Source organism: Bradyrhizobium sp. 45 (assembly GCF_023073155.1).
In the GTDB taxonomy this organism is placed as follows: Bacteria; Pseudomonadota; Alphaproteobacteria; order Rhizobiales; family Xanthobacteraceae; genus Bradyrhizobium; species Bradyrhizobium canariense_D.
The window spans coordinates 55,744-111,711 of record NZ_JADPIX010000154.1; the positions used below are offsets into that span (position 1 = coordinate 55,744).

The window sequence follows — 55,968 nt, forward strand, 5'->3', positions numbered from 1 at the left end:
AGCAGTTTCAAGACGTCTGACGCCAATGTCATCGTGCCACCCGGCCAAGGTATTTACCCGCGGGCGATAATCCTTCTGGCAGGAGCGGGTTCCGCGTCGACCTCACTGGAAATTGCAAGATCGAACGGAACAATTTTCGCGCTCTCGGACGCACGTGCGACCAGCGCGTGATTCGCGGGCACTTCCGTCCAGTCTGTTTCCTTGTCGAACGGCTCGGAGACGACGATGACTTGGCCGCCAGCCTCGCGGAAATAGAGCGTGTTGGCGGCATCGTTGACCGCAACCCGGAAGGCATAGAGATCCCGGCCGTTGGCGATGGCGCTGGTGAAGCGTAGCCGCTCACGAAGCTCGCCTTCGTTGACGAGGCCGACGAGGGCTCGCAGCACGCGATGCGTTGCGCCGAGCGGATCGGCGTCGAGACCCGCGCCCATCATGGCGAGAAACACGGCTTCCGAATCGGTCGTGCCTGTCCGCGAGGGGTAGTAGGCATCGGGGATCAGCGCCTCGACCTTGCGCCGTAGGCGATTCCAGCTGCCGACGAAACCATTGTGCATGAACATCCACTGGCCGCAGGCAAAGGGATGGCAGTTCTGCCGCGTCACTGCCGTGCCGGTGGCGGCGCGCACATGGGCGAAGAACAGATGCGAGCGCAAATGGCGGCAGAGGTAGCGGAGATTTTCGTCCGACCAAGCGGGGCGTGTTTCACGATAAAGACCAGGCTCCGGATGCTCACCGTACCAGCCGAGACCAAAGCCGTCGCCATTCGAGCCCGCCGTCGACTGGAGCGAGCGGATGCTTTGCGCGATGAGCGAATGCTCGGGCTCGGTGACATAGGGCTCGAAGGACGTGGTCTCGCCCCGGTATGCGATCCAGCGGCACATAGGAATTCCGTCAGGAGATGCTTGCTGAAATGTATCAACGAACCTGACAGGACGATGGTTCCCGACAGCGAGTGTCGGGAACCAAGTGGCTACTAAACCGGAACCGGAATCAATGGCGCAACCTCGCGATCACCAGCGTTCTCGCTCGCTGCGAGACCTTGCGCGACGCCGACACGGTCAGCCTCGGGACGGTTCTGGCTCATCTTGCGCTTGCCTTCGAACCGCACGACGGGAATCCGCACGCCGACGATTCCGCGCAGCTGAGTTGCGATGAAATCTTCGGGGGCATCGGTAACGGCCCACGGCTTTGCACGCGATCCTTCATGCCTATTCGTGAGCCGCGTCACGGCGTCGAGCAGGCGCTCGGGCTCCTGGAAGAATTCGACCGGGCCGTAGGCATGCACCGCGACGTAGTTCCAGGTCGGCACGACCTTTTCGGTTTCCTGCTTGGTCGCGTACCAGGACGGCGTCACATAGGCGTCGGGACCGCTGAAGATCGCCAGCGCATCTCCGATCGGCGGCAGTTTCCATTGCGGGTTGGCTTTCGCCACATGTCCGTACAGCACGCCATGTTCGCCTTCGCTCTCGTCGAGAAGCAGCGGCAGCGGCGTGGCGACGGGGCCTTCGCTGGTAGCCGTGACCAGGCTGGCGAGGCGGGCGCCGCGAATGGTCGCTCGGATGCTCTCGATGTCGTCCTTGAAGGCGGGAGGGATGTACATGTCTATCTCCGGTGTTGCTCTGGAGATAGCCGGAATCTGGCCTGTAAGAAACTGCCAGTTATCGTCTATTTGATCAGTCCAGTTCGGCGACGGCTTGTGCGAGAAGCCTGCAGCCGCGCTCGATCTGTGCCACCTCCAATGCCGAATAGCCCATGACGAGGCCGACCGTCTTCCGCGGTCGGCGAGGTCCGACGAACAGCGCAGAGACGGAATAGATGCCGACGCCCTTTGCATGGGCCGCCTTGATCAACGCGTCCTCTCGCTTCTGCGGCAGGTCGTCGAACCACGCCACGATGTGCAGGCCGGCGGCCGTGCCCTCGATCCGGACGCGGTCCCCGAACCTGCGGCGAAGCGCGTCGAGCAGCGCCCGCTGGCGTTCGGCGTTGCGCCGGCGCACGCGCCTGATGTGGCCGTCATAGGCGCCGCTTTCCAGCATCGACGCGAGAGCGCCCTGTTCGATCAGCGGCGTGTGCCGGTCCATGATCTGCTTGGCGGCGGCGATCAGGGATCGCAGGGCGGAGGGCACCACCAGAAAGCCGATCCGCAAGGTCGGCGAGAGCGTCTTGGAGACGGTGCCGAGATAGATCACATTGCCGCCGCCTTCCAGCGCGTGCAGCGGCGGGATCGGCTTGGTATCGTAGCGATACTCGCTGTCGTAATCGTCCTCGATCACATAGGCGTCGTTTGCCCTGGCCCAGGCGAGCAATTGGTGCCGGCGGCCGATCGGCATGACGCCGCCGAGCGGATATTGGTGCGACGGCGTGACATAGGCGAGGCGGGCTTCGACGCCATCGAGCCGCGCTGTCTCCAGTCCATCCACGTCGACGGGAATCGGGATCGTCTCGGCGCCCGTCGCTGCGAAAGTATGCCGCGCCATCTGGTAGCCGGGATCCTCCATCACGAAGCGGTCGCCGGCATCGAGCAGCAGGCGCGCGCAGATGTCGAGGCCCTGCTGCGAGCCGTTGACGACGACGATCTGATCGACCTCGCAGCGGACGCTACGCGACCGCCAGAGATAGCCTTGAAGCGCGGTCCGCAGCCGCAGCGCCCCGCAGGGATCGTCATAGGCCAGCCGCTCGGGCTTGCGCGCCATCGCAGCGGTCACGGCCTTTTTCCATGCCAGTACCGGGAAATCCGACGGCGCGAGCTCGCCATAGCGGAAGTTCGCGACCAGCCCGCGCGGCGGCTCAGACCAGCGCGGCGGGTCTTGAAGCAACCGGTTCCCGAAGGCCGACAGCCGCACCTTCCGCGCCGACGGCCGCGACACTACGCGCGTGCGTCCTCGCTCGACGACGGCGCGAGCCACGCGCGGTCGCGCGCCATGGCGTGTTTCGATGAAGCCTTCGGCGGCGAGCTGTTCGTAGGCGATCGTGACGGTCGAGCGCGCCACGCCCATCTCACCGGCCAGCGCGCGGGAGGACGGCAGCACCCCGTCGATCCCGTACACCCGTGCCATGATCTGATCCCGCAGGACTTCGTAGATCTGGCGCGCGCCCATGCGGTCGGCACGGGGCGCGGGATTGGTCTTCATCTGGATCATCCACATTCCGAACCGGCATTCGCCCGAGCGGACGATGTCGGAATGTGGTTCTAGTCCCGTTCGCCGAGAGTTTCGACGTAAGCCTTGCCGTAGGGATGAAAATGCTCCCTGCGGCCCTGGTCCCACAGTGCCCTGAGGCCGGGCGCCGCGATGTCCCAATCCGGCCGGCACTTCATGCCGACTGCCCTGAGGTCCTGGCGGAGCTCTTCGACGGTTGGACGGCCGAAGAACCAGTAGCCGTTGTAGATCTTGTGAATGACGAGGCCGGGCTCGAGCACGATCACGTGCGGAATCATCGGATTGTGGACGGGGTCGGTGTATTCGGCGATGTCGAGATCCTTCTGAACGAGGCGCCGCGAATCCGAGAGAAAGGGCCAGTGCGCTCCGACGCCGCTGCGATATTCGCTGGTCTGGGTGATGTTGTCGGTCGTGATCGTGACCATCCGGCAATAGCCCACCTCCATCTCGCCATGGAGTTGCAGCAAGCCTTCGGCCTGGCGACGATCCTTGGGACAAAATCCGCCGCGGCCGAGCACGAGCACCATTGGATCGCCCGCCTGCAGTTCGGAGAGCTTCCGGTGCTTGCCGGTGTGGTCGCTGAGTTCGTAATCCGGGAAGGTTACTCCCGGCATCATGTCAGGTCGCATTGCGCTCTCCCACTTTTACAGATCAACCACGACGTCGTTTCGGGGTCGTGAGCAGCAGATCAGGACATTGCCGTCCGCCGGCGGATCGAGCGGATCCGGCGCATAGTCAACCGTCCCCGCGATCAACCCGCTCTCGCAATTGTGGCAGACGCCGGTCCGGCACGACCAGCGCACGGGGACGTCGCACGCCTCGGCCAATTCCAGCAGGCTGGCATAGGATGGTCCCCAGCGGACATTGAGGCCACTCCGGGCGAACGAAACCATCGGGCCGGGGCCGGGGGCACCGATCGGCGGGTGCGCCCGCTTCTGCGGGGAGGACGCTATGCCGGGCGTCAAGGACGGTCCGGCGCCGAACAATTCGGTGTGGATGCGATCCGGTGCGACGCCCAACGTGGTGAGGCCAGCTTTCAGATCGTTCATGAAACCTGCCGGTCCGCACAGATAGAAATCGCCGTCACGCGGCACGCTCAGGGTCTGGAGCAGGCGTGCGTCGAGATGTCCGGCTGTGTCGAACGCCACATTGAGACGATCGTCCGGGTCAGGCGCGCTGTAGCAGACGTGGCTATGGTGACGAGAGAGCCCACCTAGCAATTCGCGCGCCTCGGCGGCGAACGCATGTTCGCGGCCATTGCGAGCGCCGTGCAGCCACCACACGTCCCGCGTCGTCGCTTCGGCGGCGAGCGCGTGAAGCATTGCGAGCAAAGGGGTGACGCCGATGCCGGCGCTCAACAGGATGACGGGGCGTGCATCTTGCCGGAGCGTGAAACTGCCGCGTGGCGCACCTAGTTGCACGGCAGCGCCGGCCAGCAGCTCGTCGGCAATGTAACGGCTGGCGGCGCCGTGAACTTCGCGCTTGATGCTGACGCGATAGGACGCGGCATCGGCGCCGCCCGACAGCGAATAGCTGCGTGTCATCGCCTGCGCACCGGAGGGCTCGAGCTTGATGACGACGAATTGACCGGGCAGGGCGGCCGCCACGGGATGTCCGTCGGCGGGTTCGAGGATCAGCGACGTCACGTTGCCGCTTTCGGCGATCTTTCGCGCCACGCGAAAGGAGCGGAATCCGCGCCAGGCCGGAGCTGGGCTCGCCGCCGGCCCAAGCCCGGCGTTTCCCGCGGTCTTGTTGTCCTTCTGCTGCTCGAGCAGCGCCTCGAAAGAACGGCGCCAGCCGCGGCTCAGCGCGGGAATCCGCAGCGCGCGCTCCAGGCGTTCGCGCGGATGAGGCGGCAGGTAAAGCAGCGCATTGATCTCGAACACGCTCATGCGCTCGGGCCCGGTGGCGACCTGATTGATCTCGTCTCCCGCCTCCACGTCGCCTTCCTCGATCATGCGAAAATAGAACCCGGGCCGGCCGTGCCTGACCAGCAGCGCAGCCATGTCCGGCTCGTCCATGCGAATGCCGAGCCGGTAGCAGGTGACGCGCGGCTGCGTCACTTCGAACACCGCGGAGCCGATCCTGTAGCGGTCTCCGATGCACACGTTGGTGTCGGCGAGGCCCTCGACCGTAAAGTTCTCGCCGAACTGGCCATGAACGAGGTTCGATCGACCCAGATGCTCCTGCCAGTACCGGTAGGATTCATCCTGATAGACGAATACGGCACGATGTTCGCCGCCATGACCGGCCGTATCGCCCTGGCCGTCGCCATCGATGTTGAGCCGGCGCACCCTGCGCGGGCCTGTGACCTGTGCCTTCCAGATGCCGGTGTGGACGGTCCGACCCTGCCAAGCGACGTCGCGCGGCAGGCCGACATTGACCGAAAGCAGACGTGCCATTGCGTGTTCCCGATCTGGCTGCGCGGTTCTGCCGTCATCATTGCATCGGATGGGGTTTTTGGCTCGTTAGTCGTTGTTAGACGTTGCGAGCAAGCCTTGCCACCGGCGGCCCTGAGGCCAATTTGAAATGCGTAACGTAAACGCAGTCGGTACAACGGGAGATCACGATGGATGATCAGGGCAAGCTGGCCGCGCTCCAGCGCCATTGGGATGCTTCGGATGCGAACGATTTCGAGGCCGAGCACGACATCTATCGCGAGGACGCGGTGCTCGACTATCCGCAGTCCGGCGAGCGCATCCGCGGTCGCAGGAAGATTCAAGAGAGCCGGTTCGTGCAGCCGAACAAGAAGCGCTTCACGGTTCGGCGGATCGTCGGCAGTAACGATCTCTGGGTGAGCGAATTCGTGCTGACCTATGACGGGGTGCCGTCTTACGTCGTGAGTATCATGGAATTCCGCGACGACCTTGTGGCGCACGAGACGCAATATTTCGGCGACAGGTTCGAGCCGTCGCCCTCGCGGGCGCATCTTGTCGAGCAGGTGGGGTAGGCTGAGTGCTCCGCACTCCGCTGTCATTCCCCGCGCAGGCGGGGAATCCAGTACGCTGCGGCTTCTCGACAAACTACGGGCGTCTCGGAGTACTGGATCGCCCGCCTGCGCGGGCGATGACAGTAAAAGACATGATCGCAGGTGCGGAGCGCGCAGAACTGCTTAGCCAATGTGGCAACACGGAACCCGATGCGGCGGCTGGTCGCAGTCGCGTCGTCTTGATTCCGACAGCCCCATCTTTATGTGTGAAACGAACAAGAATCCGGGCCCCTCTGGCGAGGAAGTCGACGCTGTCGGCAAAACCTCGTGATGTCGGATGACCTGTCCCGCGCGAATGCGATGGATCGGCCGATCGTCGGGCCTTCTTGAGAGTCTCTCCGACCGAATCGTCCCCATCGCAGCTCCGTGCAGTCTTTCGCAAGATAAGGGAGCAACGATGTCCGACGCCAAGCATTCAAATCCGATCGAAATCGAGATCACCGAGCCATCCAGCCTGAACGAGCAGGCTGCGGTGGCACTGGTGATCGTCGGCGCGCTGGTTGCCGTCGCCGACCGGCAAGTTTCGCCGGCCGAACGCGACGAGGTCGTCCGGTTCATCCGGGATCGCAAGCTGGCGCCGCATATCTCGGACGACCGGCTCTACGCGATGTTCGACGAGCTTGCTGAACGACTCGAGGAGCCGGATTTCGCCAATGTGGTGATCGAGAATTTGCGTCCGGTTTCAGACCTGCCGCTGTCGGCTCATTTGATGGAACTGTCGGAGCGCGTCGCGGCCGCGGACGAGGACGTGCATCCCCACGAAGTGCAGGCGATCAAGCTGTTGCGCCTGCTGACGCTGGTGCTGCCGCGCGCAAAGCAGGTGACGCCGGGTGCAGTGCGCGCCGAACACCGCATCGCCGCCGAGGAGTAAGCATGAGCGTAGTTTCGGACGAGGATAAGACAGGGACTGCGGGCGCTAGCGGCCAGATGGCTGGCGGCGACCCGCGCCTCGACAAGCTTGTCCGTCGCCTGCCGCCGCGCATGGGCGACACCGTCACCTATCTGCTCAAGCCATCCAGCCGCTGGGTGAGAATCCCTTCGGGTGCGCTGCTGATTGTCGGCGGCGTGCTCTCCTTCCTGCCGGTGCTCGGCGTCTGGATGCTACCGCTCGGCCTCGCTTTGCTCGCGGAAGACGTGCCCGCGCTGCGCTCCGGGCGCGCCAAGGTTCTGGATTGGGTCGAGCGGAAGAAGCCGCACTGGCTCGATCCGTCCGCACCGAAAAATGACCAATCATGACTGAATTCATCACCACCGAAGCGCTGACCGCGCTGCTTCAGGTCGTCCTGATCGACCTCGTGCTCGCCGGCGACAACGCCGTCGTCATCGGCCTTGCCGCAGCCGGCCTCCCGGCCGATCAGCGCCGGCGCGCCATCGTCGTCGGCATCATCGCCGCCACCGCCCTGCGCATCGTCTTTGCCGGCGTCGCGACCCAGCTTCTGCAAGTGATCGGGCTATTGCTCGCCGGCGGCGTGCTGCTGCTCTGGGTGTGCTGGAAGATGTGGCGGGAGCTGCGCGAGCAGTCCGCGCATGCGAACGAGCTCGCGTTCAGCCATGGCGGCAGCAGCGCTGCGCCTGCGTCCCGAAAGACCTTCAGGCAGGCGGCGGTGCAGATCGTCGCCGCCGACGTCTCGATGTCGCTCGACAACGTGCTCGCGGTCGCGGGCGCTGCGCGCGAGCATCCCTACATCCTCGCTTTCGGCCTGCTATTGTCGGTCGCGTTGATGGGCGTCGCCGCCGATTTGCTCGGCCGCGTGCTCCAGAAGCAGCGCTGGATCGGCTATGTCGGCCTCGCCATCATCGTTTACGTCGCCTTCGAGATGATCTATCGCGGATCGCTCGAGCTCGCGCCTGTGATCGCGAGTCTCTGAGGCAACGCGCCTGTCCATCATCCGGAGTGATCAATGACGTCCGAACCCAAAGCACCTTCGGCGGATTCCGTGCCGGCGCCGCAAATCGGCCCGTTTGCCCAACTCATCTTTGGCTCGCGCTGGCTGCAGGTCCCGCTTTATGTCGGCCTCATCGTCGCGCAGGCCGTCTATGTGCTGCTGTTCCTGAAGGAGCTCTGGCACCTGGTCGTGCACTCGTTCGACGCCAGCGAGCAGCAGATCATGCTGGTCGTGCTCGGGCTGATCGACGTCGTGATGATCTCGAACCTGCTGGTGATGGTGATCGTCGGCGGTTACGAGACCTTCGTCTCGCGCCTGAACCTCAGCGGTCATCCGGACGAGCCGGAATGGCTCAGCCACGTCAATGCCAGCGTGCTCAAGATCAAGCTTGCGATGGCGATCATCGGCATCTCCTCGATCTCGCTGCTCAGGACCTTCATCGAGGCGGGCAATCTCGGCACGACGCGGAGCAATTTCACCGAGAGCGGCGTGATGTGGCAGGTGCTGATCCACCTGACCTTCATCATCTCCGCGATCGGCATCGCCTGGGTCGACCGCCTCGGCGATAGCGGCCAGCGCAAGGGGGCCGGCCACGGCTGAACGTCAGACCGTCGGCGTTTGATCAGGCGATCTGCGGATGCGCCGCGTTTTCCCGCCGCTCGCGCTCGCCCAGTTCGCGCACCAGCTCCTGGAGGAAGGATTCCGTGTAAGCGGGGAGGGTGCGCTCGGCGCGAACGTAGATGCCGAGATCTGACCACACCGGGCTGCCGGCATTGTCGAGCGGCAGGAAGACGAGCCGGCTGTCGCGCGACAGCCTGCTGATGCCGAGCTGGGTCTGGAAGGCGACGCCGACGCCGCGCGCCGCGAGCTCGCGCATCAGGTCGATCGAGTTGGCCTGGATGGCCGGCTCCGGGGTCTCGGAGAGCTGCGCGATCAGCGGCTGGAGCAGATGATAGATCGACAGCTCCGGCAGCGCGTGGATGACGGGAAAGGCGAGACATTGGGGCAGCGTGACCGTCTTGCCGCGCGCCAGTGGATGCTCGCGCGCGACGACCGCGCCCAGGCGAAACCGTTTCAAGGCGACCTGGCGCAGGTCCGGCGGATGCCGCAGCGCCATGGCGATGCCGATGTCGGCCTCGCCGCGGCTCAGGGCCTCCAGCACGTCCGACGATCCCTTCACCTCGGTGGTGAAGCTGACGCGCCGGGCGCGGCCGCGATGGGAGGCTATCAGGTCGGGCAGCACCGACTCCGTGAGCGACTCGATGCAGGCAATGCTGACGGTGCCGTGCCAAGTCCCCGCCAGGGATGCGACGTCCGAGCGGAAGCGGTCGAGGTCCTGGAGCACGTTCATGACGTGCCGGGCCAACATCTCGCCGACCGTCGTCAGCGTCAGGCCGCGCGCATTGCGCTCGAACAAGGGTGACCCAACCTCCTGTTCAAGCTTGAGAATCTGGCGGCTTACGGCCGACGAGGCAACGTTCAGCATGCGCGCAGCGGCCCGGATCGAGCCGGTGCGGCGGACGGCGTGGAAGTGGATGGCTGGTGAGTGAAATCGCATGGGACCCCCGGCCGGACTATAGCCGTTGCCGAAACGGCATCAACGTGTACGAAATTCTGTGCTTTTCGAGCGCGCTCCTCCCACCTAGGTTCGCCGCCGGCTTGGCCGGTCCTGTCGGGCCGCCATGCCATGCGCAACGAGGCGCCAGGGGATCCCGGGTGGACGAGAACATTGTTTGCGAGGTCGCGCCGGACACGCGTCTGGTCGATCGCCGTCGCGCGGCGGCCTATGTCGGCGTGACCGCCGGACGCTTCGAGCAGCTGGTGCGCGACAGCGTCGTGCCACCGCCGGTCATGGTGGACAACAAGCGGCGCTGGCCGCTCGCGTTGCTCGACGTTGCGAAGGACGCGGTTGTCGCCAGCAGCATGCCGTGCCTGCCGCAGGTGATGGTCGAGATTGCGCAGGACGCGCGTCCCTGCGAACGGGCCCCCGCACCAGCCTCGCACGAACTGCCGGATAAAAACTGGTTCGAGCAGCGCGCGCGGTTCGTTCAGCGCGTGCGCCGGTCGCTGCTGTCGGGCAACGAGATACGGCTCTTGCGCGAGTTCAAGCTGCTCAGGCAGAACCAGATCAGCATGTTCGGCTATTACGGCAGTTTCGAAGCCCTGATGGTGCGCGGCTACATCGTCGAGCTCGCGCGAAAGCCGCCGTCGAGCCGTCCGCTGGTGACGTACCGGCTGACCGCGCAGGGCGAGCGGGTCATGTCGGCGCTCAAGGGCGAGCCGGCGATCTGACCGGCGCGGACAAGGCGATGGCATCCTCCGGCATCATCGCACGGCGTGCATCTCCAGAAATGCCTTCACGCCGGTGACGGTGCCCGTATCCGACGGCACATAACCGGGCAGGGTGGCGATGGCTGCGCGAAAATCGGCGCTGCGGATGATCTCCAGGATGCGCTGCATCGGCCCGGTGTCCAGGAACGCGCGCTTGCAGACGAAGAAATAATCCTCGGTCAGGAGCCGGATGAAATCGAGGCCGAAATGCCGGGCGGCGGCTTCGACGCCGAAGCTCGCATCAGCCATGCCGCTCGCGACATAGGCTGCGACCGCGGCGTGGGTGAATTCGATCTGCTGCGCGCCCTTGATCCTGCTCTCGTCGATGCCGTTTGCCGCAAGCAGTTGGTCGAACAGAAGCCGCGTGCCGGAATCGTGGTCGCGGTTGACGAAGCGGACTTTTGGTCCGGTGAGATCATCGAGCGAAGCGATGCGCAGCGGATTGCCGCGCGCGACCATCAATCCCATTTCGCGTGTGACGAAGCTGATGATGCGATCCTCGCGCGGATCGAGCCATTCGCGCGCAGCCTTGATGCCCTGAGCCCGTAGCGCGCCGTGCGGCAGATGCAGGCCGGAGAGATCGCAGGCGCCCTGCGCCAGCGAGACCAGCGAATGCTGGTTGCTGACATAGCGCAGATCGACGCCGATGCCGGGCTCGCGGTCGAGGAATTCGCGCAGTTTTGCGACCGCAAAACCGTGGCTGGCATGCACGCGGATCACCGACGGGCGCTGCTCGAGGAATGGCTTGATCTCGCTCGCCAGCTCCTGCGCGAGGTTTTCAAGCTGAGGTCCGAGCCGGGCCTGCATACGCTCGCCCGCCCATACCAGCCGCTCGCCGAACGGCGTGAGCTTCGAGCCTTTGCCGCGCTGGGTCTGCACCAGCGGCGTGCCGAAAAACTCCGACCATTGCTCGATCAGATTCCAGACATGGCGGTAGGAGAGGTGCGCGTCCTTGGCCGCGCTGGTGATCTTCCCGGTTCTCCGGATTTCGTTGAGGACGCCGAGCATGATGATGGCGGTACGTGGATTGCCCTCGCGGCGAAACCGCCAGACGGCCTCGATCTCGATCTGAAGCATTGGTCCTCCCTATGAACTACATTTCATATGACCGCGGTCCATTTGCAATCCATATCATATTTACTCCCGTCCACAGGCGCCTAGTCTGGTATACCAGAACTGGAGGAATATGATGTCTGTTGCATATGACTTTGCACACTCGCCGGCCACCGAGTTCATGTCCCGGCCGCAGCATCTGCTGATCGACGGTCGCCGCGTCCCGGCGAGCTCCGGTCGCACATTCAACTCGCTCAATCCGGCCACCGGGCAGGTCATCGCCATCGTCGCCGAAGGCAACGAGGCCGATGTCGATCATGCAGTAGCGGCCGCGCGCCGGGCCTTCGAAGGCCCCTGGCGCACGATGCGGGCGTCCGAGCGCGGCCAGATCCTGCTACGCTGGGCAGACCTGCTCAAGGCTCACGCCGAGGAGATCATCGAACTCGAGTCGATCGATGCGGGCAAGCCGATCGCCGCGACATCGCGGCAGGATTTTCCGGCCGCCGTCGACACGCTGATCTACTACGCCGGTTGGGCCGACAAGATCAGCGGCGACGTCGTGCCCGTGCGCGATGATGCCCTGACCTACACCGTGCGCGAGCCGGTCGGCGTGGTCGCGGCGATCGTGCCCTGGAATTTCCCGCTGATGATCGGGATGTGGAAGCTCGCGCCGGCGCTGGCCTGCGGGTGCACCATCGTGATGAAGCCGGCCGAGCTGACCTCGCTGTCGGCGCTACGCATCGCCGAGCTCGCGCTCGAAGCCGGCCTGCCGGCGGGCGTCTTCAACGTCGTCACTGGCCCCGGCCGCGTCGTCGGCGACGCGCTGGTCAATCACCCTGACGTCGACAAGGTCACCTTCACCGGCTCTCCCGGTGTCGGGCGGGGAATCATGAAGGGCGCCGCAAGCAACTTCAAGCGCATCTCGCTCGAGCTGGGAGGCAAGTCGGCCAACGTCATTTTCGACGATGCCGATCTCGAAGCCGCATCGAAAGCTGCGGCTTCCGGCATCTTCTTCAATGCGGGCCAGGTCTGCTCGGCCGGCTCCCGCGTGCTGGTGCAGGAGAAGGCCTATGACGAGGTCGTCGAGCGGCTGGCGGCGCGCGCAAAGTCGCTCAGGATCGGCGACCCGCTCGACCGCAAGACGGTGCTCGGTCCCATCATCTCCGAGAAGCAGATGAAGTCGGTCCTCGATTATGTCGACATCGGCCGGAAGGAGGGCGCGACCCTCGTCACCGGTGGCGAGAAGGTCGGCGATCGCGGCTACTTCATCAGCCCCACGGTGTTCGCGAATGTCGCGCACGAGATGCGGATCTCGCAGGAAGAGATCTTTGGCCCGGTCGTCAGTGTCATCAAGTTCAAGGACGAGGCCGACGCTTTGCGGATTGCCAACGGCACGGCTTACAGTCTCGCCGCCGGCGTCTGGAGCCGCGACATCGGCAAGCTGCAGCGCTTCGCCAAGCGAGCGCGCGCGGGCACAGTCTGGATGAACACCTATGGCTATACCGACGTGCGGCTGCCCTGGGGCGGCGAGCGCGACTCCGGCCTCGGCCGCGAGCACGGCACCGCCGCGCTAGACAATTTCACCGAGCTCAAGGCGGTCTGGATGAATCTGGCCGTTTGATACCTCCCGAGCGGCCAAGCCTGGAGCCCGCCTGACCACCCGTGGAGGCGGGCTCTTTTTCGAGATCGATAAAATTGTCTGCATTCCGCTCAGCTGCGGCAAACCGTGCGGACAAGAACCGCGCGGCCTTAAACCCCGGCTTTGGAACCGGCGTGCATCCTGCCTGCAAAAGGGTGGGGCATCAGCATGTCAGTTCTCAGGGAGGTCGTCGTCGCAATCGCGGGAGTCTACGCACTTCTGTTTGCGTGCGACGCAATGTTCGGGATCGGCGAGGCGCGCTTCGACGACGTTTATTACAGCGCCAGCTTCTATGCGCCGCGGCCGAAGGAGTTTCGTTTCGCCGGCGATACGCCGCCGGCGGTCCGCGTCAGCGAGGCGTTTGCGCAATTCGCGCCGGGCGAAGCCAAGCCGAACAAGCGCTACTCGTCGCTGACCACGATCCTCCGGTAAGCACTGTCTATTCTCCCTGGATCCATTCCGCGACGCCACGCCACAATGTGTCGCGATGTTCGGGGCGGAAGAAGCCGAAATGGCCAATCGCCTTGGCGCCGACGTCGGACGGCTTCACGTTGATTACCTCCGGCTTGATTGCGGTGAATCCGCTCGCAAGCAGCTCGACCGCGGGCCGCGTCGCCCAGGGATCGTCGGAGAAGCAGAGTGTGCGCAACTCGCCCTTGAACCTGGCGAAATTCTCCAGCGCCGGCAGCTTTGAATCGAAGAGATAACGGGGGCTCGAGACCCACTCGGCCCATTGCAGGAAGACGCCCTTGGGCAGATCCTCGCCGATGCCGGCCCAGCCCGGCGCGTAACCGAGCGCGTGGACGAGCGGCACGCCGACAAAATTCATGAAGGCGAAGACGCGGTATTTTTCCGGCGACGTCATCAGCCGCCAGGTCGCCGCCTGCGAGGCCACGAACGCGGCGCGCGAGATGTCCGCGTTGTTCGCGATCAGCCCGAGCGCCTGGCCGCCAAAGGAGTGCCCGACATAGGCCAAGGGCAGAGTGTGGTAGCGCTCGCGCATCCAGTGCACTGCGGCGGTGACGTCGAGCGCGGCCCAGTCCGACATCGAGGCCTTGAAGCCGACCAGCGATTTCGGTTGGTTGTAGCCAACCATCGCCGGCAGCCGGGAGTCGCCGATGCCGCGATAGTCGTAGGTCAGGACTGCGCAGCCGCGATGGGCGAGATAGGAGGCAAAGCCGCGATAGATTTTTCGCGGGACGGCAGTCGCCGAATTGACCAACACGGCATGACGTTTGGTGCCGCGGGGCAGGAATAGCGTGCCAGCCAGCGCATACCCGTCGGTCGCCGGGAAGCTGATCTCGTCGATGAAAACGTCGTCCAGTGCCGCGTCCATGGACCGAAGGTATCTGCCAGTTTCCAAGCCGTTTCCCAGCAAATGCGAATTTGGCTTTCCCCGCAAGGCTTTGCAGTGCCAGACGGATTTCAACTGGCGGCCGGTGGCCAGCCTGTGTATAAGGCGACCCTCGCAACCCACAGATCAGGTTGTGCTTTTTGCTTCACGGAGAGATTGCGATGTCCGAGCGGTGGACGCCCGAGTCCTGGCGCAGCAAGCCGGTGCTACAGGTGCCCGATTATCCCGACGCCAAGGCCCTGGCCGACGTCGAGGCGCAGCTTGCGACCTTTCCCCCGCTGGTGTTCGCGGGCGAGGCGCGCAATCTGAAGAAGGCGCTGGCGCGGGTCGCGGCCGGAGAGGCCTTCCTGCTGCAGGGCGGCGACTGCGCCGAGAGCTTTGCCGAGCACGGCGCCAACAACATCCGCGACTTCTTTCGCGTGCTGCTCCAGATGGCGGTGGTACTGACCTATGCCGGCGCCGTCCCGGTGGTGAAGGTCGGGCGCGTCGCCGGCCAGTTCGCAAAGCCGCGCTCCTCGCCGATGGAGAAGATCGACGGGGTCGAGCTGCCGAGCTATCGCGGCGACATCGTCAACGACATCGCCTTCACCAAGCAAGCGCGCGTCCCTGATCCGCAGCGCCAGCTGATGGCCTATCGCCAGTCGGCCGCGACGCTGAACCTGCTGCGTGCGTTCGCGACCGGCGGTTACGCCAATCTCGGCAGCGTGCATCAGTGGATGCTCGGCTTCCTCAAGGACAGTCCGCAGTCCCGTCGCTACAAGGAATTGGCCGACCGCATCTCCGATGCGCTCAACTTCATGCGCGCCTGCGGCCTCGATCTCGAGGCCCATCCCGAGCTGCGCGCCACTGATTTCTACACCAGCCACGAGGCCCTGCTGCTCGGCTACGAGCAGGCCATGACCCGGGTCGATTCCACCACCGGCGACTGGTACGCGACCTCGGGCCACATGATCTGGATCGGCGACCGCACCCGCCAGCTCGACCACGGCCATATCGAATATTTCCGCGGCATCAAGAATCCGATCGGGCTCAAATGCGGCCCGTCGCTCAAGCCCGACGAACTGCTGAAGCTGATCGACGTGCTCAATCCCGACAACGAACCGGGCCGGCTGACGCTGATCGGCCGCTTCGGTTCCGACAAGATCGGCGAGCATCTGCCGAACATGATCCGCGCCGTAAAGCGCGAGGGCAAAGTGGTGGTCTGGTCGTGCGATCCCATGCACGGCAACACCATCACCTCGACGTCGGGTTACAAGACGCGCCCCTTCGACCGCATCCTGTCCGAGGTGAAGTCGTTCTTCGCGATCCACGCCGCGGAAGGCACCCATGCCGGCGGCGTGCATCTGGAGATGACCGGCCAGGACGTCACCGAGTGCCTCGGCGGCGCCCGCGCGATCACTGACGAGGATCTCAACGACCGCTATCACACGGTCTGTGATCCCCGGCTCAATGCCGAGCAATCCATCGATATGGCTTTCCTGGTCGCAGAACTGCTCAAGCAGGAACGCGCCGGCAAGGTCAGGCCGATGCCGGTCGCAGCGGGGCTCTGAGACCTTGCTGCGAATCTGGAAGGCCACGATCAATTCCCGTAACGGTCTGGCCTTTGCGTTCCGCTCGGAGCAGGCCGTCCGCGAGGAAATCGTTGCGCTCCTCTTGTCGCTGCCGCTCGCGTGGTTCGTCGGCGCGACCGCGATGCGGGCGGTCGAGCTGATCTGCGCGGTCGCGTTCGTGCTGGTGGTCGAGCTGCTCAATACGGCGATCGAGAAGCTTGCCGACCGGCTGACCATGGATCACGACAAGCAGATCGGACGGGTCAAGGACATGGGCTCGGCCGCGGTCGGTGTCGCGCTGCTGATGGCCGGCGCGTTCTGGATCATCGCCATCATCGAGCGATTGGGATTTCTTTAAAGCGCGTATCGCGCTTTAAACTGTTTTTTCAGCATGATCTTTTCGGAAAACCGCTTCACTCTTTTCCGGATCATGCTCTGATCGGAGCGCCATGACCGAACGTCTCAACGCATTCGCGGTCACGCTCGCCCAGCTCAATCCGACCATGGGCGACATCGAGGGCAATGCCGCGAAAGCGCGCGCGGCGCGCGTGCAGGCAGCCGCCGACGGTGCCGATCTCGTGCTGTTTCCGGAATTGTTCATCGCCGGCTACCCGCCGGAAGATCTCGTGCAGAAGCCTTCCTTTCAGGCCGCCTGCCGCGCTGCGATCGAAGCGCTGGCGCGCGAGACCGCCGATGGCGGGCCGGCGATGCTGATCGGCACGCCCTGGGTCGAGGAGGGCAGGCTCTATAATGCCTGCGCGCTGCTCGATGGCGGCCGTATCGCTGGCCTGCGCTTCAAATGCAATCTACCGAATTACGGCGTGTTCGACGAGAAGCGGCTGTTTTCGCGCGGGCCTGCCGCCGGCCCCGTCACCGTGCGCGGCGTGCGCGTCGGTGTGCCGATCTGCGAGGACATCTGGCTTGAGGAGTCCGAGGACTACGAGAACGTGGTCGAGACGCTGGCCGAGACCGGCGCCGAGATCATCCTCGTGCCGAACGGCTCGCCTTACGCCCGCGACAAGGCCGACGTGCGCTTGTCGGTCGCGGTCGCGCGCGTCACCGAGAGCGGTCTGCCGCTGGTCTATCTCAACCAGGTTTGCGGCCAGGACGAGTTGGTGTTCGACGGCGCCTCCTTTGCGCTCAACGGCGACCTTTCGCTCGCAGCGCAATTGCCGGCGTTCGCGGAGAGCATCACCACACTGCACTTCACGAGAAGCGGCGACGATTGGCGTTGCACCGGGCCGATCGCCGCGCAGCCCGAGGCAGACTACGCCGACTACGCGGCCTGCGTGCTGGGCTTGCGCGACTACGTCGTCAAGAATGGCTTTCCCGGCGTGCTGCTCGGCATTTCCGGCGGCATCGACTCCGCGCTGTGCGCGGCGATCGCGGTCGATGCACTCGGTTCCGATCAGGTGCACGGCGTGATGCTGCCTTATCGCTACACTGCGGCCAGCTCGATTGCGGACGCTGGCGAGCTCGCCGGCCATCTCGGCATCCGCTACGAGGTGCTGCCGATCGCCGAAGCGGTGACCGGGTTCGAGACCATCCTGTCCGGCGTCTTCAAGAATCTGCCGCCCGATGTCACCGAGGAGAATCTCCAGGCCCGCACCCGCGGCACGCTGCTGATGGCGATCTCGAACAAGACCGGCCTGATGGTGGTGACCACAGGCAACAAGTCGGAGATGTCGGTCGGCTACGCCACGCTCTATGGCGACATGAACGGCGGCTTCAATCCGATCAAGGACATCTACAAGACGCAGGTGTTTCGGCTGGCGAGCTTGCGCAACACGTGGAAGCCTGAGGGGGCGCTGGGGCCGGCCGGCGAGGTGATCCCGCCCGACATCATCACGCGTCCACCGACCGCGGAGCTGCGCGAGAACCAGACCGACCAGGATTCGTTGCCGGCTTACGACGTGCTCGATGCCATCCTGGAGCGTCTCATCGAGCGCGAAGAGCCGCTCGATATAATCATCGCCGCGGGCTTTGACCGCGAGACGGTCACCCGCATCGACCATCTCCTCAACGTCGCCGAATACAAGCGCCGCCAGGCCGCGCCCGGCGTCAAGGTCACAGCCAGGAATTTCGGCCGCGACCGCCGCTATCCCATCACCAACCGCTTTCGCGACAAAGGCGAGCAGCTCGCCGCTCCGGATGAGACGCTGGTCTCGCGTGGGAGCAAAGCCTCGATCGACGCGTTTGAGGGGTAGGGGCTGCCAGTTCGGGTAGCTTGGAGATTGCATTCCGCTGTCGTCATCCAATGAGGTGATCCATATCTTCTGGCATCCTGCTTGGGCGATCGAATTCGACCATAGAGCATTCATAGGTGTGCTCCGGAGCTGGTGGTGGGCGAAAGCATGGCAGACGAAATCTCCCTTGACATGGATGATCTCCGAGAGGTTGCAGCCTATGCGGCGGCAAATGCCGCGGACGTGCTGGAAATATTCGAGCGGGCGCATCCAGTGGATTTCCGGCCCCGTGACGCAGTCGAAGCAGCGCGGACCTTCGCGAAGGGAGGCAAGCGGGTAAAGACCCTGCGCGATGCAGCCTGGGCAGCGCTGAAGGCAGCAAACGAATCCAAAGGTGCGGCAGCCAGCCAAGCCGCACGCGCGGCGATGAGTGCCTCATCCGCGGCGTATCTTCATCCCCTGGCTCGATCGACCCAGGTCAGGCACATTCTTGGCGCGGCGGCCCACGCCGCACGGGCCCTCGAACTCGAAACGGCTGCGAATCCCGGTGTCGGTGTAGACTATATTGAGCACGCCGCCCGGCGCGCGACGCCTAGATTTGTTCGTGTCTTGGGGCGCTACCCGACAGCGCCGCTTGGCGGCGGCCGGGTCGGGGAACTCTTGCGCGCAATTGATTGGATGATTCGTGAGGCAAACGGTCTCGCCACCCATTTCGCTGTTATCAGCCGCGAAAGCAGATGATCCAGTACGCTGCGCCGGTCGTCGTGAAAACCAGCTGATGCCAGCGTACAGGATGGCCCCCGCTTTCGCGGGGGCATGACAGCGGAGGACGTGACCTACTTCTGCTGCTGCGGCAAGAAGCTTGGTCCGACCGAACGGATCGGCTTGTTCTCGGACGAGGTCGTAGCGGTGCCGGTATCGGCAGGCGGAGTCGCGACAGGTGCAGCCGCCGTGGTCGGCGTCGCACCCTTCTTGCCATTGGCGGCAGGCGTGCCCTTGTTGAGCTGCCGCTGCTGCATTTTCTTGGCGCTCTCCTCGGTGACGATGATGTCACCTTGCTGTTCGGCCGACGCCTTGTCGTCGGCGGATTTGAGCGCGTCGGCCCAGGTCTGGCCCGCCGCCTTGCAGGAGCAGGACGGGTTGAACTCGCTGCGGAATTTGAACGCGGTCGGCAGCGCCGTGTAAGGCTGGCCGCTGGTGGAGACAGCGGAGTTCATGTCTTCACCGGGATTGCGATGGGTGTAGAGCACGGCCTCGGCGGCCGGGCACAGCGCCTTGCAGGTCTTCTCGTCGTCGGGGAAGCGCGCCGGCACGGTCGCAAACGAGACCGGGAAGTAGGCGCCGTCGCAGGTGCGCACGCACACGGTGCGATAGGTGCCTGATTGCGGGCCGAGATCGGACGGCGGCACGCCTTGCGGATTATTGGGGTTGTTGCCGCCGAACAGATTGCTCAGGAAATTGCCGCCGCCTTGCGACTGCGCCGCATTGGCATATTGCGGGCCGCAATTGTTCTGCGCCAGCGCTGCCAGCACCGAGCGGCGCTGGTTGTCACGCTCGGGGCTGAAGCCGCCGGGGCCGCCGCGCAGGCGTTCGAGATTGCCGGTGATCTGGTCCAGATTGGCGCGCATCTGCTGGATCTGGGTGTTGACCGGACCGCATTGCGCCGACTGGCCGCTGAACAGCGAGAAGAAGCCGGAGGAATCGCAACCCATGCGCTTGGCCTGCATGGTGACACGATCGAGCTCGGCCTGCTGCTTGGTCTGAGATTCCTGATAGCGGCGGATCTGGTCTTCGCGCGCGGGATCACCGCCGCCGCCACGATCGAGACCGGCGAGCTGACCTTCCAGGCGCGCGCACATCGGGTTGGGTCCGAGCCCGTTCTGGCCGGGCTGAGGCGGCGGTCCCGGCGGGCCGGCCTGTGCGAACGCGTTATTGGCGAGCGCAACCGTGCTGAAGAGCACGGCACAGGCAAGGATCGAGCGAGCACGGGAGAGAGACAAAAATTCAGGCATATCCGCCATTCTAGCGAGGTCACGGCCACGCGTGATGTGGGGAGGCCGGAGCGCGCCCTCCCATAGCCGCTTCCTGCGGCATCGTCACGTCGTTTCAGAGGCCAGCGATTGGGCCTAAGGTACGCCAGTTCCGAGCGAATTCAGCGCTGGCAGGTGATTGCGACATATTCGTCGCAATGGCGATGGGAGCAGTTTGCGCCGGATTTGGGGACAGAGCCGGTAATTTCGTCGGGATCGACCCGGCGATAGGCCGAAGCCTGGGCAAAATCGCGTGACTGGCAGTAGGTGCGGGCGACCTGCGCGCCGCATTTGTCGCTCTTGGCCAGGCACTGATCGACGCCGTAGCCGTCCGCCTGGTTTGGGATGATGAAGACGCGGGTCTCCGCGAGAGCGCTGGACGCCGCAAGGATGGAGGCGCAGGACATGAGCGCGAGCAATGATCGCATGAAAACACCGGGGCAAAAAATGTGAACTGCCAGTTCCAGAATGGGCTCAAATGGTTAAGGAGATGAACCATCCGCGCGCGGCGGCTGCGCATTGCGGAGATAAGACGGCGTTTTCGCGGCTCTCTTGACGCGGGGCCGCCTCATAGCCCATATGTTCCGTCATGAACGGTCTCCTCGTCATTTGCGCCATTTGCCGCGAGATTACGAGCTAGCGATTCGCTGGCTGGAGCCGTCTTTTCTCAAAACCATTGAGAGCACTGGACGCCCGGCCAACAGCCGACGGGTATCCTTATGGAATTGCGCCTTTACGATACGCTGAGCCGGGAAAAGCGCACCTTCGTGCCGCTCGATGCCAAGAACGTCCGCATGTATGTCTGCGGACCGACGGTCTATGACTTCGCCCATATCGGCAATGCCCGGCCGGTGATCGTGTTCGACGTGCTGTTTCGGCTGCTGCGCCATCTCTACGGTGAGGCGCACGTCAAATATGTCCGCAACATCACCGACGTGGACGACAAGATCAACGACCGCGCCGCGCGGGATTTCCCCGGCCTGCCGCTGAACGAGGCGATCCGGAAAGTCACCGAGCAAACCGGCAAACAGTTTCACGCTGACGTCGACGCGCTCGGCGCGCTGCGGCCGAGCGTCGAGCCGCGCGCCACCGAGCATATCGGCGAGATGCGCGAGATCATCGAACGGCTGGTTGCCGGCGGCTTTGCCTATGTTGCCGAGGATCACGTGCTGTTCTCGCCGCAGGCGATGAACGCGGCCGATGCCGGGCTGCCGCGCTATGGCGCGCTGTCCAATCGTTCGCTGGACGAGATGGTTGCCGGCGCCCGCGTCGATGTCGCGCCCTACAAGAAAGGCAACACCGACTTCGTGCTGTGGAAGCCGTCCAAGCCCGGCGAGCCGTCATGGCCGTCACCCGCCGGCGTCGCCGCGCAGGGGCGTCCGGGCTGGCATGTCGAGTGCTCGGCCATGGCCTGGAAGCATCTCGGCGAGCACTTCGACATCCATGGCGGCGGCATCGATCTCGTGTTTCCGCATCACGAGAACGAGGTCGCGCAGACCTGCTGCGCCTTCCACCGGGACCGCATGGCGAACTACTGGATGCATAACGGCTTCCTGCAGGTCGAAAGCGAGAAGATGTCGAAGAGCCTCGGCAACTTCGTCACTATTCACGAACTGCTCGCGGACTGGCCGGGCGAAGTGCTGCGCCTGAATATGCTCAAGACGCATTACCGCTCGCCGATCGACTGGACGATGAAGTCGCTGGAGGAGAGCGCCAGGACGCTCGACGATTGGTATCGGGTTGCGGCTGACGTCGCATCCGGCAAGCCCGCCCCCTCAGTGGTCGAGCCGCTGCTCGACGACCTCAACACGCCGCTGGCGATCGCGGCGCTGCATGGGCTGCGCGGCAGCGATGTTGGTGCCCTCGCGGGTTCGTTGCGTCTGCTCGGCTTTCTCTCCGAGAGTGCCGCGCAGTGGGAAGGACGCAAGCAGCAGGCGAGCGGCGTCGATGCCAAGGAAGTCGAGCGCCTGATCTCGGAGCGGACGGCGGCGCGTGCGCGCAAGGACTTTGCGGAGTCCGATCGTATCCGCGATCTGCTTGCCGCGATGGGCGTTGCGATCAAGGATTCCAAGGAAGGGACGACGTGGGAGGTCGCACGATGAAGCGACCCGATACGCCTTTTCCGCGGCACTGGTTCTATTACATCGCGCTGAAAATCCTGCTGCTCGGCGCTGCCGTGGCGCTGGCGCTGAAACTCTATGGGATGTGGTGAAGACGATGGCACAAGCACTCCCAAAGCCTGGCTTGCGGCCCTTCCTGCCGGAGGACGTGCCGGTTCTCGCCGCGATCTTCACCGCCAGCATCGAAGAGCTGACCGGCGAGGACTATAGCGAGGCCCAACAACAGGCCTGGATGGCGTCGGCGGAAGGCGAAGAGTTCGGCAAGGGGCTCGCCTCCGACCTGACGCTGATCGCAACGCTGGAGGGGTCACCGGTGGGTTTTGCCTCGCTGCAGGGCAAGGATCATATCCGCATGCTCTATGTGCATCCGGCCGTGGCCGGGCAGGGCCTCGCGACCATGCTCGTCGATGCGCTGGAAAAGCTTGCGGGCGGCCGCGGCGCCGACAAGCTGACGGTCGATGCCAGCGACAACGCGCAGGGCTTTTTCGCCAAGCGCGGCTATGTCGCCATGCAGCGCAACAGCATCACTGTCAACGACGAATGGCTGGCCAACACCACCATGCAGAAGACGCTCGGCAGTGGACCCGCGTCGGGAGCGCTGCAATGAGCAAGGAGCGCCTCTATCTGTTCGACACCACGCTGCGCGACGGCGCGCAGACCAACGGCGTCGATTTCACGCTGACCGACAAGCAAATCATCGCCCAGATGCTCGATGAACTCGGCATCGACTATGTCGAGGGCGGCTATCCCGGCGCCAATCCGACCGACACCGAGTTCTTCGGCACCAAGCCGAAGTTTTCGCATGCGCGCTTCACCGCCTTCGGCATGACGCGGCGAGCGGGGCGCTCGGTTTCCAACGATCCCGGTGTGGCCGGGCTGCTGGAGGCCAAGGCCGACGTGATCTGCTTCGTGGCGAAGTCGTCGGCCTATCAGGTGCGCGTTGCCCTGGAGACGACGAAGGAGGAGAACCTCGCCTCGATCCGCGACAGCGTCGCAGCAGCCAATGCCGCCGGCCGCGAGGTGATGCTCGACTGCGAGCATTTCTTCGACGGTTACAAGGAGGATTCCGGTTTCGCGCTCGCCTGCGCGAAAGCTGCTTATGAAGCCGGCGCGCGCTGGGTGGTGCTGTGCGACACCAACGGCGGCACCATGCCCAACGAGGTCGAAGCGATCGTCACCGAGGTGACGAAGCACATCCCCGGCGATCATCTCGGCATCCACGCCCATAACGACACCGAGCAGGCGGTGGCGAATTCGCTCGCCGCGGTGCGCGCCGGCGCGCGGCAGATCCAGGGCACGCTGAACGGCCTCGGCGAGCGCTGCGGCAATGCCAATCTCTGCTCGCTGATTCCGACCTTGAAGCTGAAGGCCGAGTTTGCTGACGCCTTCGAGATCGGCGTCACGGCGGAGAAGCTCGCGACCCTGGTCAAGGTGTCGCGCACGCTCGACGATATGCTCAACCGCGTTCCGAACCGGCATGCGGCCTATGTCGGCGAGAGCGCGTTCGTCACCAAGACCGGCATCCATGCCTCTGCCGTGCTGAAGGATCCGCAGACCTACGAGCATGTCTTGCCGGAGCTGGTCGGCAATCATCGCAAGGTGCTGGTGTCCGATCAGGCCGGCCGCTCCAATGTCATTGCCGAGCTCGACCGCGCCGGCATCGCCTATGAGAAGAGCGATCCGAAACTGTCGCGGCTGGTCGAGGAATTGAAGGAGCGCGAGGCGCAGGGCTACGCCTATGAATCCGCCAACGCCTCGTTCGAGCTGCTGGCGCGGCGCACGCTCGGCAAGGTGCCGCACTATTTCGAGGTCGAGCAGTTCGACGTCAATGTCGAGCAGCGTTACAATTCGCATGGCGAACGCGTCACCGTGGCGCTGGCGGTGGTCAAGGTCGACGTCGCCGGCGAGCATCTGATCTCGGCGGCCGAAGGCAACGGTCCCGTCAACGCGCTCGACGTCGCGCTGCGCAAGGATCTCGGCAAGTACCAGAAATATATCGAAGGCCTGACGCTGATCGACTATCGCGTGCGTATCCTCAACGGCGGCACCGGCGCGGTCACGCGCGTCCTGATCGAGAGCGAGGACGAGAACGGCGACAGCTGGACCACGGTCGGGGTGTCCCCCAACATCATCGACGCCTCGTTCCAGGCGCTGATGGATTCGGTGATCTACAAGCTGGTGAAGTCGGGCGCGCCGGCGTAGGGCGGCGGTGCCGCAAACGGGATGACGAGCAGGAGAGGGGGCGCGACCCATGATCGATCACATCTCTGTCGGCGTCAGCGATCTCCAGCGCTCGGCGACATTTTACGAGGCAACACTCGCCGCGCTCGGTCTCGCTCGCCTCGTCACGCGGCCGCGGACGATCGGCTTCGGCAAGGCCTATCCCGAATTCTGGATCAATCTGCGCGAGGGCATGCCGCACGTGCCGCCGGAGAGCGGCGTCCATATCTGCCTGCGGGCAAAGACGACCGTCGAGGTCGATGCATTTCACGCCGCAGCGCTGTCGGCCGGCGGCGCATCCGACGGCGCGCCGGGTATCCGCCCGCACGATCGCGTGCGTTATTACGCAGCCTTCGTTGTCGACCCCGATGGTAACCGGATCGAGGCGGTGACGTTTCCTGCGGACTAGAGCTTGCGCGCCATTTCCGGTGCGAGCTGCTTTTCCGCATCTTCGATCTGCGCTGCAGCCGATTTCAGCTTCGGCAAAATCTCTTCGATCCGATCGGCCTTGAGGATGTCGACCGAAAGGCCGGCGCGGATGAACTCGGTCTGGCGCATGTGCGACAGCAGCGAGAACAGCGGCTCCCAGAAATTATCGATGTTGGCCAGCAGCACCGGCTTGGCGTGACGTCCGAGCTGCTTCCAGGTCAATTGCTCGACCAACTCCTCCAGCGTGCCGACGCCGCCCGGCAGCGCCACGAAGGCGTCGGAGCGTTCGAACATCAGTCGCTTGCGCTCGTGCATGTCGGGGGTGACGATCATCTCCTGCACGCGCGTCAGCGCGTTTTCCCGCATCCGCAGGAAATCGGGGATGATGCCGGTGACAGTGCCGCCGTGATCGAGGACGGAGGTCGCCACCGAGCCCATCAGGCCGAGCGAGCCGCCGCCATAGACGAGGCGGATGTTGTTCTCGGCGAGCGCCTTGCCGAACGCCTTGGCGCCTTCGGTGAAACGGGGATTGGTTCCTGGGCCGGAGCCGCAATAGACACAGACGGTTTTGATCGTGCTCATTGGTGCCATGATGCATTGCAGCGAAGGGGCGTCAAGCCCAATCGGTGATTCGGGGCTTCCGGAAATCTACCGGTAAACCACGACGAACAATCCAAGATTCGCCATCTGGCGGGGTGCATGGGCATCGGTAAGGCTCTATATGACAAACGAAAATCCTTAATGGCAACGCAGCCCGCATTCGACGGGCTTTTCAGGCTTCTTGATGGACCAAGCTCAATCGCCCGCAGGCGCCAACGTTCCTGATCCCGCCGGGGGGCCGCTGGAGCGGGCCACGCTGATGGGCACGCTGGCGCATCTGTGGCCCTATATCTGGCCGGGCGACCGTTTCGACCTGAAGATGCGCGTGGTCTGGTCGATGGTGCTGCTGCTCGCCGCCAAGCTGATCACGCTGACGGTTCCTTTCAGCTTCAAATGGGCGACCGACGCGCTGACCGGCGCCAACAGTGCGCCAGTTCAGGCCGACAATTGGCACCTCTGGGTGATCGCCTCGCCGCTGCTGCTGACCGCCAGCTACGGCGTGATGCGCATCGTGATGGCGGTGCTGACGCAATGGCGCGACGGCATTTTCGCGCGCGTTGCCATGCACGCGGTGCGCAAGCTCGCCACCATCACTTTCATCCACATGCACGAGTTGTCACTGCGCTTCCACCTGGAGCGCAAGACCGGCGGCCTGACGCGCGTGCTCGAGCGCGGCCGCGAGGGCATCGAGGTCATCGTGCGCATGGTGATCCTGCAGCTGATCCCGACCATCGTCGAGGTCTCGCTGCTGATGGCCGTGCTGCTGTGGCAGTTCGATTGGCGCTACGTGCTTGCGACCCTCGTCACTGTCGCGGTCTACATGTACTACACCTACATCGCGACCGAGTGGCGGATCGGCATCCGCCGCAAGATGAACGATGCCGACACCGAGGCGAACACCAAGGCGATCGACTCGCTGCTCAACTACGAGACCGTCAAATATTTCAGCGCCGAGGCCCGTGAGTCACAGCGCTACGACCGGTCGGTCGCGCGTTACGAGGAGTCGAGCGTCCAGGCCTATACTTCGCTGGCCGTGCTCAACACCGGGCAGGCCGTGATCTTCACGCTGGGGCTGACCGCGACCATGCTGATGTGCGCGATCGGCGTGCGCAACGGCACCAACACGGTCGGCGATTTCGTGCTGGTCAACGCGATGATGATCCAGCTCTACCAGCCCTTGAACTTCATGGGCATGGTCTATCGCGAGATCAAGCAGGCGATCATCGACATCGAGAAGATGTTCAACGTGCTGGGGCGCGAGGCTGAGATCAAGGATGCGCCGGGCGCGAAGCCACTGGTGGTCTCCGCGGGCAATGTGCGTTTCGAGGATGTGCGCTTTGCCTATGAGCCGTCCCGTCCGATCCTCAAGGGCATCAGCTTCGAGGTGCCGGCCGGCAAGACGGTCGCGATCGTCGGCCCGTCAGGTGCGGGCAAGTCGACCATCTCGCGGCTTCTGTTTCGCCTCTACGACATCTCGGGCGGCAAGATCCTGATCGACGGCCAGGACATTCGCGAAGTCACGCAGGCGAGCTTGCGCGCGTCCATCGGCATGGTGCCGCAGGACACCGTGCTGTTCAACGACACCATCCGCTACAACATCCGCTACGGGCGTTGGGACGCCAGCGATGCCGAGGTCGAGCAGGCAGCGCAGCTGGCGCAGATCGATCATTTCATCCGCATGGCGCCGAAAGGCTACGAGACCCAGGTCGGCGAGCGCGGCCTGAAACTGTCCGGCGGCGAAAAACAACGGGTTGCGATCGCGCGCACCGTGTTGAAGGCGCCGCCGATCCTGGTGCTGGACGAGGCGACCTCCGCGCTTGACACCCACACTGAGCACGAAATCCAGGGTGCGCTCGAGCGCGTGGCGAAGAACCGCACTTCGCTGGTGATCGCCCATCGGCTCTCGACCATCGTCGGCGCCGACGAGATCATCGTGCTGGACCAGGGCCGCATCGCCGAGCGCGGCACCCACGCGAAACTGCTTGGGGAGGGGGGACTTTACGCCAGCATGTGGAACAGGCAGCGCGAGGCCGAGGCGGCGCGCGAGAAACTGGCGAGGATGGCCGATTCCGGCGAGGCGCCCAACCGGGAGCCACCGCCGGTCGCCGATGTCCTGACGGCGCCTGCGGCGGCGGAGTGACCTTGTCTCCGGTCCCAACTCTGGCCTAAACAACACCACCGCGCGGGACGACCTGCGCCATCAACCCTGAGCGGCAGATAGCGATGTCCATTCTCGATTCGATCCAGCGTCAGATCCCGCCGATCCACAAGGAGGGATATCCCTTCATCGGGGGCTTTGCGCTGGCAAGCCTCCTCCTGTTCTGGCTGTGGTCGCCTTTGGGGTGGATCGGCACCATCCTGACCGTGTGGTGCGCGCTGTTCTTCCGCGACCCCGTGCGCGTGACCCCAGTGCGCGAGGGGCTCGTGGTGTCGCCCGCCGACGGCCGCGTCTCCATGATCACTATGGCGCTGCCGCCGGCCGAGCTCGGGCTCGGCGATCGGCCGCTGCCGCGCGTCTCGGTGTTCATGAGTGTGTTCAACTGCCATGTGAACCGCAGCCCGATCGCGGGCCGGGTGGACCGTATCGCCTACCGGCCCGGCCTGTTCATCAATGCCGAGCTGGACAAGGCGAGCGAGGACAATGAGCGCAACTCGCTGGTGATCACGACGCCGACGGCGCGGATCGGCGTGATCCAGATCGCGGGTCTGGTCGCCAAGCGCATCGTCTGCTTCGTCAAAGAGGGGCAGGCAATCGGCGCCGGTGAGCGCTTCGGTCTGATCCGATTCGGCTCGCGGCTCGACGTCTATCTGCCGCTGGGCACGAAGGCGCTGGTCTCGGAAGGCCAGACCGCGATCGCCGGCGAGACGATTCTGGCGGATCTTGCCGGAGACGACCCGAGCCGCGCCTACCGTGCCAATTAACCAATAAGTCGGTCCTGAGGGGCCTTCCGCCGCAATGGCGGAGGGGAACGCGGCTTGCTATATCTCGCCCCAAGGTGAGGACGAGCCATGACGCCTTATGACTTCAAAGATCCTGATGTGCGCCGCCGGCGGTTCCGCCCGATCCCGGTGCGCATGCTGGTGCCCAACGTCATCACGCTGCTGGCGATCTGCGCCGGCCTGACCTCGATCCGGCTCTCGATCGAGGGGCGGATGTCGCTCGCGGTCTACGCCATCGTGTTCGCGGCGGCACTCGACGGCATCGACGGACGCATCGCGCGCATGATCAAGGGGCAGTCCAAGTTCGGCGCCGAGCTCGACAGCCTCGCCGACTTCGTCAATTTCGGCGTGGCGCCCGGCCTGATGCTGTATTTCTGGCAGCTGCACGAGCTCGGCAATGCCGGCTGGATCGCCGCCATGGTGTTTGCGATCTCCGGTGGCCTCCGCCTGGCGCGCTTTAATGCCACCATGGACGATCCCAACAAGCCGGCCTTTGCCGCCAACTTCTTCACCGGCGTGCCGGCGCCGGCCGGCGCGATCACGGTGCTGCTGCCGATCTATGTCGCGTTCCTCGATCTCGGCCGGCTGCCTGCGGCGGTGACGGCTGCGTATACGCTGCTGATCGCCTTCCTGATGGTGTCGCGCCTGCCGGTGTTCTCCGGCAAGACCAAGCGCATGCGCGTGCCGCCCGAGCTGGTGCTGCCGGCGTTCGTCGCGGTGGTCGTGTTCATCGCGATCCTGATCGCCTATCCCTGGCACGTGCTGTCCATCGGAACGGTGCTGTATCTGCTCGCTTTGCCGCTCGGCTACAAATCCTATCGCGACCAGGCGCGCGCGATGGAAGCCACCGCGCCGGCTGGAGGCGAGGTCTCCTCGCCGCCGTCGGCGCCGACGCTGGCAAACCTGTCGGAGCCGCCGCGCGAAGACGACCGGCCCGACCGGCTGCACTGAACGGCAAGCGCCAAGCAGCCAAGGCACTGAACAGCGAGACTTGGATATCTGCCATGAGGCGCCCTGAGTTGGGTTGAGGCCCGATCTCGGCTATATCGCCCGGTGCAGGCGGCACCGCACCAACAGCGGCCGCCAATCTGGGAGAGAACGCTGTGACGAATACTGCGACCGGGCCGCTGCCCGCTTCCGTCCTCGAAGCGCTGGGCCGCTATGACACGCCGACGATCTGCAATGCCATGGAGATCGTGGCGCCCGAGCGCCGGCTGATCGGCTACACCACCAAACCACTGGTCTGCCCATTTCCCGATCTGCCCCCGATCGTCGGCTATGCCCGCACGGTCGCGATCCGCTCGGTGCTGAAAAATTCACTACCGCCGGAAGAGCAGTCCAAGCGCCGCATCGCATATTACGAATATGTCGGTACCGGCCACGGTCCGCGCATCTCGGTGATCCAGGACATCGACGGTCCCGACGTCGGCTACGGTGCGTTTTGGGGCGAGGTGCAGAGCAACGTGCACAAGGCGCTCGGCTGCCTCGGCGTCATCACCGACGGTTCGATCCGCGACATTCCGCAATGGGCGCCGGGCTTCCAGGCACTGGCCGGCTCGATCGGCCCGTCGCATGCCTGGGTGCACGCCGAGAGCTTTGGCGGCGAAGTGCGCGTCGCCGGCATGACCGTGAAGTCGGACGATCTGATCCATGCCGACCAGCACGGCGCCGTCGTAATTCCGCACGATATTGCCGCAAAGCTGCCCGAGGCCGCCGAACTCTGTGGCCGCCGCGAGACGCCGATCCTCGAGATCGCCCGCAGCCCCGACTTCTCGTTGGAGAAGTTGAAGGCTGCGCTGAAGCGCTCGGCGGAGATTCACTAACGGCGGGACCGCGATGATCTACGGTTGCGACGCCGCTCGCAGGCTGCCCTGTTCCGTCAGGAACAAGGCGGCCTGATCCGGCTCGCCGAGCACCGCGGCAGCGCATCCGATCAAGGTGAAGCCGCCGGCAAAATCCCACAGGGTGATATCTTCCGCATTGTCCGGCATGTGGATCAGGTGCGCTGCGATCCCGGCGAGGGCCGCCTCGGCAAAGAGCAGCACGCTGAACGCCGGCAGGACGAGCCCGGGTTCGAGCATGTGGAGCGCCAGCACTGCGGGAAGCGCGGTGAGAAGACTGAACAGCGTCACCATTGCGATGCCTTCCGCCATGAGGTGCCGGCCGGGTCCAGAATACCAATTGATCGGTCGCCCCCGATGTGGCGCAGGGCCGCAGCCGAAGGGATCGCGTGCACGGGTGACGGGTGCGCGCGACACCGTATGGTTAGCAAAATGTTGAGATCCGTGTCGGCAGTCGGCAAAAAGCCGGCGCCTTTCAGCGCGCTGCGGCCGCCAGGCGCGCCGGCTCAACTTAACCTTTACGCGTCTTTAATCGCGGCTCACTAGGGTTTCCGATGCGGTTCGGGGTTGGGCCGCGCCATCGGCCAGGACGGCCGTTGTTGCGTTCGCGTTGGAGTCTCCCATGGATATCATGACGAGCATCGGGCTCGTGGCGGGCATTGTCGTCATCGCGACGATGATGCTGCTGGGCGGCGATCTCCACATGTTCGTTTCCGAGCATGCGATGATCATCATCTTCGGCGGCTCGACGGCCGCGACCATGATCCGCTTTCCGCTCTCGACGCTGATCCACGGCCTACCGCTCGGCGCCAAGTTTGCCTTCACTATGAGCCGTCTGTCGGCGCACGATCTGGTCGACGAACTCGCCCGCATCGCCGAGATCGCCCGCAAGCAAGGGCCGGTGGGTTTGGAAAAGGTCGAGACCGACGAGCCGTTCCTCGCCAAGGGCATCCGCTACGTCGCCGACGGTTACGACCTGGACTTCATTCGCGACAATCTCGAGCGCGACCGCGATAATTTTTTGATGCATCTGGATGAAGGCAGCAAGATCTACCGCGCCATCGGCGACTGCGCCCCGGCCTTCGGCATGGTCGGCACGCTGATCGGCATGGTGCAGATGTTCGCCAACATGACCGACCCGTCAAAGCTCGGCCCGTTCATGGCGACCGCGCTGCTCGCGACTCTCTACGGCGCGCTGGTCGCCAACCTGTTTTGTACCCCGATCGCCGACAAGCTGCATGGAAAGCTCCTGGACGAAGAGACCAACCGCACGCTGATCATCGACGGCATCCTGATGATCCGCGACTCCAAGAGCCCCACGCTGGTCCGCGAAATGCTGCTGGCCTATCTGCCCGAGAAGCACCGCCACGCTGAAGGCGAGCCGGTGCCGGCCTGAGGCCGCGCGCCGGGATTTGAGATATGGCCAAGAAGAAGCGCGGCGATTCACACGGAGGCGGTCACGGCTGGTTCGTGACCTTCGCCGATCTGATGGGCCTGATGATGAGCTTCTTCGTGATGCTCGTCGCGTTCTCGACCCAGGATGCCAACAAGCTGAAGGTCGTCGCAGGCTCCATGCGCGACGCCTTCGGTGTCCAGACCGAAGCGCGCTATTCCGGCATCGTCGAGTCCGACGGGCTGCCGACCCGCCCTCGGCTGAAGAACGTCGATCACATTCAGCCCGAGGACTCCTCCAACACGCCGACGCCGGACCAGGAGGATCGTGACCGCACGTCGGGCGCCAAGATCAAGGTCGACCGCAATTTTGCGCTGGCGGCGGCCTCGCTGCGCCAAGCGTTGCAGGACATGCCGGAATTGACCGAGATGTCGAAGCACATCATGTTCGAGGAGACCAAGCAGGGCCTCAACCTCGAGATCGTGGACCAGGACGGTCGCTCGATGTTCGCCGACGGCTCCAAAGTCCCCTATGACCGCACCCGCCGCCTGATCGAGAAGCTCGCTGTCCCGCTCAAGGCGACGCCGCTGCGCGTCTCCATCGCCGGCCACACCGCGGCTGGATTCGTGCCGACCCGCAGCGACTACGGCGCCTTCGATCTGTCGGCCGACCGCGCCAATGCCGTGCGTCAGATCCTCGAACGCGAGGGCCTGCCGGCCGCCCATGTCTTCGCCGTCGCCGGCAAGGCGGATACCCAGCCGCTGTTTCCGGACGATCCCTCGCTCGCGGCCAACCGGCGGGTGACCATCACCCTGATGCGCGAAGATCCGCCGCTGCCGCCGAATCTGAAGCCGTAGGGCGCATTCGAGCGAAGTGGACCCTGTTTCGCGCGAAGAAGCGCGACAAAACAAGGATGTAGAGCCAATTCCCCTTCAATCGGGGACTGAAAGGCTCAGGGCTCTTGTGCCACCATCTTACCTGAGGCATGTCGTCGCGTGGGCAACGACCGTTGCTGCGCCGTCACAGCATCTGGCCCGGTGCCTGCTATGGTGATGTGCCGATTGACAGGGGCGCCGGAACCGTCAAAAGGCGCCGGATCAATTCTCGGGCAGAAGCGTTCCAGTTTCATATGACGGCGAGCATCACATCGACCGAAGCTCCGGACGGGCCGGTCACCTCGGGTTTCTGGGGCCTGACGCTCGGGAGCATCGGCGTCGTCTTCGGCGACATCGGCACGTCGCCGCTCTACGCATTCCACGAGGCCGTCAGGGGCGCGGCCCATGGCCAGCCGGTCTCGCGGGTCATGGTGCTCGGCGTGCTCTCGCTGATCCTTTGGGCGCTGCTGATCGTCGTCACCGCCAAATACGTGCTGCTGCTGCTGCGCGCCGACAACAACGGGGAGGGCGGCACGCTTTCCCTCATGGCGCTCGGCCAGCGCGCGCTCGGGCAGCGGAGCTGGTTCCTGATGGCGCTCGGCGTCGTCGGCGCCTCCATGTTTATCGGCGATTCCATGATCACGCCGGCGATCTCGGTGTTGTCGGCGGTCGAGGGTCTGAAGCTCGCAACGCCCGCCTTCGAGCACTATGTCGTTCCCCTGACCGTTCTCATCCTGACGCTGCTGTTCGCGGTCCAGAGCAAGGGGACGGCACTGGTCGCCTCAGCCTTCGGGCCGGTGATGGTCGTCTGGTTCACCGTTCTTGCCGTGCTGGGTGCCGTTCACATCGCCGACGATCCGTCGGTGCTGGCAGCGATCAATCCCTATTACGCCCTGCAATTCCTGCTGTCGCACGGCACGATCGGCCTGGTGACACTGGGCGCGGTGTTCCTCGCGGTGACCGGCGGCGAGGCGCTCTACGCAGACCTCGGCCATTTCGGCCGCAAGCCGATCCAGTCGGCCTGGATGTTCTTCGTGCTGCCTGCGCTCCTGATCAACTATTTCGGGCAGGGCGCACTGGTGCTGTCGGATCCCAGCGCGATCGAACACTCCTTCTATCGCATGGTGCCCGAGCATTTCGTGCTGCCGCTGGTCGGACTTGCGACCGCGGCGACCGTGATCGCGAGCCAGGCGGTAATCACGGGGGCCTATTCCCTGGTCTATCAGGCAGTGCAGCTCGGCCTCCTGCCGCGCTTCGAGGTGCGCTTCACCTCGGAAACTCATGCCGGCCAGATCTATCTGCCGCGTGTAAACCGGCTGCTGCTGATCGGTGTGATGCTGCTGGTGCTGTTGTTCCACACCCCCAGCAATCTGGCTTCGGCCTACGGTATTGCGGTCTCCACCACCATGGTTGCTGACGGCATCATGGGCTTCATCGTGATCTGGAAATTGTGGAACTGGCGCGCGGCGACGGCCGCAGCGGTGATCCTGCCCTTCGTCGTGGTCGACATCAGCTTCTTCAGCGCGAATCTTCTGAAGCTGCTCGAAGGCGCCTGGGTGCCGCTGCTGTTCGGCGTGATCATGGCCGGGACAATCTGGACCTGGCGGCGAGGGTCCGGGATCCTGATCCAGAAAACGCGCCGCATCGAGGTGCCGCTGGACGATCTGATCCGGAGCCTGGAAAAGCGGCCGCCGCACATCGTCAAGGGCACCGCGGTGTTCCTGACCAGCGATCCCTCCTTCGTGCCGACCGCGCTGCTGCACAATCTCAAGCACAACAAGGTGCTACACGAGCACAACGTGGTCCTGACCATCGAGACCGCGCATACGCCGCGGGTCGATCTGTCGGAGCGGTTCCGGATGGAGAGGATCAGCGACAAGTTCTTCAAGGTCCGCCTGCGCTTCGGCTACATGGAGCAGCCGAACGTGCCCAAGGCACTCGCGATCGCGCGCAAGCAGGGCTGGCAATTCGACATCATGTCGACCTCATTCTTCGTGTCGCGGCGCTCGCTGAAGGCGTCGGCGCAGTCCGGCATGCCGCTTTGGCAGGACCATTTGTTCATCGCGCTGAGCCGGTCCGCCAACGACGCCACCGACTATTTCCAGATTCCCACCGGACGCGTGGTTGAAGTCGGAACCCAGGTCACCATCTAAACGGCGGCCGGCCAAGCCATGCAAATGTGCATGGCTAAGGTCCAAAATCTGGCTAGGCTATGCCGGCAGCGCAGGCCTATAAGCCCCGCGCCCTTCTGCCGTTGTGCAGTGAAGCATTTAGAGGCCACCAGGCTCTCCCATGACAAGTGATATCGCGATTCCCGCCCCGGAAACGGCGGCGGCCAGTGGGCATGGCGATGCCCACACCACTGCCGGCTTCGGTGCGCTGACACTCGGCAGCATCGGCGTCGTCTACGGTGACATCGGCACCAGCCCGCTCTACGCGTTCCGCGAGGCGGTCATGGCGGCTTCCGGCGCGGAGGGGGTGCCGACGCCGGCGGCCGTGCTCGGCGTGCTCTCCCTGATCCTGTGGGCGCTCATCGTCGTTGTGACGCTCAAATACGTCGTGATCCTGCTCCGTGCCGACAACAACGGCGAGGGCGGCACGTTGGCGCTGATGGCGCTGGCCCAGCGCGCAGTCGGCACCCGCGGAACAACCATCGTCCTGCTCGGCATCATTTCCGGAGCCCTGTTCTACGGCGACGCCGTGATCACGCCGGCGCTCTCGGTGCTGTCGGCGCTCGAAGGCATGAAGGACGTCACCCTGCACTTCGAGCCCTACATCGTGCCGCTGACCGTGATCATCCTGGTCGGTCTGTTTGCCGTGCAGTCCCGTGGCACCGCTCGCGTCGCCGCCTTCTTCGGCCCGATCATGTGCGTCTGGTTCGCGGTGATCGCGATCGCGGCGATCCACCCGATCATCCAGCAACCGCAGGTGCTGTTCGCGCTGAACCCGCTCTACGCCGTGTCCTTCATGATCCACCACGGCATCATCGGCTTCGTGACGCTCGGCGCGGTGTTCCTGGCGGTCACCGGTGCCGAGGCGCTCTATGCCGACCTCGGCCATTTCGGCAAGCGGCCGATCCAGACTGCCTGGCTGTTCATCGTGGTGCCGTCGCTGGCATTGAACTATCTGGGGCAGGGCGCCCTCGTGCTCGGCGACCCCGGCGCGATCGTGAGCCCGTTCTTCCAGCTCTTTCCGCAAGGTTTTTTCCGCGGCTGCATGGTGGTGCTGGCGACCGCCGCAACGGTTATCGCGAGCCAGGCGGTCATCACCGGTGCCTATTCGCTGACGCGTCAGGCGATCCAGCTCGGTCTGTTGCCGCGGTTTGAAATTCGCCATACGTCCGAAGCCCATTCCGGCCAGATCTTCATCCCGCGCATCAACCAGCTCCTGCTCGTCGCAGTGGTCCTGCTGGTGCTCTTATTCCGCTCCTCCAGCGCGCTGGCCTCGGCCTACGGCATCTCCGTCACCGGGACCATGGTGGTTACGGCGATGATGGGCTTCGTGGTGATCTGGAAGGTATGGCGGTGGTCGCCGTTCACGGCTGCCGCCCTGATCGCGCCGTTCTTGTTTCTCGACCTCACCTTCCTGGCCGCCAATCTGCTCAAGGTGTTCGAGGGCGGCTGGGTGCCGCTGGCGCTCGGCGCGCTCATGATCATCCTGATGTACACGTGGCGGCGCGGCAGCCGGCTGCTGTTCGAGAAGTCGCGCAAGCTCGAATTCCCGCTCGCCGACCTGGTGGCCATGCTGGAGAAGCGGCCGCCGCAGCGCGTGCCCGGCACCGCGGTGTTCCTGACCAGCGATCCCCTCAGCGCGCCGACCGCGCTGATGCATAGTCTGAAGCACTACAAGGTGCTGCACGAGAAGAACGTCATTCTCACCATCGAGACCGCACAGACCCCGCGCATCGATCCGGCCGAGCGGGTGAAGCTGGAACAGATCTCGCCGACCTTCTCCAAGGTGACGCTGAAGTTCGGCTTCATGGAATCGCCCAACGTGCCGAAGGCGCTGGCGATCGCCCGCAAGCTCGGCTGGCAGTTCGACATCATGTCGACCTCGTTCTTCCTGTCGCGGAGGGCGCTCAAGCCGGCCGCCCATTCCGGCATGCCGCGCTGGCAGGACCGGCTGTTCATCTCGCTCAGCCGTTCCGCCAACGACGCCACCGATTATTTCCAGATCCCCTCCGGCCGCGTCGTCGAGGTCGGCACCCAGGTGACGATCTAGCTCCGCAGCTGTCATCGCCCGGCTGGACCGGGCGATCCAGTACCCAGAAACAGTGCGTGGATACGGGCAGGCCGCGGCGTACCGGATTCCCCGCTTTCGCGGGGAATGACACTGAGCTAGCGGTGAGGTGTGAAGCAGGAGCTTCAGGCATCGTGAAGGTCGCGCTTCAAGTCGCTGCGATTTAGCTTTAACTTGCGCAAGGCAGCTCAAGCCTTTGTAGCGCTTGATTTTCGCGGGCCGAGAGGCGAGGTTGCCGGCCGCCGGGATCGCCCCGGCAGCGGCCCGCGACGTTGGAGGATGATGTGGCAAATCAAGTACAGGATCTGACCCCGGACGAGGTCTCCAAGGGTGTTGCGGAAGGGCGCTATCTCCTCGTCGACGTGCGCGAGCCGAACGAGGTCGAGGCCGAGGCTTATCCCTACGGCGTGGTCGTGCCGCTCTCGACCTTCGATCCCAAAGCGATCCCCGATCCGGAGGGTAAGGAGGTCGTGTTCGCCTGCCGCTCGGGCAAGCGTTCGGTGACGGCCTCACTGGCGGCGCAGGCCGCGGGCCTGCCTTACGACAAACATCTGGCCGGCGGCATGCTGGGCTGGAAGGCGGCGGGTCTTCCCAGCAAGGTCGGCGGCTGACCCCGCCGATGTCCAAGAGCTCGTCCCTCAACAAGGTCTTCGCAGACCTTCCCGTCACCATCTTCGAGGCGATGTCGCAGGCTGCGCGCGACAATGCCGCCATCAATCTTGGGCAGGGCTTTCCCGACGATCCCGGGCCCGAGGACATCCGCCGCGCCGCGGCCGAGGCCTCGCTGAACGGCTACAACCAGTACCCGTCGATGATGGGCCTGCCGGAACTCCGCCAGGCGATCGCGACCCATTACGGCCACTGGCACGGCCTCGAGCTCGATCCGATGAGCGAGGTGATGGTGACCTCCGGCGGCACCGAGGCCCTGACCTCGGCCATCCTCGCCGTGGTCCAGCCCGGTGACGAGGTGGTGTGCTTCCAGCCGGTGTACGATTCCTATCTGCCGATTATCCGCCAGGCCGGCGGCATTCCGCGCCTGGTCCGGCTCGAGCCGCCGCATTGGCGGCTGAATGAGGACATGCTGAAAAGCGTCTTCAATTCAAAGACCAAGGCGGTGCTTTTCAACAACCCCCTGAATCCGTCCGCGGTGGTGTTTCCGCGCGAGGACCTCGAGCTGCTGGCGCGCTACTGCCAGGAGTTCGACGTCATCGCGATCTGCGACGAGGTCTGGGAGCACGTCACCTTCGACGAGCACAAGCACATCCCGCTGATCACCATCCCCGGCATGCGCGACCGCACCATCAAGGTCGGCTCGGCTGGCAAGATCTTCTCGTTGACGGGCTGGAAGATCGGCTTCGTCTGCGCCGCGCCGCCCTTGCTGCGCGTTGCCGCCAAGGTGCACCAGTTCCTGACCTTCACCACCGCGCCGAACCTCCAGGCCGCCGTCGCCTACGGCCTCGGCAAGCCCGACGAGTATTTCCTGTCGATGCGCAAGGACCTGACGCGGAGCAGGGACCGCCTCGCCAAGGGCCTGGAGAGCCTCGGCTTCCCCGTGCTGAAGTCGCAGGGCACCTACTTCCTCACCGTCGACCTGTCCCCGCTCGGGCTGAACGAGAGCGACACCGAGTTCTGCTGGCGGATCGTGAAGGACTACAAGGTCGCGGCTATCCCGGTCTCGGCCTTCTACGAGCAGGACCCTGTGACCTCGGTGGTGCGCTTCTGCTTTGCCAAGAAGGACGAGACGCTCGACACCGCACTGGAGCGACTGTCGGACGCGGTGCGCGGGCGCAAGAGGTAGGGAGATGACCAACGTCAGCCGCTGTGGTTTTGGCCTTGCGATCGCCGCCGCGCTGACGTTGCTCTCCGCTCCTGCCGGGGCCGAGGAGCGGGTCGTCAACTTCTACAATTGGTCGAACTACGTGGCGCCCGACGTTCTCGAGGCCTTCACCAGGGAGACCGGCATCAAGGTGGTCTACGACACGTTTGACGCCAACGAGACGCTGGAGACGCGCCTGATGGCCGGCAAATCCGGCTATGACGTCGTGGTGCCCACCGCCTATTTCCTCCAGCGCCAGATCAAGGCCAACATCTTCCAGAAGCTCGACAAGTCGAAGCTGCCGAACCTGGCCAATGACTGGCCGGTGGTGACCGAACGTCTCGCGATCTACGACCCCGGCAACGTCTACGCCGTCAATTACATGTGGGGCACGACCGGCATCGGCTACAACGTCGCCAAGTTGAAGCAGATTCTCGGAGCGGATGCCAAGATTGACAGCTGGGACATCGTGTTCAAGCCGGAGAACCTCGCGAAATTCAAAGACTGCGGCGTCCACATGCTGGATTCCGCCGACGACATCTTTCCGGCGGCGTTGAACTATCTCGGGCTTGATCCGAACTCGACCAAGCAGGCCGACCTCGAAAAGGCCGCCGATGTCGTCACCAAGGTGCGGCCCTCCGTGCGCAAGTTTCATTCGTCCGAATATCTGAGCGCGCTCGCCACCGGCGAGATCTGCTTCGTGGTCGGCTGGTCCGGCGACATCATGCAGGCCCGCGCCCGCGCTGCCGAAGCCAAAAGCGGCATCGAGATCGGCTACGCCATCCCGAAGGAGGGCGCGCAGATGTTCTTCGATAATCTCGCGATCCCCGCGGATGCCAGGAACGTCAGCGAAGCCTACGAGCTGATCAACTATCTCTACCGTCCGGACGTGGCCGCCAGGAATACGGACTTCCTGTCCTACGCCAATGGCAACCTCGCCAGCCAGAAACTGGTCGATCCGAAAATCTTGAGCGACAAGAACATCTATCCGGACGAGGCGACGCTCGCAAAGCTGTTCGTCATCACGGCGCGTGAGCCCGCGACCCAGCGGGTCATCAATAGGCTTTGGACCAGGGTGAAGACGGGGCGGTAAGCACTACTGTCCGCTACCGCCACCTTCGGTGCAGCCACAGCCACTGCTCCGGATGCTCGCGGACCCAGCCTTCCACCACGCTCGTGATCGCCTGCGTGGTGCCCTGGATGTCGATCTTGCCGTCGGCGTCGCGCACCGGGTGGACCTCTTCGGTGATCTCGGCGGTGAAGCGGCCGCCGGGCAGGCGGATGACGCGGACGCCGTGGATCGGGCATTCGACCTGTCGTAACAGGCGCGCCAGCATCGGATTGGCGCGGGTCTTGCGGCCGAAGAAGGTGACCTCGACTCCGCCGGTCAGATACTGGTCGATCAGCATCGCGACGTGCTTGCCGTCCTTGAGCGCCTGGGCAAGCCGCAGCGGCGCGTCGCGCCCCGCCGGGATCAGCGTGCCCATGTTGACCTGTCGCATCTCCTGGATGATGCGGTCGGCGGAGGCGATATTCGGGCGGCGGTAGAGGATCGCTGCATCGAGCCCGTGTGCGACCGCGGCGAGCGCCGGTAATTCCCAATTGGCCAAATGCGCGGCGAAGATCAACGCCGGCTTGCCGTCGTCGCGGATTTGATCGAACAGCTCGATGCTGCGGCTGGGCAGTTCGATCCGACTGTTTTCTGGATGATCGCGGTCGTAATCCCAGACCTGGTCCATATGGGCGAATTCGGCGCCGACGCGACCGAGATTGTCCCAGACGCCCATCAGGATGGCTTCGATTTCCTCGGGCGACTTGTCCGGAAACGCCGCGGTGAGATTGGCGCGGCCGATGCGGTGCTCGCGCAGGCGCGGGCCGATCAGTTTGGTGACGCGTGCGAAAAAGTCCGAGGTCTTGGCTGGATCGAAATAACGCGTGGTGCGCAACATGCCGACGGTGGCAGCGCCGATCAGCCCTCCACCGATCGACTTTGCCGTCTGCCGCGCGCGGGCCTTCGTCCTCGCCGGAAGCAGCGCCATGCGTCCGGTCAGGCCGGTTCGCGGGTCAGGATCAGCGAGGCGTTCTGGCCGCCGAAGCCGAACGAGTTCGACATCACCGCGGTGACGCGGGCATCGCGTGCCTTGTTGCCGACGACGTCGAACAGGATCGTGGGATCCGGATTGTCGTAGTTGATCGTCGGCGGGATACGCTGATGCTCCAGCGTCAGCAGCGAGAAGATCGCCTCGACCGCGCCCGCGGCCGAGATGGTGTGGCCGACCATCGACTTGTTGGAGGTGACCGGAATCTTCGAGACGAGCTCGCCGAACACGGCCGATGTCGTATTGTACTCCATCTTGTCGTTCTCGGGCGTCGCGGTGCCGTGCGCGTTGATGTGGTCGATCTGGTCGGGCGTCATGCCGGCATCGGCCAGCGTCTTGTTCATGCAGCCGATGATCGGCTTGCCGTCGGGCGAGGAGCGGGTGCGATGGAAGGAATCGGTGAGCTCGCCGCAGCCGGCGATTACGCCGAGTATTTTTGCGCCGCGCGCGGTGGCGGCTTCATAGCTTTCGAGCACCAGCGCACCGGCGCCTTCGGCCATGACAAAACCGTCGCGGTTCTTGGAGAAGGGACGGGAGGCCGCCTGCGGCGGGTCGTTCTGGGTCGAAAGCGCCGAGAGCAGCGAGAAGCGCACCAGCGCCTCCGGATTCACGGTGCCGTCGGTCGCCACGCACAGCGCGGCATCGGTCTCGCCGCGGCGGATCGCCTCGACGCCGAGCTGAATCGAGGTCGCGCCCGAAGCGCAGGCCGTCGACAACGAGATCGGCGAGCCCTTGGTGCCGAAGGTCTCGGCGAGGTAGGCCGCGACCGAACCGAACATGAAGCGGTGGTGATAGGCGCTGTACTTGCCGCCACCGGAGATGCGCAGCAGATCGTCGTAATTGAAGTCGGGTTTGCCGACGGCGCGGCCGAGTTCGCGGCGCTGCGGCCATTCGACTTCGACCGGTGCGACCGCAAGAAAGAGAGGACCCGGGAAATCCGCCTTGGTGCCGATCCCGGCCTGGTCCAGCGCTTCCTGCGTCACCAGTTCGGCCATCCGTTCGGACAGGCCGGTGGAGGAGAACGGATCGACGCTGACGAAATCCACCGTGCCGGCCATCGTGGTTTTGAGGCCGTCGACCGGAAAGCGCGTGATGGTGCGGATGCCGGATTCGCCGGCGACGAGCTTCGCCCAATTGTCGGTCTTGCCGTTGCCGAGCGAGGTCATGATGCCCATGCCGGTGACGACGACGACGGGACGCCCGAGTTTGTCGCGTGGTGCAGTCATGTCGATCCCCGCTTGAGCTGGAGCATGATCCGAAAAAGCGTGACGCGGTTTTCCGAGAAGATCATACCCAAACAATAACCTGCCAAAGCGTAACGCGCTTTAGCTTACTGCCTCGACCAGCGCCATGCCTTCGCCGCGCCAGTGTCCGGCCCCCACCACCACAATCTGGGTGGGCGCTCCCTGCATTTCAATCTCGGTGCCCGTGGAATCGTTCGGCGGAAACAGCGCGCCGCGAGAGATCGACAGCGCGGCGAGCGCGATGCCGAGCGGGAATTGCGTCTCCATGGTGTGGCCGAACATCGTGCCGGTCGAGCGCACCGGGAACTCGGCGTGGCCCTTCAGGAAGGCGCGCTCTTCTGATGTCGCAGGCTCCGCGCCGGTCGCGCCGGATATGATCGCGCCCTTGCCGTCGCGCTTCGGCAACTTTGCCCAAAGCTTCTCCAGCGTCGCGGCCATGTCGCCGGGGGTCTTACGACGGGCAAGGTCGGCAACGACGCTCGACAGCTTTGCGAATGGTTTTGCGCCGCGCGCTTCCGCATGGGCCTTCGATTCCAGCACCAGGAACGCGCCAGCCGAGCCGAGCGCGAAGCCGGCGTGGTCCTTGCGCGCCCACACGGGGGCGAACTTGTCCTTCAGATTGAAGTCGCCGAATTCGTAGAGGACCATCAGGTCCTTGCGCTCGCCATTGTGCGAGCCGCCGATCAGCGCGATGTCGCTCTCGCCGGAGGCGATGCGCGACAATGCAATGCGGGCGGCATCGGCGCCGGCAACCTCTTCACCCATGAAGGTGCGCGAGGTGCCGCCAATGCCGTGCACGATGGCGATGTTGCCGGCGAGCAGGTTGGAGAGCTGGGCCAGGAACAGCGTCGGCCTGAGATCGCTCATCAGCCGCTCATTGAGGAAGCCGGGCGCGTTGGCGCCCTTGGCCTCGGCCGTGAGCACGCCGGTGTCGACGTTGAGATCGCGTTCACCGCCGCCGGCGGCGACCACCATGTCGATCTTCGACAGGATGTCCTTGTTGCCCTTGATCCCGGCGGAGTCGAGCGCAAGCCCGGCCGCATAGGTGCCGATGCGCTGCCAGGCTTCCATCTGGCGCTGGTCGCCCTTCTTGGGGATCTGGCTGTCGAAGGTGACAGGCATCAGGGGGTGCACGATGTAGGGTGCAAAGCCCTTCTCGTCGACATTGATGCGCTTCTCCTGAAGCGCGGCCCAGTTGGCGTCCAGGCCCTCGCCGAGCGAGGTGGCCAGGCCAATGCCGGTGATCCAGACTTCCGTCTGGGCAGGCTTCGAAGCAGTCTCGGTCATGGCAATACGGCCTGTTGCGGAAAGCCGACGCGTTTGGCGACCGCGTCCATGTGGGCGCGCATATCCGCATGGGGAAAGGGAATCTGCGTGAAGGTCAGCGTCGAATTCGCGCGCAGCTTGCCGCCGACCTTGATCTTGGCTTCGGTCACGGCGTAGCCTGAGCCCTGATGGGCCAGGCTCGCCTCGATGCTCATGAGATCGCCGGGGAAGACCGAGCCGCGGACCTTGGCCTCCTTGACGGCAGCCAGGATCGGCATACGCTCGAATTTGAGCACGCCAAGCTGAAGCCAGCCCGAGGCCTGCGCCATCGATTCGATCAGGAGCACGCCGGGCATCAGGGGATAGCCCGGGAAGTGCCCTTCGAAGATGGTGCTCTCCATCGGGACCTGAGCCTCGACAACAATCGTCTTCGCGTCGACGTTGAGGTCGACGACGCGATCTATCATGTGGAAGTATTCGAGTTGCATGACCGCGCGCTTAGGCGCTCGCGCCCTTGGCCGCAACCAGTTCGTCGATGCGGGCGCACAGGTTTTTCAGCACGAAATACTGCTCGGTGGTCGCTTTGCCGTCGTTAACCTCCTGAGTCCACTTTTCCAGCGGCAGCTTGATACCGAACTGCTTGTCGATCGCGAACGCGATGTCCAGGAAATCGAGGCTGTCGATGCCGAGGTCATCGATGGCATGGCTATCCGGCGTGATCGTGTCGCGCGGGATGTCGCAGGTTTCAGCGATGATCGTAGCGACCTGATCGAATGTGGAGGACATCACTAAGCCTTTGATATATTGCAGATGTTTGTCAGATTTTCCAGAGTGGAACGATGGGTGAGCATCGCGCCCCGATGACGCCCTCAACCCCCCTCTGGCCGGGTCGAAAGCCCGTATATCGGAGCGCCGCCCTGAGTTCAATGGAGCCGGACGGGTGTGGGGACCGGGCTGGGGACGCCCCGGCTGAGCCGTTTCGGCCGAAGGAGCGCCAGCGGGCCTACCAGACGTCTTGCTTACCAGATGTCCTGCCTAGATGTGCGGCGTCGTGATCTTGACGCAGTCGCGGCGGCCCATCAGCACGCAATCCTGGGTCCGGCGCAGGTCGGCGATGCTCACCGCGAGCCAGATCCCGATCGCGGTCAGTGCGATGGTGAAGGCCAGCGCCGCGATATTGGCGAGCATGCGACGGCGGAAATCGTCCGGTTCGGTGCGGGGCTCCTCGTAGCGCGACAGGTCGAGCCGCTCGGGCGCGACGCGCAATTGCTGCACGCTAGCGTTTCCGCGGTGGGCCGTCGGGGAAGGCGAGGTGCGCGGCCTGAACTGGAGCACCCGGTGCTCGTCATCCGAGCTTATGGGCCGCTGGGTTGTCATGGTGCAGGGATCACTCCGAAGCAGCGATTTTTAGATAGCATACGTAGTGAACGCGTTGCAGAAAATTTTCTCAACGCGCACGTGCATTGCGCGTTCGCACTATCCTGCAGGACTGCGAACGAAGGACCGTGGAACCGTGGTCGTTCCGGGCCTGCAGAGGGTGCGATGCAATAATATCCACCGAGCCGAATGCATTTGCCGGCGCGGTGCCCATGACATAGTCCAGGGAACCTGACCACGCAGCTGCAACCATGTTAGGGGCCTTTCGACCATGACCAATACGCGCGAACCGAGAGTGCATCCGGTGTCGATCCTGTCGCTGCGGCCGACGCAGATGACGGTCGGGATGCGCGAGGTCAAGGAGAAGCGCAAGCGCTGGCGCGAGCACGACAAGAAGAAGCAGGCCGATCTGCTCGGCAAGCATATGATCCCCGTCGTGCACGGCCCCGACGAGCGCTATTACGTGATCGACCATCATCATCTCGGTCGCGCGCTGCACGACGAGGGCGTCAAGGAGGTGCTGGTCACCATTGTCGGCGACCTCAGGATGGTGGAGCGCGAAGCGTTCTGGGGCGTGATGGACAACAAGCGCTGGGTTTACCCCTACGACGCCAAGGGCGAACGGCGACCATTCCGCGATTTGCCCAAATCCGTCGTCGACCTCAAGGACGATCCCTTCCGGAGCCTTGCCGGCGAGCTGCGCCGCATGGGCGGCTTCGCCAAGGACACCACGCCGTTCTCCGAATTCCTGTGGGCCGACTATCTGCGTCGAAAGCTGTCGCGCAAGACTGTGGATGCCAATTTCGACAAGGCGCTCGAGAAGGCGATGTCCTCAGCCAAGAGCAAGGATGCGATCTATCTGCCCGGCTGGTGTGGGCCAGCGGAGGATGATTAGGCGCAACGCTCGCAGCAGCAGGCATGCGGCTCCGCAAACTGGATCTGATCACAGCCTCTTGAGTGAAACCATCTCCCGTCCGCGCGAAGCAGTGCTGAAACAAAGCCGTGCCACTTGTTGGAATTGTCGAGCTCACACAGGAGGCCGAAATGCGCTGTCTGGTTTTCGCCGTTGCCCTGCTCGTGGTCGCTTCAGCCGGGATCTCGGCGTCGTTTGCCGCAGTTCACCATGCCAAGACGTTGACTTTTTCCGAGCGCTTTGCCCCGGCGCTCGAGTTGATGGCGCAGCGCTAGGACAGGTTCACGCCAGTTCAACCAGCAGCGTCGCGATCGATTTTGCGCAACCGCACAAAGGCGGCCCAGGCCCGCGGATAATCCTTGTCCGCGGGATCAATTGTAAGTAGCGCGCGGCATGCTTCCTTGATCTCCTCGGGCGAAGGACGCTTGGCCGGAACCCCGGATGATTTGGCCTCCTCCCAGCGAGCCTCGATGCCTTTCGCAAACGCCAGGGCCTCGGCGCTCGTCCGCTTCTGCGCCGATTTCGCCAGCGGATGGTCCGAGGGGAAGTTCGGCCATGCAGCCGGCGGCTGATTGACACGCCACGTCAGTTCATCTGCTTGTCGCGCCTCCACGCCCGAACCTGAATGCTGTGCTGCTGGCGCCCATCCTGCCCCTGCCGAGGCTGGCGAACCCGATGAGCCGGCTGATCTCCGCGGGACCGCCGAACCTGGCGCGACCGCCGCTGTCTGTCCGGCCAGCTGGCCAAGCTGTTGTTCCATCGTTCCGCCGCTGGACTTGGGGATGACTTTTTCGATGGTCTTGATCATCGACAGCGCGCCTGGCGATATCAGCGTGTTCTGGTCGGCAATTTTGTCGTCGGCCGCGCCTGGGCAGGGCTTGTAAGCAGAGCGCTGCGACGTCATCCGGCCGTCGTCGTCGATACGGGCAAAATCGATCGAGACGGTGTAAACGAACGCGGCCTCGACATACTGCCTCTCCTTGTCCATCGCTTTTACGGAGCCGCATACGTATCTTGCCTGGTCTGCATCGATCGTTCGCAGGCCGTTGAAGTGAGCTGAATTCGGCGCAACGAGGACGCGTAAGACGGCAGCCCGCGCCTTGCCGTGCTCCGATTCGAACATGCTCCATATCTCGTTCGCGTTGATGATCTCCGGCTGATAGTTCCATGCGTATCCGGCCGCGAAGAATGTCGTGCCAATACAGGTCGCGATAACAAATGCCCGCACGTTCATGAGAAGCCCCCCAACAGGCACGGCTCATCCGCGTCTCCGGGGACGGAAACTGCGCAAGTTGTGCCAAGGCGTTTGTGCTAGTTGAGGGTGAGATTCTTAATTAAACGTGTGCGATTGCGAAAACACAGAGTTCCCGTCAAGCGGGAACTCATCCGCTGCATTGTGGCGATGCGTTCCTTCCGCGCTCGCGGCGGTCGGTCATTTCTTCGGCAGCCGTCCCATCAGATAGAATTCGTCGTTCGGCCGCATGCCGGTGAAATTCGCCAGCCGGTTCGACAGTGCGAAGAAGGCGGAGATTGCGGCGATGTCCCAGATGTCGTCGTCGCTGAAGCCATGCGGCGCGAGCGCAGTGAAATCGTCCTCGGAAATCCGCTGCGCATCGGCCGAGACCTTCATCGCGAAGTCGAGCATCGCCTTTTGCCGCGGCGTGATGTCGGCCTTGCGGTAGTTCGTGGCGATCTGGTCGGCGATCAGCGGGTTCTTGGCACGGATACGCAGGATCGCGCCATGCGCGATCACGCAATACTGGCACTGATTGGCTGCCGAGGTCGCGACCACGATCATCTCGCGTTCGGCTTTGCTGAGGCCGCCGTCCTTCTCCATCAGTGCGTCGTGGTAGGCGAAGAAGGCGCGGAACTCGTCCGGGCGGTAGGCCAGCGTCAAAAACACGTTCGGCACGAAGCCGCTCTTCTCCTGGACGGCGAGGAGACGCGTGCGGATGTCGTCAGGGAGCGCATCGAGGGCGGGAGCGGCGAAGCGTTGCACAGGCTTTGTCATGGGCATGGATTCCGGCTTGGGGCCGGCAACCTTAGTCGATGCGGGTGCCATGCTCAACGTGACGCCAGGCTCGCAATGCCGGCGCTGGAAAACAAGCGTCGCTTTACCGCAGCGGCTTCTTCAGCAGCGAGAAGCGGTCCGGATCCAACCCCATCGACGGTTGCAGCATCGGGGCTTCGATGCTGGAGAGCGTCTTCGCGGGCGGCGCCGAGAACACCGGATCGTTCGGCACGTCGCGCTGCGAGGTGGCACCGCGCCAGCGCTCGAGCACGGCGCCGACGAAATGCATGTCGTGACCGGAGGTGACGGAGGGCACGCTGCTGATGGTGGCTTCGCCGCGCGGCAATTGATGCGGCGGCACCTCCTTGAAGCGCAGCCGCGTCGGCAGCGCGACACCTTCGCCGAATGCCAGCACTTCTCGGGTGCCGAGCGAGGGCACGAACGAAAGCAGGTTCGCGGCCGCATCCGACACCGCGGCGCGCAGCAGCGCCTGGTCGCGCTCGTTGGCAAGGCGCATCGTGAACAGCGTGTTGCACTGGGAGATGATGGTGGCGTCGAGCTCGGCCGGACGCTGGGTGATGAGGCCGAGATAGACGCCGTATTTGCGGCCTTCCTTGGCGATGCGCGACACCGCCTTGCGGGTCGGCCCGAAGCCGACATTGCGATCGGCCGAGGCGTAGCGGTGAGCCTCCTCACAGACGAACAGCATCGGCGAAACGCCATCGCTCCACAAGCCGAAGTCGAAGGCCATGCGGCAGAGCACCGAGACGACGGAATCGATGACCTCGGCCGGGAAGCCGGCGAGCTGCATCACCGTCATCGGTTTGCCGTTGGCCGGCAGGCGGAACAGATGACTGATCACCTCGGCCATGGTGTCACCGCCGACATTGGCGTTGTCGAACATGAAGGCGTAGCGCGGGTCGTTGCGGACCGCCTCGATGCGGGAGATCAGCTTGTGATAGATGATGCGCGAGGAGCGGTTCTCGAGCTTGCCCATGCGCTCGTCGATCAGCGACATCAGATCGACCAGGCGATAGGGCACCGGAGTATCGACGGTGTAGCCGATCTGCTTGGGATCGATGCGCTTCAAGCCGATGCGATCGGCGTTCTGGTACTGGGTATAGACGCCCTTGGCGAGCGGGATGACCTCGGCGAGGACGTCGAGCTCCTCAGGCACGCCAGCGCGGCCGCCGAACAGCACGTCGACGATTTCCTCGAAATTGAACAGCCAGAACGGCAGTTTCAGATTGCGCGGGTTGAGCACCAGCGCGCGGTCGCCGAAGCAGCGGCCATATTCGTTGTGCACATCGAGCAGGAAGATGCGCAGATTCGGGCGTGCCTTGAGGATCTCGTTGAGCAACAGCGACACACCGGTCGATTTGCCGACGCCGGTCGATCCCAGCACTGCAAAGTGCTTGGAGAGCATTTCCTCGATGTCGACATAGGCGACGACGGAGCTGTCCTGCTGAAGGAAGCCGACATTGATCTGGTCGGAACCGGTGGGCGCGTAGATCGTGCGCAGCTCCTGGCTCGTGATCAGGTCGACCGAATCGCCGATGGTCGGATAGTTGGTGACGCCGCGCTGGAATTTGGCCTTGCCGGTCGCGTTGAGGATTTCGCCCAGCAGGTCGACCGAGGCAATGGCGATCAAATTGTCGTTGCTCGAGAGGTTCTCGCAGGACACCTCGGTGATCATGGCGACGATGACCGAGCTGGCGCAGCGGATACTGACGAAGCGGCCGACGGTGGCCCGAACTTCCGAGACCGGCATCCGGCTTTCAGCCAGCAGCCCGACCCGGGCGAGCGATCCGCGAACCGAAATCACGCGTCCAAATGATGTCACAATGAATGAACCTGGCAAGAGCAACGGGTTGTCCGGACTATGCACGGCCGTCGCTGGACAAACGGTTAAGCGGCAGGCGCCGGCGCTTCGTTAAATCCGCGACAATTCAGGTGCGAGGATTGTTCCCAATACATACTCCCTGGCAGTAGCGGCGGAAAATGCTGCTTTTTCCCGGCCGACGGGTCCGAGAGTGCTTAAGAGAGATTTTACCATTCGGGCAGTCGGTCCGCGGTTCCGGGACGGGTTGGTTATCCTGGATGGTCCGTCATCCGTTCCGGGCGGCGATGTTTGATTTGTTGACGGGACCTAATCATTTGTACATTGGTACAAATAAACCGGCGGCCTTGTGCCGCCCACCGGCGCGTGAGTGGATTGCAGCCTGTGCCAGATCGCGGGATCCGGTCCAGCGGATCGCAAGCCACGTCTTGGAGGACACCATGCAGCCCGAACCGATCCTCGATCTCGCTCATCTCGGCCACATGGAGCTGTTGACACCCAAGCCGGACGAGAGCCTGAAATTCTTCGTCGACGTGATGGGCATGACCGTCAGCGGACAAAAGGGCGAGTCGGTCTATTTGCGCGGCTGGGACGATTACGAGCGCTATTCGCTCAAACTGACGGCGTCGAAGACATCGGGCATGGAGCACATGGCGTTACGTGCGCGCAGCCAGCAGGCGCTGGAGCGTCGCGTCGCGGCGCTGAAAGGGTCCGGCTTCGACATCGGCTGGATCGACGGCGACATGGGGCAGGGGCCGACCTTCCGCTGCCGCGATCCCGATGGACACATCGTCGAGCTCTACTACGAGACCGAATGGTATCAGGCGCCGCCCGAGCTGAAGCCCGCACTGAAGAACCAGGCGCAGCGCTTTCCCGCGCGCGGCGTCAATGTCCGCCGCCTCGATCACCTCAATTGCCTCGCCGTGGACATCAAGGCCAACCGGGAGTTCTTCGAGAATTATCTCGGCTGCCGCCTCACCGAGCAGATCGTGCTGAACGACGGCCGCGAAGCGGCGATGTGGCTGACGATGTCGAACAAGAGCTACGATTTCGCCTATTCGCTCGACCATTCCGGCACGGCCGGCCGCTTCCACCATGTCACTTACGCGCTCGACAGCCGCGAAGAGATCCTGCGCGCTGCCGACATCTTCCTGGAGAACGGCATCCACATCGAGACCGGCCCGCACAAGCACGCGATCCAGCAGACCTTCTTCCTTTATGTCTACGAGCCCGGCGGCAACCGCGTCGAAGTCGCCAATGCCGGCGCGCGCCTCATCCTCGCGCCCGACTGGAAGCCGATCGTGTGGACGGAAGACGAACGCAAGAAGGGGCAGGCGTGGGGCCTCAAGACGATCGAGTCGTTTCACACGCACGGCACGCCGCCGGTGCAGCACAAGAAGTAGCGCTCAGTTCGCGGCGGCTCTCACACGCGCAATCGTCTCCTTCACACCGATCCATGCTGGCCTGTCGGGTGCGAACTGCTTGCGCAGGAAGGTGACCAGCTCCTCGACCTGCGCATCGCTCATGCTGTTCTTGAAGGCCGGCATATAGCCGAGATTGCTCGACACCGGCTCGGCGATGCCGTGCAGGATGATTTGCACGAGATTGTCCGATGTGGCGCTGTGCAGGTTGCTGTTGAGGGCGAGCGAGGGGCGGCTGCCGAACAGCGCCAGGCCGCCGACCTCGTGGCAGACGGCGCAGGCGCCCTGATAGAGGCGCGCGCCGGTTGAGGACGCCATCTTGACTTGCGTTGAAGCTTCTAGCTTCAGAGCGATCGCATCCTGCGCTTTCCTATCGGTCGCGGTGTCATTGAACGAGTTGAGATAGACGGCCATGGCGCGGATGTCCTGGTCGGGCAGGGCCGCCAGATCCCTGACGATCGGCGCCATCGGCCCAGCGGCGACGCCATGATATCGCGAGTGGCCCGTGCGCAAATAGGCGAAAAGCTCGTCTTCGTTCCACGGGATCGGCGCTTGCGACAGCGACGTCAGCGGCGGCGCCTCCCAGCCCTCGGCAAAACCGCCGGCGAGATAGGCGTCACGCTGCTCGGCGCCGAGCGTGTTGCGCGGCGAATGGCAGGCGCTGCAATGGCCGAGACCTTCGACGAGATAAGCGCCGCGATTCCAGACCTCGGATTTCGCGGGATCAGGCTTGAACTCTCGCGTCTGGTGGAACAGCGCATTCCATCCGGCAAGTAGCGGGCGGAGATTGAACGGAAAGGCGAGCGTATTCGCAGGCTGCGTCGCGCGCACCGCAGGCTGTGCCATTAGATAGGCATAAAGCGCCTGCATGTCGGCATCGCCAGTCTTCGAAAAGTGCGTGTAGGGGAAGGCGGGATAGAGTTGCCGTCCGTCGCGATGCAGCCCGTCGCGCATCGCACGCTCGAATGCGGGATAGGACCAGGCGCCGATGCCGGTCTCGACGTCGGGCGTGATGTTGGTCGCGTAGATCGTGCCGAACGGCGTCTCCAGCGCGCGGCCACCGGCGTTGAGCGCACCGCCGATCATGGTGTGGCACTCCGCGCAATTGCCGAGTGCGGCCAGTTGTTGCCCGCGCGCGATCGTCGCTGCGGAATAGACCGATGGGTCTGGCCGCGCGATCGGTGCGATGGCGCGGCCGGGCAAAACAGCCGCACCGATGCCAATCGCCGCGGTGCAGACGGCCGCGACCGTCGCGAAGATGCCGGCGCGTTTGGCGAATGGATTCTCCCAGATACGGGATGGTTGTGGCGCAGCGGGAGCGGGCAGCGCCTGCCGCGTGGCCGGCCCGCCGCTGTGCAATCCATTCAGGATGCGCTCGGGCGTGAACGGCGGCTCGCGAAATCGCACGCCGGTGGCATCGAAAATCGCGTTCGCAATCGCAGCCGCACTCGGGACCGAGGCGGATTCGCCGACGCCGAGCGGCGGCTGGTCCGGCCGCGGCAGCAACAACACGTCGATCTTGGGCACGTCAGGGAAGGGGATGATCGGATAGGCGCCCCATTCCCGCGCCGCGACTGCGCCGCGCTCGAACGAGACCTCCTCCATCAGTGCGCGGCTGGTTGACTGGATGACGTTGCCATGGATCTGGTGGCGCACACCGTCCGGGTTGATCATCAATCCGGAGTCCTGCCCAGCAACCACGCGCGTCACGCTGACCTCGCCGGTCGACTTGTTCACGGCAACGTCGGTGACCCAGGCCGACCAAGCCGCGCCATAGCCGGGGAATTTGCTGTGGACGTAGAGCGCATAGGCAAAGCCGCGCCCATGCACGATCTCGCCGTCTTTCTCTTCGCGCACCGGCCGCGGCGTCCAGCCCGCGCGCTCGGCGACAGCATGGACGAGATCGACGGCGCGCTGGTCCTTCAGGTAACGCAGACGATATTCGACCGGGTCAACCCCGGCCTCGGTCGCGGCCTCGTCGATATAGGATTCATGCGCAAAGGTGTTGGGCAGGGCCGAGACGCCGCGAAACCAGGACGCGCGCACGATCGGCGTCATGTCGTGGGCGACGACGCGCATGTGGCCGTAATCGTAAGGCGGGATCGCGGTGCGGTCGCCCATCTGGAGGACGTCCGGCCTCGGCGATATCCGTCCCGTCAGCAACAGCGCCAACGTCGGCGCGGCATTCGACGGATAGCGCGTAGCGAGATCGTAGGCAGCGACGTCGCCCGCCGCATCCAGGCCGCCATTGACGTCGATGAGCTGCGCGGCGCCTTTGGGCTCCCAGGCGTGTTCCTGCTCGCGCGTCAGCTGTACGCGCACGGGCCGGCCGACCGCGCGCGAGAGCAACAAAGCGTCCGCGGTGACATCGTCGGCGCAGTTGCGGCCGTAGCATCCGGCGGCCTCCAACCTGATGACCTCGATCTCGCTCTCGGGACGCTCGATCAGCAGTGACAGGTCTGCGCGCAGCACGTGCGGGTTCTGCGTGCCCGACCAGACACGGATGTTGCCGTCCTGGAAGTCGGCGACCGCGCAGGACGGGCCGATCGAGGCATGCATCTGATATGGCCAGACGTAAGTGCGCCGCATCGGTTTGGCCGCGCCGGCAATGGCAGCATCGACATCGCCCTTGTCGATCAGCGTGCGCGGCGTGGACGGGTTGGCACGAAGCGCCGTCTCGACGTCGGCGAGATCGGTCAGTTCAGGCGTCGGTCGCCAGCTCACCGCAAGCTGCTCCGCCGCGCGGATCGCGTTCTCCTCGCGCTCCGCGACGATTCCGACGAAATCGCCGATGCGTACGACGGCCATGATGCCGGGAATGTCGCGCACCGAGGATTCATCGACCGAAATCAGGCTGGTGCCGACGAACGGGCCGGCGTCGACGCCGGCATAGGGCGGGCGCACCACGCGGCCGTGCAGCATGCCCGGCATACGGATGTCGTGCACGAACGTCAGCTCGCCCGTGGCCTTGGCGGGCAGGTCGACGCGTGGCATCGATTGGCCGACAATGGCGTAATCGCCGACCGGCTTGACGGCGACGTCGTCGGCAAGCTCGAGACGAATGGTCTCTCCGCCGATCAACTCGCCATAGCTGACGCTGCGATTGTCGTGCCCGCGCACGAGGCCGTCTTCGATCCTGAGATCGGCTGCCGGCAGCTCCAGGCGCTCGGCCGCACGTGCGATCAGGAAGTGACGCGCCTGCGCGGCGGCTTTGCGCAGGGGAACGGCAGTGATCTGAATGGTCTCGCTTGCGATCGTGGCGCCCTGGTTCGGCACCGTTGCGGTGTCGCCGAGCACCACGACGAGGCGGGCAAAGGAGACGTCGAGCTCTTCAGCCACGATCTGGCCAAGCGCCGTGCGGATGCCGGTGCCGAGATCGACATGACCATTGTAGGCTGTGACCGAACCGTCCGCGGTGATGCGGACGAAGGTCTCGGATGTGCACTCGTCCACCGTGCGGACGACGACGAGCGAGCCGGATTGCAGCTCAGCTCCGTTCGGATGCGGGGAGGCCATCAATCACCGGCCTCGGCAAGCTGACCAGACGCACGCATCACGGCGCGAAGGATTTCGATATGCGTGCCGCAGCGACAGAGATTGTAGCGCAGCGCCGCCAGCGCCTCCTGTTCGGTGGGCTGAGGGTTGATCGCAAGCAGCGCTTTGGTGGTCATGATCATGCCGTTGAGACAATAGCCGCATTGCGCGGCCTGCTCGTCGATGAAGGCCTGCTGCACCACATCCGGCTTGTCGCGGGTACCGAGCCCCTCGAGCGTCACGATGTCGCGGCCGGCGCAGCCACTGATCGGAATGACGCAGGAGCGCGCCGCCGCGCCATCGATCAGGACAGTGCAGGTGCCGCATTCACCGAGGCCGCATCCGTATTTCGCACCGTTGAGCGCGAGATCGTTGCGCAGCACGTAGAGCAGCGGCGTGTCTCGCGCCGCAGTGATCTCGTGGATTCTGCCGTTCACGGTGATGCGGATCGGTGTCTGCGTCATCCTCGTTCCCAAGTCGAGTCGTTGAGCGCCGCGGCCAAGGCTTCGCGAATTCCAAGTCCGCGCAAAATCTACGTTGCGACGATACCGTTTGTACACAAACGTGCAAGCCAGACATGCCGCAGTGCAGCGCGAGTGCCTTCTTTGTGGACAGGGCGGATAGGCAAATGAGGTTTTATGCGGCAGGCGTATGTTTTGCGCCGCACCGCCGCTTGACAGTCATCGGGAGGGCGCGCAACATCGTTCGTGTACAAATGATAACTGCACTGTCGGCTGGCTTTGACATGGTGACTGAACCTACGAGCGCCGCCATCGACAAGATCCGCTGCGATGCGTGTCCGGTGATGTGCTACATCAAGCCGGGCGCGGCGGGCGCCTGCGACCGCTATGCCAATCACGAGGGCAAGCTCGTCCGCGTCGATCCGCATGTGATCCTGGAGCGCACCGTGTCGCATGGCGGCAAGCTCGTTCCGTTCAGCCGCACCGAAGATTGGGACGGCAAGATCGTCCACGAGCCTTCCACCTTTGTAACGGCGATCGGCGCGGGGACGACCTATCCCGACTACAAGCCGGCGCCGTTCATCGTCTCGGCGGAGGTCGACGGCGTCGACATGGTGACTGTCGTCACCGAGGGCATCTTCTCGTACTGCGGCATCAAGGTGAAGATCGACACCGACCGTTATCTCGGGCCGGAGACGGCGACCGTCCGTGCACAAGGCGAGGCGGTCGGTCATGTCACCACCAGCGAATACGGTTCGCAGATGCTGTCGCTCGGCGGCGTGCACCATCTGACCGGCGGCTCCAAGAAGGAAGGCCGCGTCACCTGCGACACGCTGATGGACCTCGCAAATTGCAAGGCGGTCGAACTCACCATCGACGGCGGCGCGAGCGTGGTGGTGCAGGCCGGCCAGCCGCCGATCGTCAACGGCATGAAAGAAGAGCGCATGCGCGTCGGCTGCGGCTCGGCGACGATCGGCATGTTCGCCAAGCAATGGCACGGCAAGGTCGACGAGGTCGTCGTGGTCGACGACCATATCACCGGCGTGCTCTCGGAGCACCAGGCCGGCAAGCTGCTCGACATCGCCGACACAGGCATCAAGATGAAGGGGCGCCGCTCGACGCCCGGCCGCTATTTCCAGGTCGCCGATCCCGG

At 64.3% G+C, this 55,968-nt stretch carries 55 protein-coding genes (2 of these 55 cut by a window edge); 31 read left to right on the top strand and 24 right to left on the bottom strand.

Features of this window, described 5'->3' with window-relative positions:
• The 6 genes from IVB42_RS37310 to IVB42_RS37335 form a co-directional block, all read right to left on the bottom strand.
• Window positions 1-32, bottom strand: partial view of a carboxylate-amine ligase gene (locus IVB42_RS37310; protein WP_026233789.1) — the 5' portion only. The gene continues 1,195 nt to the left of window position 1, outside the view; 32 of the gene's 1,227 nt are visible here — the first part of the coding sequence; it begins with the start codon at window positions 30-32; its stop codon lies beyond the left edge, outside the window.
• A 21-nt stretch (window positions 33-53) separates the two neighbouring features.
• Complete coding sequence (locus IVB42_RS37315) at window positions 54-881, bottom strand: class II glutamine amidotransferase (protein ID WP_018459370.1); 828 nt, start codon at window positions 879-881, stop codon at window positions 54-56.
• A gap of 92 nt (window positions 882-973) precedes the next feature.
• Window positions 974-1,600, bottom strand: coding sequence for an FMN-binding negative transcriptional regulator (locus IVB42_RS37320; protein WP_018459369.1), 627 nt, complete (start codon window positions 1,598-1,600; stop codon window positions 974-976).
• A gap of 73 nt (window positions 1,601-1,673) precedes the next feature.
• Window positions 1,674-3,140 (bottom strand): PLP-dependent aminotransferase family protein, encoded by a 1,467-nt coding sequence (locus IVB42_RS37325; RefSeq protein ID WP_247395864.1) that lies wholly within the window; start codon window positions 3,138-3,140, stop codon window positions 1,674-1,676.
• Window positions 3,141-3,190: 50 nt separating this feature from the next.
• On the bottom strand, window positions 3,191-3,787 hold the full coding sequence (locus IVB42_RS37330) for a redoxin domain-containing protein (protein ID WP_247398342.1): 597 nt from the start codon (window positions 3,785-3,787) through the stop codon (window positions 3,191-3,193).
• A gap of 15 nt (window positions 3,788-3,802) precedes the next feature.
• Window positions 3,803-5,560, bottom strand: coding sequence for an MOSC and FAD-binding oxidoreductase domain-containing protein (locus IVB42_RS37335; RefSeq protein WP_247398340.1), 1,758 nt, complete (start codon window positions 5,558-5,560; stop codon window positions 3,803-3,805).
• A gap of 167 nt (window positions 5,561-5,727) precedes the next feature.
• Here IVB42_RS37335 and IVB42_RS37340 point away from each other — a divergent pair, with 167 nt between their 5' ends.
• From IVB42_RS37340 to IVB42_RS37360, 5 genes are all read left to right on the top strand, one after another.
• Window positions 5,728-6,108, top strand: coding sequence for a nuclear transport factor 2 family protein (locus IVB42_RS37340; protein WP_204510894.1), 381 nt, complete (start codon window positions 5,728-5,730; stop codon window positions 6,106-6,108).
• Window positions 6,109-6,544: 436 nt separating this feature from the next.
• Window positions 6,545-7,018: a tellurite resistance TerB family protein gene (locus tag IVB42_RS37345; RefSeq protein WP_247398337.1), complete on the top strand. Its 474-nt coding sequence runs from the start codon at window positions 6,545-6,547 to the stop codon at window positions 7,016-7,018.
• Between the two features lie 2 nt (window positions 7,019-7,020).
• Window positions 7,021-7,383: a hypothetical protein gene (locus IVB42_RS37350; RefSeq protein WP_026233786.1), complete on the top strand. Its 363-nt coding sequence runs from the start codon at window positions 7,021-7,023 to the stop codon at window positions 7,381-7,383.
• The gene (locus tag IVB42_RS37355) at window positions 7,380-8,015 is read left to right on the top strand and encodes a TerC family protein (protein WP_018459362.1); all 636 of its coding nucleotides are present in this window, start codon (window positions 7,380-7,382) and stop codon (window positions 8,013-8,015) included. Before IVB42_RS37350 ends, IVB42_RS37355 begins: the two co-directional genes overlap by 4 nt.
• A gap of 33 nt (window positions 8,016-8,048) precedes the next feature.
• Window positions 8,049-8,633, top strand: coding sequence for a TIGR00645 family protein (locus IVB42_RS37360; protein WP_018459361.1), 585 nt, complete (start codon window positions 8,049-8,051; stop codon window positions 8,631-8,633).
• A gap of 22 nt (window positions 8,634-8,655) precedes the next feature.
• On the opposite strand, the gene IVB42_RS37365 is transcribed toward IVB42_RS37360, so the two are convergent.
• Window positions 8,656-9,591, bottom strand: a complete 936-nt coding sequence (locus tag IVB42_RS37365; protein ID WP_247398335.1) for a LysR family transcriptional regulator — start codon at window positions 9,589-9,591, stop codon at window positions 8,656-8,658.
• 158 nt (window positions 9,592-9,749) lie between these two features.
• On the opposite strand from IVB42_RS37365, the gene IVB42_RS37370 reads away from it, so the two are divergent.
• Window positions 9,750-10,325 (top strand): hypothetical protein, encoded by a 576-nt coding sequence (locus IVB42_RS37370; protein ID WP_247398332.1) that lies wholly within the window; start codon window positions 9,750-9,752, stop codon window positions 10,323-10,325.
• Window positions 10,326-10,358: 33 nt separating this feature from the next.
• On the opposite strand, the gene IVB42_RS37375 is transcribed toward IVB42_RS37370, so the two are convergent.
• On the bottom strand, window positions 10,359-11,441 hold the full coding sequence (locus IVB42_RS37375) for a substrate-binding domain-containing protein (RefSeq protein ID WP_247398329.1): 1,083 nt from the start codon (window positions 11,439-11,441) through the stop codon (window positions 10,359-10,361).
• Window positions 11,442-11,553: 112 nt separating this feature from the next.
• On the opposite strand from IVB42_RS37375, the gene IVB42_RS37380 reads away from it, so the two are divergent.
• Both IVB42_RS37380 and IVB42_RS37385 read left to right on the top strand, forming a co-directional pair.
• Entirely contained in the window at window positions 11,554-13,038 is a 1,485-nt protein-coding gene (locus IVB42_RS37380; RefSeq protein ID WP_247472070.1) for an aldehyde dehydrogenase family protein, read from the top strand.
• 186 nt (window positions 13,039-13,224) lie between these two features.
• A complete protein-coding gene (locus tag IVB42_RS37385; protein ID WP_085352740.1) occupies window positions 13,225-13,488 on the top strand; it encodes a hypothetical protein in 264 nt (87 codons plus the stop codon).
• Between the two features lie 7 nt (window positions 13,489-13,495).
• On the opposite strand, the gene IVB42_RS37390 is transcribed toward IVB42_RS37385, so the two are convergent.
• Window positions 13,496-14,392, bottom strand: a complete 897-nt coding sequence (locus IVB42_RS37390) for an alpha/beta fold hydrolase (RefSeq protein WP_085362159.1) — start codon at window positions 14,390-14,392, stop codon at window positions 13,496-13,498.
• A 179-nt stretch (window positions 14,393-14,571) separates the two neighbouring features.
• Here IVB42_RS37390 and IVB42_RS37395 point away from each other — a divergent pair, with 179 nt between their 5' ends.
• The 4 genes from IVB42_RS37395 to IVB42_RS37410 all read left to right on the top strand — a co-directional run bounded on the left by IVB42_RS37395 (window position 14,572) and on the right by IVB42_RS37410 (window position 18,887).
• Window positions 14,572-15,960, top strand: a complete 1,389-nt coding sequence (locus IVB42_RS37395) for a 3-deoxy-7-phosphoheptulonate synthase class II (RefSeq protein WP_085395858.1) — start codon at window positions 14,572-14,574, stop codon at window positions 15,958-15,960.
• A gap of 4 nt (window positions 15,961-15,964) precedes the next feature.
• On the top strand, window positions 15,965-16,318 hold the full coding sequence (locus tag IVB42_RS37400) for a diacylglycerol kinase (protein ID WP_018459355.1): 354 nt from the start codon (window positions 15,965-15,967) through the stop codon (window positions 16,316-16,318).
• Between the two features lie 91 nt (window positions 16,319-16,409).
• Entirely contained in the window at window positions 16,410-18,167 is a 1,758-nt protein-coding gene (locus IVB42_RS37405) for an NAD+ synthase (RefSeq protein WP_247398327.1), read from the top strand.
• Between the two features lie 147 nt (window positions 18,168-18,314).
• Window positions 18,315-18,887 (top strand): putative immunity protein, encoded by a 573-nt coding sequence (locus IVB42_RS37410; protein ID WP_204510900.1) that lies wholly within the window; start codon window positions 18,315-18,317, stop codon window positions 18,885-18,887.
• A 95-nt stretch (window positions 18,888-18,982) separates the two neighbouring features.
• Here the strand turns inward: IVB42_RS37410 and IVB42_RS37415 are convergent, their stop codons facing one another.
• Both IVB42_RS37415 and IVB42_RS37420 read right to left on the bottom strand, forming a co-directional pair.
• Complete coding sequence (locus IVB42_RS37415; protein WP_247398324.1) at window positions 18,983-20,167, bottom strand: DUF2865 domain-containing protein; 1,185 nt, start codon at window positions 20,165-20,167, stop codon at window positions 18,983-18,985.
• Between the two features lie 131 nt (window positions 20,168-20,298).
• Complete coding sequence (locus IVB42_RS37420; protein WP_247472073.1) at window positions 20,299-20,604, bottom strand: hypothetical protein; 306 nt, start codon at window positions 20,602-20,604, stop codon at window positions 20,299-20,301.
• Window positions 20,605-20,895: 291 nt separating this feature from the next.
• Here IVB42_RS37420 and cysS point away from each other — a divergent pair, with 291 nt between their 5' ends.
• From cysS to IVB42_RS37440, 4 genes are all read left to right on the top strand, one after another.
• Window positions 20,896-22,278 (top strand): cysteine--tRNA ligase, encoded by a 1,383-nt coding sequence (cysS, locus tag IVB42_RS37425; protein WP_085395862.1) that lies wholly within the window; start codon window positions 20,896-20,898, stop codon window positions 22,276-22,278.
• A gap of 115 nt (window positions 22,279-22,393) precedes the next feature.
• Window positions 22,394-22,903, top strand: coding sequence for a GNAT family N-acetyltransferase (locus tag IVB42_RS37430; RefSeq protein WP_247398321.1), 510 nt, complete (start codon window positions 22,394-22,396; stop codon window positions 22,901-22,903).
• Window positions 22,900-24,498, top strand: coding sequence for a citramalate synthase (gene cimA / locus IVB42_RS37435; RefSeq protein ID WP_247398317.1), 1,599 nt, complete (start codon window positions 22,900-22,902; stop codon window positions 24,496-24,498). The genes IVB42_RS37430 and cimA overlap by 4 nt, the downstream gene beginning before the upstream one ends.
• A gap of 49 nt (window positions 24,499-24,547) precedes the next feature.
• Window positions 24,548-24,925: a VOC family protein gene (locus IVB42_RS37440; protein ID WP_018459348.1), complete on the top strand. Its 378-nt coding sequence runs from the start codon at window positions 24,548-24,550 to the stop codon at window positions 24,923-24,925.
• On the opposite strand, the gene IVB42_RS37445 is transcribed toward IVB42_RS37440, so the two are convergent.
• Window positions 24,922-25,527 (bottom strand): TIGR00730 family Rossman fold protein, encoded by a 606-nt coding sequence (locus IVB42_RS37445; protein WP_018459347.1) that lies wholly within the window; start codon window positions 25,525-25,527, stop codon window positions 24,922-24,924. The genes IVB42_RS37440 and IVB42_RS37445 overlap by 4 nt on opposite strands.
• 202 nt (window positions 25,528-25,729) lie before the next feature.
• Here IVB42_RS37445 and IVB42_RS37450 point away from each other — a divergent pair, with 202 nt between their 5' ends.
• From IVB42_RS37450 to IVB42_RS37465, 4 genes are all read left to right on the top strand, one after another.
• Window positions 25,730-27,685 (top strand): ABC transporter ATP-binding protein/permease, encoded by a 1,956-nt coding sequence (locus IVB42_RS37450; protein WP_018459346.1) that lies wholly within the window; start codon window positions 25,730-25,732, stop codon window positions 27,683-27,685.
• Window positions 27,686-27,762: 77 nt separating this feature from the next.
• Complete coding sequence (locus IVB42_RS37455) at window positions 27,763-28,467, top strand: phosphatidylserine decarboxylase (RefSeq protein WP_256374445.1); 705 nt, start codon at window positions 27,763-27,765, stop codon at window positions 28,465-28,467.
• An 87-nt stretch (window positions 28,468-28,554) separates the two neighbouring features.
• Complete coding sequence (locus tag IVB42_RS37460) at window positions 28,555-29,436, top strand: phosphatidylcholine/phosphatidylserine synthase (protein ID WP_018459344.1); 882 nt, start codon at window positions 28,555-28,557, stop codon at window positions 29,434-29,436.
• A 152-nt stretch (window positions 29,437-29,588) separates the two neighbouring features.
• On the top strand, window positions 29,589-30,308 hold the full coding sequence (locus tag IVB42_RS37465; protein WP_018459343.1) for an RraA family protein: 720 nt from the start codon (window positions 29,589-29,591) through the stop codon (window positions 30,306-30,308).
• Between the two features lie 18 nt (window positions 30,309-30,326).
• On the opposite strand, the gene IVB42_RS37470 is transcribed toward IVB42_RS37465, so the two are convergent.
• Complete coding sequence (locus IVB42_RS37470) at window positions 30,327-30,620, bottom strand: hypothetical protein (RefSeq protein WP_085353034.1); 294 nt, start codon at window positions 30,618-30,620, stop codon at window positions 30,327-30,329.
• A 328-nt stretch (window positions 30,621-30,948) separates the two neighbouring features.
• On the opposite strand from IVB42_RS37470, the gene IVB42_RS37475 reads away from it, so the two are divergent.
• The 7 genes from IVB42_RS37475 to IVB42_RS37505 all read left to right on the top strand — a co-directional run bounded on the left by IVB42_RS37475 (window position 30,949) and on the right by IVB42_RS37505 (window position 39,742).
• Window positions 30,949-31,722, top strand: coding sequence for a MotA/TolQ/ExbB proton channel family protein (locus IVB42_RS37475; protein WP_018459340.1), 774 nt, complete (start codon window positions 30,949-30,951; stop codon window positions 31,720-31,722).
• Between the two features lie 23 nt (window positions 31,723-31,745).
• On the top strand, window positions 31,746-32,576 hold the full coding sequence (locus IVB42_RS37480; RefSeq protein WP_007592497.1) for a flagellar motor protein MotB: 831 nt from the start codon (window positions 31,746-31,748) through the stop codon (window positions 32,574-32,576).
• Between the two features lie 272 nt (window positions 32,577-32,848).
• Window positions 32,849-34,747, top strand: a complete 1,899-nt coding sequence (locus tag IVB42_RS37485) for a potassium transporter Kup (RefSeq protein WP_247398314.1) — start codon at window positions 32,849-32,851, stop codon at window positions 34,745-34,747.
• Window positions 34,748-34,886: 139 nt separating this feature from the next.
• Window positions 34,887-36,815 carry a potassium transporter Kup gene (locus IVB42_RS37490; protein ID WP_247398311.1) on the top strand — a complete coding sequence of 643 codons (1,929 nt, stop codon included), beginning with the start codon at window positions 34,887-34,889 and terminating at the stop codon, window positions 36,813-36,815.
• A gap of 302 nt (window positions 36,816-37,117) precedes the next feature.
• On the top strand, window positions 37,118-37,444 hold the full coding sequence (locus IVB42_RS37495) for a rhodanese-like domain-containing protein (protein WP_063996571.1): 327 nt from the start codon (window positions 37,118-37,120) through the stop codon (window positions 37,442-37,444).
• Between the two features lie 8 nt (window positions 37,445-37,452).
• Complete coding sequence (locus IVB42_RS37500; RefSeq protein ID WP_085395866.1) at window positions 37,453-38,631, top strand: aminotransferase; 1,179 nt, start codon at window positions 37,453-37,455, stop codon at window positions 38,629-38,631.
• A 4-nt stretch (window positions 38,632-38,635) separates the two neighbouring features.
• A complete protein-coding gene (locus tag IVB42_RS37505) occupies window positions 38,636-39,742 on the top strand; it encodes a polyamine ABC transporter substrate-binding protein (RefSeq protein ID WP_247391227.1) in 1,107 nt (368 codons plus the stop codon).
• A gap of 13 nt (window positions 39,743-39,755) precedes the next feature.
• Here the strand turns inward: IVB42_RS37505 and IVB42_RS37510 are convergent, their stop codons facing one another.
• The 6 genes from IVB42_RS37510 to IVB42_RS37535 all read right to left on the bottom strand — a co-directional run bounded on the left by IVB42_RS37510 (window position 39,756) and on the right by IVB42_RS37535 (window position 44,635).
• Window positions 39,756-40,688, bottom strand: a complete 933-nt coding sequence (locus tag IVB42_RS37510) for a lipid A biosynthesis lauroyl acyltransferase (protein WP_018459334.1) — start codon at window positions 40,686-40,688, stop codon at window positions 39,756-39,758.
• Window positions 40,689-40,696: 8 nt separating this feature from the next.
• Window positions 40,697-41,974, bottom strand: coding sequence for a beta-ketoacyl-ACP synthase (locus IVB42_RS37515; protein WP_018459333.1), 1,278 nt, complete (start codon window positions 41,972-41,974; stop codon window positions 40,697-40,699).
• A gap of 99 nt (window positions 41,975-42,073) precedes the next feature.
• On the bottom strand, window positions 42,074-43,279 hold the full coding sequence (locus IVB42_RS37520) for a beta-ketoacyl-ACP synthase (protein WP_018459332.1): 1,206 nt from the start codon (window positions 43,277-43,279) through the stop codon (window positions 42,074-42,076).
• A complete protein-coding gene (locus IVB42_RS37525) occupies window positions 43,276-43,746 on the bottom strand; it encodes a 3-hydroxyacyl-ACP dehydratase FabZ family protein (protein ID WP_085352753.1) in 471 nt (156 codons plus the stop codon). The genes IVB42_RS37520 and IVB42_RS37525 overlap by 4 nt, the downstream gene beginning before the upstream one ends.
• Before the next feature lie 10 nt (window positions 43,747-43,756).
• Window positions 43,757-44,044: an acyl carrier protein gene (locus IVB42_RS37530; protein ID WP_007592476.1), complete on the bottom strand. Its 288-nt coding sequence runs from the start codon at window positions 44,042-44,044 to the stop codon at window positions 43,757-43,759.
• Between the two features lie 249 nt (window positions 44,045-44,293).
• On the bottom strand, window positions 44,294-44,635 hold the full coding sequence (locus tag IVB42_RS37535) for a hypothetical protein (RefSeq protein WP_085352754.1): 342 nt from the start codon (window positions 44,633-44,635) through the stop codon (window positions 44,294-44,296).
• 271 nt (window positions 44,636-44,906) lie between these two features.
• Here IVB42_RS37535 and IVB42_RS37540 point away from each other — a divergent pair, with 271 nt between their 5' ends.
• Both IVB42_RS37540 and IVB42_RS37545 read left to right on the top strand, forming a co-directional pair.
• Window positions 44,907-45,530: a ParB-like protein gene (locus IVB42_RS37540; protein WP_018459329.1), complete on the top strand. Its 624-nt coding sequence runs from the start codon at window positions 44,907-44,909 to the stop codon at window positions 45,528-45,530.
• 149 nt (window positions 45,531-45,679) lie between these two features.
• Window positions 45,680-45,823 (top strand): hypothetical protein, encoded by a 144-nt coding sequence (locus IVB42_RS37545; RefSeq protein ID WP_247398308.1) that lies wholly within the window; start codon window positions 45,680-45,682, stop codon window positions 45,821-45,823.
• 17 nt (window positions 45,824-45,840) lie between these two features.
• Here IVB42_RS37545 and IVB42_RS37550 read toward each other — a convergent pair whose 3' ends face one another.
• The 3 genes from IVB42_RS37550 to IVB42_RS37560 form a co-directional block, all read right to left on the bottom strand.
• Window positions 45,841-46,782 (bottom strand): hypothetical protein, encoded by a 942-nt coding sequence (locus tag IVB42_RS37550; protein WP_247398305.1) that lies wholly within the window; start codon window positions 46,780-46,782, stop codon window positions 45,841-45,843.
• Between the two features lie 198 nt (window positions 46,783-46,980).
• Window positions 46,981-47,559, bottom strand: coding sequence for a peroxidase-related enzyme (locus IVB42_RS37555; RefSeq protein ID WP_026233779.1), 579 nt, complete (start codon window positions 47,557-47,559; stop codon window positions 46,981-46,983).
• Window positions 47,560-47,662: 103 nt separating this feature from the next.
• Window positions 47,663-49,402, bottom strand: a complete 1,740-nt coding sequence (locus tag IVB42_RS37560) for an ATP-binding protein (RefSeq protein WP_204510911.1) — start codon at window positions 49,400-49,402, stop codon at window positions 47,663-47,665.
• A 437-nt stretch (window positions 49,403-49,839) separates the two neighbouring features.
• On the opposite strand from IVB42_RS37560, the gene IVB42_RS37565 reads away from it, so the two are divergent.
• Window positions 49,840-50,802 carry a catechol 2,3-dioxygenase gene (locus IVB42_RS37565; RefSeq protein WP_085353038.1) on the top strand — a complete coding sequence of 321 codons (963 nt, stop codon included), beginning with the start codon at window positions 49,840-49,842 and terminating at the stop codon, window positions 50,800-50,802.
• Between the two features lie 3 nt (window positions 50,803-50,805).
• On the opposite strand, the gene IVB42_RS37570 is transcribed toward IVB42_RS37565, so the two are convergent.
• Window positions 50,806-54,336, bottom strand: coding sequence for a molybdopterin cofactor-binding domain-containing protein (locus IVB42_RS37570; RefSeq protein WP_247398299.1), 3,531 nt, complete (start codon window positions 54,334-54,336; stop codon window positions 50,806-50,808).
• Window positions 54,336-54,818, bottom strand: coding sequence for a (2Fe-2S)-binding protein (locus IVB42_RS37575; RefSeq protein ID WP_247398296.1), 483 nt, complete (start codon window positions 54,816-54,818; stop codon window positions 54,336-54,338). The genes IVB42_RS37570 and IVB42_RS37575 overlap by 1 nt, the downstream gene beginning before the upstream one ends.
• Before the next feature lie 281 nt (window positions 54,819-55,099).
• Here IVB42_RS37575 and IVB42_RS37580 point away from each other — a divergent pair, with 281 nt between their 5' ends.
• A protein-coding gene (locus IVB42_RS37580) for a 6-hydroxynicotinate reductase (RefSeq protein ID WP_247391233.1) crosses the window boundary here: on the top strand, window positions 55,100-55,968 show its 5' portion. The gene runs 589 nt beyond the window's last position; 869 of the gene's 1,458 nt are visible here — the first part of the coding sequence; its start codon is at window positions 55,100-55,102; its stop codon lies off the right edge, out of view.

Coding starts and splice junctions, on each gene's coding strand:
- IVB42_RS37315 (WP_018459370.1), bottom strand. CDS start 881: ATGTGCCGCTGGATCGCATACCGGGGCGAGACCACGTCCTTCGAGCCC.
- IVB42_RS37320 (WP_018459369.1), bottom strand. CDS start 1,600: ATGTACATCCCTCCCGCCTTCAAGGACGACATCGAGAGCATCCGAGCG.
- IVB42_RS37325 (WP_247395864.1), bottom strand. CDS start 3,140: ATGATCCAGATGAAGACCAATCCCGCGCCCCGTGCCGACCGCATGGGC.
- IVB42_RS37330 (WP_247398342.1), bottom strand. CDS start 3,787: ATGCGACCTGACATGATGCCGGGAGTAACCTTCCCGGATTACGAACTC.
- IVB42_RS37335 (WP_247398340.1), bottom strand. CDS start 5,560: ATGGCACGTCTGCTTTCGGTCAATGTCGGCCTGCCGCGCGACGTCGCT.
- IVB42_RS37340 (WP_204510894.1), top strand. CDS start 5,728: ATGGATGATCAGGGCAAGCTGGCCGCGCTCCAGCGCCATTGGGATGCT.
- IVB42_RS37345 (WP_247398337.1), top strand. CDS start 6,545: ATGTCCGACGCCAAGCATTCAAATCCGATCGAAATCGAGATCACCGAG.
- IVB42_RS37350 (WP_026233786.1), top strand. CDS start 7,021: ATGAGCGTAGTTTCGGACGAGGATAAGACAGGGACTGCGGGCGCTAGC.
- IVB42_RS37355 (WP_018459362.1), top strand. CDS start 7,380: ATGACTGAATTCATCACCACCGAAGCGCTGACCGCGCTGCTTCAGGTC.
- IVB42_RS37360 (WP_018459361.1), top strand. CDS start 8,049: ATGACGTCCGAACCCAAAGCACCTTCGGCGGATTCCGTGCCGGCGCCG.
- IVB42_RS37365 (WP_247398335.1), bottom strand. CDS start 9,591: ATGCGATTTCACTCACCAGCCATCCACTTCCACGCCGTCCGCCGCACC.
- IVB42_RS37375 (WP_247398329.1), bottom strand. CDS start 11,441: ATGCTTCAGATCGAGATCGAGGCCGTCTGGCGGTTTCGCCGCGAGGGC.
- IVB42_RS37380 (WP_247472070.1), top strand. CDS start 11,554: ATGTCTGTTGCATATGACTTTGCACACTCGCCGGCCACCGAGTTCATG.
- IVB42_RS37385 (WP_085352740.1), top strand. CDS start 13,225: ATGTCAGTTCTCAGGGAGGTCGTCGTCGCAATCGCGGGAGTCTACGCA.
- IVB42_RS37390 (WP_085362159.1), bottom strand. CDS start 14,392: ATGGACGCGGCACTGGACGACGTTTTCATCGACGAGATCAGCTTCCCG.
- IVB42_RS37395 (WP_085395858.1), top strand. CDS start 14,572: ATGTCCGAGCGGTGGACGCCCGAGTCCTGGCGCAGCAAGCCGGTGCTA.
- IVB42_RS37405 (WP_247398327.1), top strand. CDS start 16,410: ATGACCGAACGTCTCAACGCATTCGCGGTCACGCTCGCCCAGCTCAAT.
- IVB42_RS37410 (WP_204510900.1), top strand. CDS start 18,315: ATGGCAGACGAAATCTCCCTTGACATGGATGATCTCCGAGAGGTTGCA.
- IVB42_RS37415 (WP_247398324.1), bottom strand. CDS start 20,167: ATGGCGGATATGCCTGAATTTTTGTCTCTCTCCCGTGCTCGCTCGATC.
- IVB42_RS37420 (WP_247472073.1), bottom strand. CDS start 20,604: ATGCGATCATTGCTCGCGCTCATGTCCTGCGCCTCCATCCTTGCGGCG.
- cysS (WP_085395862.1), top strand. CDS start 20,896: ATGGAATTGCGCCTTTACGATACGCTGAGCCGGGAAAAGCGCACCTTC.
- IVB42_RS37430 (WP_247398321.1), top strand. CDS start 22,394: ATGGCACAAGCACTCCCAAAGCCTGGCTTGCGGCCCTTCCTGCCGGAG.
- cimA (WP_247398317.1), top strand. CDS start 22,900: ATGAGCAAGGAGCGCCTCTATCTGTTCGACACCACGCTGCGCGACGGC.
- IVB42_RS37440 (WP_018459348.1), top strand. CDS start 24,548: ATGATCGATCACATCTCTGTCGGCGTCAGCGATCTCCAGCGCTCGGCG.
- IVB42_RS37445 (WP_018459347.1), bottom strand. CDS start 25,527: ATGAGCACGATCAAAACCGTCTGTGTCTATTGCGGCTCCGGCCCAGGA.
- IVB42_RS37450 (WP_018459346.1), top strand. CDS start 25,730: ATGGACCAAGCTCAATCGCCCGCAGGCGCCAACGTTCCTGATCCCGCC.
- IVB42_RS37460 (WP_018459344.1), top strand. CDS start 28,555: ATGACGCCTTATGACTTCAAAGATCCTGATGTGCGCCGCCGGCGGTTC.
- IVB42_RS37470 (WP_085353034.1), bottom strand. CDS start 30,620: ATGGTGACGCTGTTCAGTCTTCTCACCGCGCTTCCCGCAGTGCTGGCG.
- IVB42_RS37475 (WP_018459340.1), top strand. CDS start 30,949: ATGGATATCATGACGAGCATCGGGCTCGTGGCGGGCATTGTCGTCATC.
- IVB42_RS37480 (WP_007592497.1), top strand. CDS start 31,746: ATGGCCAAGAAGAAGCGCGGCGATTCACACGGAGGCGGTCACGGCTGG.
- IVB42_RS37485 (WP_247398314.1), top strand. CDS start 32,849: ATGACGGCGAGCATCACATCGACCGAAGCTCCGGACGGGCCGGTCACC.
- IVB42_RS37490 (WP_247398311.1), top strand. CDS start 34,887: ATGACAAGTGATATCGCGATTCCCGCCCCGGAAACGGCGGCGGCCAGT.
- IVB42_RS37500 (WP_085395866.1), top strand. CDS start 37,453: ATGTCCAAGAGCTCGTCCCTCAACAAGGTCTTCGCAGACCTTCCCGTC.
- IVB42_RS37505 (WP_247391227.1), top strand. CDS start 38,636: ATGACCAACGTCAGCCGCTGTGGTTTTGGCCTTGCGATCGCCGCCGCG.
- IVB42_RS37510 (WP_018459334.1), bottom strand. CDS start 40,688: ATGGCGCTGCTTCCGGCGAGGACGAAGGCCCGCGCGCGGCAGACGGCA.
- IVB42_RS37515 (WP_018459333.1), bottom strand. CDS start 41,974: ATGACTGCACCACGCGACAAACTCGGGCGTCCCGTCGTCGTCGTCACC.
- IVB42_RS37520 (WP_018459332.1), bottom strand. CDS start 43,279: ATGACCGAGACTGCTTCGAAGCCTGCCCAGACGGAAGTCTGGATCACC.
- IVB42_RS37525 (WP_085352753.1), bottom strand. CDS start 43,746: ATGCAACTCGAATACTTCCACATGATAGATCGCGTCGTCGACCTCAAC.
- IVB42_RS37530 (WP_007592476.1), bottom strand. CDS start 44,044: ATGTCCTCCACATTCGATCAGGTCGCTACGATCATCGCTGAAACCTGC.
- IVB42_RS37535 (WP_085352754.1), bottom strand. CDS start 44,635: ATGACAACCCAGCGGCCCATAAGCTCGGATGACGAGCACCGGGTGCTC.
- IVB42_RS37540 (WP_018459329.1), top strand. CDS start 44,907: ATGACCAATACGCGCGAACCGAGAGTGCATCCGGTGTCGATCCTGTCG.
- IVB42_RS37545 (WP_247398308.1), top strand. CDS start 45,680: ATGCGCTGTCTGGTTTTCGCCGTTGCCCTGCTCGTGGTCGCTTCAGCC.
- IVB42_RS37550 (WP_247398305.1), bottom strand. CDS start 46,782: ATGAACGTGCGGGCATTTGTTATCGCGACCTGTATTGGCACGACATTC.
- IVB42_RS37555 (WP_026233779.1), bottom strand. CDS start 47,559: ATGACAAAGCCTGTGCAACGCTTCGCCGCTCCCGCCCTCGATGCGCTC.
- IVB42_RS37565 (WP_085353038.1), top strand. CDS start 49,840: ATGCAGCCCGAACCGATCCTCGATCTCGCTCATCTCGGCCACATGGAG.
- IVB42_RS37570 (WP_247398299.1), bottom strand. CDS start 54,336: ATGGCCTCCCCGCATCCGAACGGAGCTGAGCTGCAATCCGGCTCGCTC.
- IVB42_RS37575 (WP_247398296.1), bottom strand. CDS start 54,818: ATGACGCAGACACCGATCCGCATCACCGTGAACGGCAGAATCCACGAG.